61 protein-coding genes (1 of these 61 only partly in view) are annotated in these 55,587 nt (G+C 61.5%); 40 read left to right on the top strand and 21 right to left on the bottom strand.

Annotation, left to right across the window (positions count from 1 at the left end; all coding sequences use genetic code 11):
* Positions 1-305, top strand: the 3' portion of a protein-coding gene (locus K9857_RS02035) for a glutathione S-transferase family protein (RefSeq protein ID WP_224533243.1). The gene continues 298 nt to the left of window position 1, outside the view; only the last 305 of its 603 coding nucleotides appear in the window; the start codon falls outside the window, past its left edge; the stop codon is at positions 303-305.
* A gap of 34 nt (positions 306-339) precedes the next feature.
* Here the strand turns inward: K9857_RS02035 and wrbA are convergent, their stop codons facing one another.
* The 3 genes from wrbA to K9857_RS02020 all read right to left on the bottom strand — a co-directional run bounded on the left by wrbA (position 340) and on the right by K9857_RS02020 (position 2,771).
* Positions 340-975, bottom strand: coding sequence for an NAD(P)H:quinone oxidoreductase (wrbA, locus tag K9857_RS02030; RefSeq protein ID WP_224533242.1), 636 nt, complete (start codon positions 973-975; stop codon positions 340-342).
* Between the two features lie 77 nt (positions 976-1,052).
* Positions 1,053-1,538, bottom strand: coding sequence for a VOC family protein (locus K9857_RS30455; RefSeq protein WP_411961535.1), 486 nt, complete (start codon positions 1,536-1,538; stop codon positions 1,053-1,055).
* A 549-nt stretch (positions 1,539-2,087) separates the two neighbouring features.
* Positions 2,088-2,771, bottom strand: coding sequence for a nitroreductase (locus K9857_RS02020; protein ID WP_224533240.1), 684 nt, complete (start codon positions 2,769-2,771; stop codon positions 2,088-2,090).
* 252 nt (positions 2,772-3,023) lie between these two features.
* Here K9857_RS02020 and K9857_RS02015 point away from each other — a divergent pair, with 252 nt between their 5' ends.
* From K9857_RS02015 to K9857_RS01995, 5 genes are all read left to right on the top strand, one after another.
* Positions 3,024-3,314: a hypothetical protein gene (locus tag K9857_RS02015; RefSeq protein WP_224533239.1), complete on the top strand. Its 291-nt coding sequence runs from the start codon at positions 3,024-3,026 to the stop codon at positions 3,312-3,314.
* Positions 3,315-3,422: 108 nt separating this feature from the next.
* The gene (locus tag K9857_RS02010) at positions 3,423-3,992 is read left to right on the top strand and encodes a chorismate mutase (protein ID WP_224533238.1); all 570 of its coding nucleotides are present in this window, start codon (positions 3,423-3,425) and stop codon (positions 3,990-3,992) included.
* A gap of 239 nt (positions 3,993-4,231) precedes the next feature.
* The gene (locus K9857_RS02005) at positions 4,232-4,795 is read left to right on the top strand and encodes a hypothetical protein (protein ID WP_224533237.1); all 564 of its coding nucleotides are present in this window, start codon (positions 4,232-4,234) and stop codon (positions 4,793-4,795) included.
* Positions 4,796-5,030: 235 nt separating this feature from the next.
* Positions 5,031-5,762, top strand: a complete 732-nt coding sequence (locus K9857_RS02000; RefSeq protein WP_224533236.1) for an SGNH/GDSL hydrolase family protein — start codon at positions 5,031-5,033, stop codon at positions 5,760-5,762.
* 26 nt (positions 5,763-5,788) lie between these two features.
* Entirely contained in the window at positions 5,789-6,217 is a 429-nt protein-coding gene (locus K9857_RS01995; RefSeq protein WP_224533235.1) for a nuclear transport factor 2 family protein, read from the top strand.
* Here K9857_RS01995 and K9857_RS01990 read toward each other — a convergent pair.
* Positions 6,193-7,167: a LysR family transcriptional regulator gene (locus tag K9857_RS01990; RefSeq protein ID WP_224533234.1), complete on the bottom strand. Its 975-nt coding sequence runs from the start codon at positions 7,165-7,167 to the stop codon at positions 6,193-6,195. The genes K9857_RS01995 and K9857_RS01990 overlap by 25 nt on opposite strands.
* A gap of 432 nt (positions 7,168-7,599) precedes the next feature.
* Here K9857_RS01990 and K9857_RS01985 point away from each other — a divergent pair, with 432 nt between their 5' ends.
* The 5 genes from K9857_RS01985 to K9857_RS01965 all read left to right on the top strand — a co-directional run bounded on the left by K9857_RS01985 (position 7,600) and on the right by K9857_RS01965 (position 12,220).
* Positions 7,600-9,165 carry a sensor histidine kinase gene (locus K9857_RS01985; protein ID WP_224533233.1) on the top strand — a complete coding sequence of 522 codons (1,566 nt, stop codon included), beginning with the start codon at positions 7,600-7,602 and terminating at the stop codon, positions 9,163-9,165.
* Positions 9,166-9,312: 147 nt separating this feature from the next.
* Positions 9,313-9,966: a response regulator transcription factor gene (locus K9857_RS01980; RefSeq protein ID WP_224533232.1), complete on the top strand. Its 654-nt coding sequence runs from the start codon at positions 9,313-9,315 to the stop codon at positions 9,964-9,966.
* A 98-nt stretch (positions 9,967-10,064) separates the two neighbouring features.
* On the top strand, positions 10,065-10,430 hold the full coding sequence (locus K9857_RS01975; RefSeq protein ID WP_224533231.1) for a response regulator transcription factor: 366 nt from the start codon (positions 10,065-10,067) through the stop codon (positions 10,428-10,430).
* A gap of 246 nt (positions 10,431-10,676) precedes the next feature.
* On the top strand, positions 10,677-11,879 hold the full coding sequence (locus tag K9857_RS01970) for an NAD(P)/FAD-dependent oxidoreductase (protein WP_224533230.1): 1,203 nt from the start codon (positions 10,677-10,679) through the stop codon (positions 11,877-11,879).
* Between the two features lie 80 nt (positions 11,880-11,959).
* The gene (locus K9857_RS01965) at positions 11,960-12,220 is read left to right on the top strand and encodes a transmembrane sensor/regulator PpyR (protein ID WP_224533229.1); all 261 of its coding nucleotides are present in this window, start codon (positions 11,960-11,962) and stop codon (positions 12,218-12,220) included.
* A gap of 8 nt (positions 12,221-12,228) precedes the next feature.
* Here K9857_RS01965 and K9857_RS01960 read toward each other — a convergent pair whose 3' ends face one another.
* Positions 12,229-12,570: a hypothetical protein gene (locus K9857_RS01960; protein ID WP_224533228.1), complete on the bottom strand. Its 342-nt coding sequence runs from the start codon at positions 12,568-12,570 to the stop codon at positions 12,229-12,231.
* On the opposite strand from K9857_RS01960, the gene K9857_RS01955 reads away from it, so the two are divergent.
* Together K9857_RS01955 and K9857_RS01950 are read left to right on the top strand one after the other, a co-directional pair.
* Entirely contained in the window at positions 12,560-13,936 is a 1,377-nt protein-coding gene (locus tag K9857_RS01955; protein WP_224533227.1) for a sensor histidine kinase, read from the top strand. The genes K9857_RS01960 and K9857_RS01955 overlap by 11 nt on opposite strands.
* Before the next feature lie 51 nt (positions 13,937-13,987).
* On the top strand, positions 13,988-14,689 hold the full coding sequence (locus K9857_RS01950; RefSeq protein WP_224533226.1) for an AraC family transcriptional regulator: 702 nt from the start codon (positions 13,988-13,990) through the stop codon (positions 14,687-14,689).
* A gap of 113 nt (positions 14,690-14,802) precedes the next feature.
* Here the strand turns inward: K9857_RS01950 and K9857_RS01945 are convergent, their stop codons facing one another.
* On the bottom strand, positions 14,803-16,236 hold the full coding sequence (locus K9857_RS01945) for a mechanosensitive ion channel family protein (protein WP_224533225.1): 1,434 nt from the start codon (positions 16,234-16,236) through the stop codon (positions 14,803-14,805).
* 228 nt (positions 16,237-16,464) lie between these two features.
* On the opposite strand from K9857_RS01945, the gene K9857_RS01940 reads away from it, so the two are divergent.
* From K9857_RS01940 to K9857_RS01915, 6 genes are all read left to right on the top strand, one after another.
* Positions 16,465-16,992, top strand: coding sequence for a ferritin-like domain-containing protein (locus tag K9857_RS01940; protein WP_224533224.1), 528 nt, complete (start codon positions 16,465-16,467; stop codon positions 16,990-16,992).
* A 160-nt stretch (positions 16,993-17,152) separates the two neighbouring features.
* Positions 17,153-17,527, top strand: a complete 375-nt coding sequence (locus tag K9857_RS01935; RefSeq protein ID WP_224533223.1) for a response regulator transcription factor — start codon at positions 17,153-17,155, stop codon at positions 17,525-17,527.
* An 89-nt stretch (positions 17,528-17,616) separates the two neighbouring features.
* Positions 17,617-19,059 carry a catalase gene (locus K9857_RS01930; protein WP_224533222.1) on the top strand — a complete coding sequence of 481 codons (1,443 nt, stop codon included), beginning with the start codon at positions 17,617-17,619 and terminating at the stop codon, positions 19,057-19,059.
* 405 nt (positions 19,060-19,464) lie between these two features.
* Positions 19,465-20,448, top strand: coding sequence for a FecCD family ABC transporter permease (locus tag K9857_RS01925; protein ID WP_224533292.1), 984 nt, complete (start codon positions 19,465-19,467; stop codon positions 20,446-20,448).
* Complete coding sequence (locus tag K9857_RS01920) at positions 20,448-21,215, top strand: heme ABC transporter ATP-binding protein (RefSeq protein ID WP_224533221.1); 768 nt, start codon at positions 20,448-20,450, stop codon at positions 21,213-21,215. Before K9857_RS01925 ends, K9857_RS01920 begins: the two co-directional genes overlap by 1 nt.
* Before the next feature lie 57 nt (positions 21,216-21,272).
* A complete protein-coding gene (locus tag K9857_RS01915; protein WP_224533220.1) occupies positions 21,273-22,157 on the top strand; it encodes a ChaN family lipoprotein in 885 nt (294 codons plus the stop codon).
* Positions 22,158-22,410: 253 nt separating this feature from the next.
* Here K9857_RS01915 and K9857_RS01910 read toward each other — a convergent pair whose 3' ends face one another.
* On the bottom strand, positions 22,411-22,800 hold the full coding sequence (locus tag K9857_RS01910; RefSeq protein ID WP_224533219.1) for a c-type cytochrome: 390 nt from the start codon (positions 22,798-22,800) through the stop codon (positions 22,411-22,413).
* A 243-nt stretch (positions 22,801-23,043) separates the two neighbouring features.
* Between K9857_RS01910 and K9857_RS01905 the strand changes: the two genes are divergently transcribed.
* The 3 genes from K9857_RS01905 (at position 23,044) to K9857_RS01895 (ending at position 25,083) form a co-directional block, all read left to right on the top strand.
* A complete protein-coding gene (locus K9857_RS01905; protein ID WP_224533218.1) occupies positions 23,044-23,793 on the top strand; it encodes an SDR family oxidoreductase in 750 nt (249 codons plus the stop codon).
* Positions 23,794-23,838: 45 nt separating this feature from the next.
* Positions 23,839-24,240 (top strand): cupin domain-containing protein, encoded by a 402-nt coding sequence (locus K9857_RS01900; protein WP_224533217.1) that lies wholly within the window; start codon positions 23,839-23,841, stop codon positions 24,238-24,240.
* Between the two features lie 180 nt (positions 24,241-24,420).
* The gene (locus tag K9857_RS01895; protein WP_224533216.1) at positions 24,421-25,083 is read left to right on the top strand and encodes a phage infection protein; all 663 of its coding nucleotides are present in this window, start codon (positions 24,421-24,423) and stop codon (positions 25,081-25,083) included.
* A gap of 319 nt (positions 25,084-25,402) precedes the next feature.
* Here the strand turns inward: K9857_RS01895 and K9857_RS01890 are convergent, their stop codons facing one another.
* Together K9857_RS01890 and K9857_RS01885 are read right to left on the bottom strand one after the other, a co-directional pair.
* Complete coding sequence (locus K9857_RS01890) at positions 25,403-26,233, bottom strand: oxidoreductase (RefSeq protein ID WP_224533215.1); 831 nt, start codon at positions 26,231-26,233, stop codon at positions 25,403-25,405.
* A 468-nt stretch (positions 26,234-26,701) separates the two neighbouring features.
* Positions 26,702-27,421 carry a cysteine hydrolase family protein gene (locus tag K9857_RS01885; protein ID WP_224533214.1) on the bottom strand — a complete coding sequence of 240 codons (720 nt, stop codon included), beginning with the start codon at positions 27,419-27,421 and terminating at the stop codon, positions 26,702-26,704.
* Between the two features lie 152 nt (positions 27,422-27,573).
* On the opposite strand from K9857_RS01885, the gene K9857_RS01880 reads away from it, so the two are divergent.
* Both K9857_RS01880 and K9857_RS01875 read left to right on the top strand, forming a co-directional pair.
* Positions 27,574-28,458 carry an AraC family transcriptional regulator gene (locus K9857_RS01880; protein ID WP_224533213.1) on the top strand — a complete coding sequence of 295 codons (885 nt, stop codon included), beginning with the start codon at positions 27,574-27,576 and terminating at the stop codon, positions 28,456-28,458.
* 23 nt (positions 28,459-28,481) lie between these two features.
* A complete protein-coding gene (locus K9857_RS01875; RefSeq protein ID WP_224533212.1) occupies positions 28,482-28,793 on the top strand; it encodes an NIPSNAP family protein in 312 nt (103 codons plus the stop codon).
* Between the two features lie 102 nt (positions 28,794-28,895).
* Here the strand turns inward: K9857_RS01875 and K9857_RS01870 are convergent, their stop codons facing one another.
* From K9857_RS01870 to speB, 5 genes are all read right to left on the bottom strand, one after another.
* Positions 28,896-29,363, bottom strand: coding sequence for a GNAT family N-acetyltransferase (locus K9857_RS01870; protein WP_224533211.1), 468 nt, complete (start codon positions 29,361-29,363; stop codon positions 28,896-28,898).
* A 113-nt stretch (positions 29,364-29,476) separates the two neighbouring features.
* Positions 29,477-31,165, bottom strand: a complete 1,689-nt coding sequence (gene betA / locus K9857_RS01865; RefSeq protein WP_224533210.1) for a choline dehydrogenase — start codon at positions 31,163-31,165, stop codon at positions 29,477-29,479.
* A gap of 2 nt (positions 31,166-31,167) precedes the next feature.
* Positions 31,168-32,736, bottom strand: coding sequence for a purine-cytosine permease family protein (locus K9857_RS01860; RefSeq protein ID WP_224533209.1), 1,569 nt, complete (start codon positions 32,734-32,736; stop codon positions 31,168-31,170).
* Between the two features lie 171 nt (positions 32,737-32,907).
* Positions 32,908-34,419, bottom strand: a complete 1,512-nt coding sequence (locus K9857_RS01855; RefSeq protein WP_224533291.1) for an aldehyde dehydrogenase family protein — start codon at positions 34,417-34,419, stop codon at positions 32,908-32,910.
* Positions 34,420-34,484: 65 nt separating this feature from the next.
* Positions 34,485-35,483, bottom strand: a complete 999-nt coding sequence (gene speB / locus K9857_RS01850) for an agmatinase (protein ID WP_224533208.1) — start codon at positions 35,481-35,483, stop codon at positions 34,485-34,487.
* Between the two features lie 149 nt (positions 35,484-35,632).
* On the opposite strand from speB, the gene K9857_RS01845 reads away from it, so the two are divergent.
* The 6 genes from K9857_RS01845 to K9857_RS01820 all read left to right on the top strand — a co-directional run bounded on the left by K9857_RS01845 (position 35,633) and on the right by K9857_RS01820 (position 42,016).
* Positions 35,633-36,556: a LysR family transcriptional regulator gene (locus K9857_RS01845; RefSeq protein WP_224533207.1), complete on the top strand. Its 924-nt coding sequence runs from the start codon at positions 35,633-35,635 to the stop codon at positions 36,554-36,556.
* 57 nt (positions 36,557-36,613) lie between these two features.
* The gene (locus K9857_RS01840) at positions 36,614-38,122 is read left to right on the top strand and encodes a sigma-54-dependent transcriptional regulator (RefSeq protein WP_224533206.1); all 1,509 of its coding nucleotides are present in this window, start codon (positions 36,614-36,616) and stop codon (positions 38,120-38,122) included.
* 379 nt (positions 38,123-38,501) lie between these two features.
* On the top strand, positions 38,502-38,885 hold the full coding sequence (gcvH, locus tag K9857_RS01835) for a glycine cleavage system protein GcvH (RefSeq protein WP_224533205.1): 384 nt from the start codon (positions 38,502-38,504) through the stop codon (positions 38,883-38,885).
* Positions 38,886-39,045: 160 nt separating this feature from the next.
* Entirely contained in the window at positions 39,046-40,302 is a 1,257-nt protein-coding gene (gene glyA / locus K9857_RS01830) for a serine hydroxymethyltransferase (RefSeq protein WP_224533204.1), read from the top strand.
* 233 nt (positions 40,303-40,535) lie between these two features.
* Entirely contained in the window at positions 40,536-41,303 is a 768-nt protein-coding gene (locus K9857_RS01825; protein ID WP_224533203.1) for a M15 family metallopeptidase, read from the top strand.
* Entirely contained in the window at positions 41,300-42,016 is a 717-nt protein-coding gene (locus tag K9857_RS01820; RefSeq protein ID WP_224533202.1) for a L,D-transpeptidase, read from the top strand. The genes K9857_RS01825 and K9857_RS01820 overlap by 4 nt, the downstream gene beginning before the upstream one ends.
* Here K9857_RS01820 and K9857_RS01815 read toward each other — a convergent pair.
* The 3 genes from K9857_RS01815 to K9857_RS01805 form a co-directional block, all read right to left on the bottom strand.
* Positions 41,919-43,046 (bottom strand): sterol desaturase family protein, encoded by a 1,128-nt coding sequence (locus K9857_RS01815; protein ID WP_224533201.1) that lies wholly within the window; start codon positions 43,044-43,046, stop codon positions 41,919-41,921. The two genes, K9857_RS01820 and K9857_RS01815, sit on opposite strands and share 98 nt — an antisense overlap.
* 194 nt (positions 43,047-43,240) lie before the next feature.
* The gene (locus K9857_RS01810; protein WP_224533200.1) at positions 43,241-44,095 is read right to left on the bottom strand and encodes a nitrilase family protein; all 855 of its coding nucleotides are present in this window, start codon (positions 44,093-44,095) and stop codon (positions 43,241-43,243) included.
* Entirely contained in the window at positions 44,092-45,591 is a 1,500-nt protein-coding gene (locus K9857_RS01805; RefSeq protein WP_224533199.1) for a purine-cytosine permease family protein, read from the bottom strand. Before K9857_RS01805 ends, K9857_RS01810 begins: the two co-directional genes overlap by 4 nt.
* 201 nt (positions 45,592-45,792) lie before the next feature.
* Between K9857_RS01805 and K9857_RS01800 the strand changes: the two genes are divergently transcribed.
* Positions 45,793-46,704, top strand: a complete 912-nt coding sequence (locus tag K9857_RS01800) for a LysR family transcriptional regulator (RefSeq protein ID WP_224533198.1) — start codon at positions 45,793-45,795, stop codon at positions 46,702-46,704.
* A gap of 110 nt (positions 46,705-46,814) precedes the next feature.
* Here the strand turns inward: K9857_RS01800 and K9857_RS01795 are convergent, their stop codons facing one another.
* Together K9857_RS01795 and ggt are read right to left on the bottom strand one after the other, a co-directional pair.
* Positions 46,815-47,348 carry a cysteine hydrolase family protein gene (locus K9857_RS01795; protein WP_224533197.1) on the bottom strand — a complete coding sequence of 178 codons (534 nt, stop codon included), beginning with the start codon at positions 47,346-47,348 and terminating at the stop codon, positions 46,815-46,817.
* A gap of 67 nt (positions 47,349-47,415) precedes the next feature.
* Entirely contained in the window at positions 47,416-49,143 is a 1,728-nt protein-coding gene (ggt, locus tag K9857_RS01790) for a gamma-glutamyltransferase (RefSeq protein WP_224533196.1), read from the bottom strand.
* A 141-nt stretch (positions 49,144-49,284) separates the two neighbouring features.
* On the opposite strand from ggt, the gene K9857_RS01785 reads away from it, so the two are divergent.
* Positions 49,285-49,806 (top strand): methylated-DNA--[protein]-cysteine S-methyltransferase, encoded by a 522-nt coding sequence (locus K9857_RS01785; protein WP_224533195.1) that lies wholly within the window; start codon positions 49,285-49,287, stop codon positions 49,804-49,806.
* Positions 49,807-49,955: 149 nt separating this feature from the next.
* On the opposite strand, the gene K9857_RS01780 is transcribed toward K9857_RS01785, so the two are convergent.
* On the bottom strand, positions 49,956-50,393 hold the full coding sequence (locus K9857_RS01780) for a hemerythrin domain-containing protein (protein ID WP_224533194.1): 438 nt from the start codon (positions 50,391-50,393) through the stop codon (positions 49,956-49,958).
* A gap of 145 nt (positions 50,394-50,538) precedes the next feature.
* Here K9857_RS01780 and K9857_RS01775 point away from each other — a divergent pair, with 145 nt between their 5' ends.
* Positions 50,539-50,964, top strand: coding sequence for a GNAT family N-acetyltransferase (locus K9857_RS01775; RefSeq protein WP_224533193.1), 426 nt, complete (start codon positions 50,539-50,541; stop codon positions 50,962-50,964).
* A 132-nt stretch (positions 50,965-51,096) separates the two neighbouring features.
* Here K9857_RS01775 and K9857_RS01770 read toward each other — a convergent pair whose 3' ends face one another.
* On the bottom strand, positions 51,097-51,447 hold the full coding sequence (locus K9857_RS01770) for a hypothetical protein (protein WP_224533192.1): 351 nt from the start codon (positions 51,445-51,447) through the stop codon (positions 51,097-51,099).
* Positions 51,448-51,537: 90 nt separating this feature from the next.
* Here K9857_RS01770 and K9857_RS01765 point away from each other — a divergent pair, with 90 nt between their 5' ends.
* From K9857_RS01765 to K9857_RS01735, 7 genes are all read left to right on the top strand, one after another.
* A complete protein-coding gene (locus K9857_RS01765; protein WP_224533191.1) occupies positions 51,538-51,867 on the top strand; it encodes a DUF6388 family protein in 330 nt (109 codons plus the stop codon).
* Between the two features lie 209 nt (positions 51,868-52,076).
* A complete protein-coding gene (gene tusD / locus K9857_RS01760; RefSeq protein ID WP_224533290.1) occupies positions 52,077-52,469 on the top strand; it encodes a sulfurtransferase complex subunit TusD in 393 nt (130 codons plus the stop codon).
* A 2-nt stretch (positions 52,470-52,471) separates the two neighbouring features.
* Entirely contained in the window at positions 52,472-52,834 is a 363-nt protein-coding gene (tusC, locus tag K9857_RS01755; RefSeq protein WP_224533190.1) for a sulfurtransferase complex subunit TusC, read from the top strand.
* On the top strand, positions 52,834-53,127 hold the full coding sequence (gene tusB / locus K9857_RS01750) for a sulfurtransferase complex subunit TusB (RefSeq protein ID WP_224533189.1): 294 nt from the start codon (positions 52,834-52,836) through the stop codon (positions 53,125-53,127). The genes tusC and tusB overlap by 1 nt, the downstream gene beginning before the upstream one ends.
* On the top strand, positions 53,124-53,459 hold the full coding sequence (locus K9857_RS01745) for a TusE/DsrC/DsvC family sulfur relay protein (RefSeq protein WP_224533188.1): 336 nt from the start codon (positions 53,124-53,126) through the stop codon (positions 53,457-53,459). Before tusB ends, K9857_RS01745 begins: the two co-directional genes overlap by 4 nt.
* Complete coding sequence (locus tag K9857_RS01740) at positions 53,456-54,457, top strand: glycosyl transferase family protein (RefSeq protein ID WP_224533187.1); 1,002 nt, start codon at positions 53,456-53,458, stop codon at positions 54,455-54,457. Before K9857_RS01745 ends, K9857_RS01740 begins: the two co-directional genes overlap by 4 nt.
* Before the next feature lie 90 nt (positions 54,458-54,547).
* Positions 54,548-55,549: a glutathione S-transferase family protein gene (locus tag K9857_RS01735; RefSeq protein WP_224533186.1), complete on the top strand. Its 1,002-nt coding sequence runs from the start codon at positions 54,548-54,550 to the stop codon at positions 55,547-55,549.
* The last annotated feature ends 38 nt before the right edge of the window (positions 55,550-55,587 follow it).

The raw sequence follows: 55,587 nt of genomic DNA, 5'->3' as shown, positions 1-55,587 counted from the left end.
ATCTGCAAAAGCCGTTGGCGCTGTGTCGCGTCTACCATTTGAAAGGTCTCGCAGAACAGATGGCCCCGCAGATCGAGCAAATGCACAACGAGGGCTATCCCGCGCTGGCGAAACTCGATCAATGGCTGAGCGGGCATGACTGGCTGGTTGGCGACGACTACACCGTGGCGGACCTCGGTGTATTCGCTTATGTCTCCCTGGCCACCGCAGGTGGTTTCGACATGCGCCCGTTCACGGCCATTGAACAATGGATCGCGCGGGTAAAAAACCAACCGGGATGGATCGACTTGCTGCCGGTGGAGTAAGCGGCAAGCCGTTTACTCCACCGCACCTTGCACCTCAGGCCAGGGCCGCCTCGGCAACCGGTGCCGCGCAACGCAGCGACCGGGCAACAGAGGCCACACGGCGCCCCTGATATCGGGCGACGGCCAGATGATCCTCATCCGGCGTCAGCGTATCAAGCACCGACACATGGGTTGCGCCATAGGGCGTACCAGCCTTGAACATCGACGGATCGGCATACCCCAACGGCACGATAATCAACCCCAGGTGAGCCATCGGCGCATAGATCGACAGCAGGGTCGACTCGTTGCCGCCGTGTTTGGAGGACGTAGACCCAAACACCGAGCCCGCCTTGCCGTTGAGCTTGCCGGCAAACCACAGGCCTCCAAGGCCATCGATGTAGGCCTTGAGTTCCGAAGAAATCGAACCGAACCGCGTCGGCGTGCCGAAGATGATTGCATCGGCCCATTCGGCGTCGGCTTCAGTCGGCTTCTCGTACTTGGCGTTCATCGCTTCGGCACTCTCGAACCAGCCTGGAACCTGCTGCATCACTTCAGACCCCACAACTTCGCGGGCCCGACGCAGGCGCACTTCGGCCCCCTCCGCGACGGCGCCCGAGGCAATGGCATCGGCAAGGATTTCAGTGGAACGGGTGCGCGAATAGAACACGATCAGCACTTTTGGTTTTGACATGATGGAACCTGTACGGGAGTGATATTGAACAGCGACGCCTCGACGGCGCCGCTGGATAAAAGGTGAATACCAACTGGTCAGACGGAGATCGGTTCCAGCCGGCTGAGCAGTTCGTCCTTGCGTTCGCTCAACCACGAAGGCGTCTGGAATTCAGCGCCCAATTCGTCCGCCGCCTCATCGATGGTGAAACCGATGTCGGTAGTCGCTGCTTCGAACATAACGCCGCCGGGCATCTTGAAATACATCGAGCGGAAGTAATTGCGATTGACCGATTCGGAGGTATCGATATGCCCCATGGACATCAACTTGTCCTTGAGCGCCATCTGCTGATCGACACTGTCCACCGCAAACGCAACGTGGTGGATCGTGCCTTCGCCGTAGATCGACGAGCCTTGCAGACGATCAGGCTCATGCTGGAATTCGACCACGGTGCCCGGCGCGCCGCTGGCGGTTTCAAAGCGGTGATACTGGCCATGCTCGCCGGCGTAGCGGAACTCCAAGGCGTCTTTCATGAAGATGATCGACTCGGCGACTTCGCGCAGTGACAGGGTGATGCTGTGCACGCCGCGGATGGCGAACGCTTCGGGAATATCGCTGGCAATGCAGGGTGGACGGCTGTCCTGGTCGGAGGCGACCAGATCGAATTCGATGCCGCACGGATGGTAAAAACGCTGGCGGATTTCGCCGAAGCGCGTGACCGTTTCCTGGTCATATGGCACGCCAAACTCGGCGAAACGCGCACGCCAGAAATCAAGGGAGTCTTTGGGAACCGAGTAGTTGATGACCCGGATCTGCCCCGATCCCGGGCGGGCTTTCACGCCGCGCTGACGGAACGGGAACGACGTCACCAACGTGCCGGCATCCCCTTGCGGGTTGCCGTAATACAGGTGGTATATGGGTTCGTCACCATCAAGCAGGACCGTCTTCTTGATCAGGCTCTGACCCAGCAGCTTCACGTAGAAATCAACGTCCTCTTGCGCACCGGCAACGCCGGCAGTCAGGTGGTGGAAGCCTTTGATCGCTGTCATGTGGTTCTCCAGTTTTCTTTTGGACAAGCAGGGGCCGCAACGCCATCGGGCGCCGTGTGCCGGTTAGCGGTTTTGTCGCCGACGTCAGTCGTCGATGAATGTCGTGAAATCGTCCACTTCAAGCTTGGCGATGGTCATTCGGTTTTCCGCCAGGCTGTTGTCGGCCCATCCAAGTGACATGCCGGCGACGACCATCTGGTCATCGGGGAGATTGAGTTCGGCGCGCAACAGCGGATGCTGCAGCGACCAGATTTGCTGCGGACAGGTATCCAGTCCGCGCCCCTTGGCGGCCAGCATCACGTTCTGCAGGAAGCAGCCGTAACAAAGAAAGCTGGCCCACTCCAGGCGGCGATCCATGGTGAAGATGATGCCCACCGGGGCATCGAAAAACCGGAACTGACGCTCGACGTCCCTGCGCCGTCCTTCCTTGTCGCTGCGACAGCATCCCTGGGCATCACCCAGTTGGCCGCGGAAGGTGTGAAAGCGGGTCTTGTAGGGGTCGTGCAGTTGCGTGGGGAAGAACGGATATTCCGGCGTCTGGCCTTCCGGTGAAGCGCGATAGGCCTCCACTGCAGCCTTGGTAATGCGTTCACGCGACTGCCCGGTGATGACGTAGCAACGCCACGGCTGGCTGTTGCTGGAGCTCGGCGCGTGTTTTGCCGCCGACAAAATGTCCCTCACCATCTCCATCGGTACTGATCGATCCAGAAAACCACGTTTCGCACTGCGTTCGCGAATCAGATCATCAATGAACAGGCCACTCGGCATTTTCTGTCTCCTTATTATTAGAATGGAGTCTCAGCGTTTCCCGTTTATGGCGTCTGAGTTTTGTTGCTCTTGCTGACTGCCTTGGGTGTGACCAGAGCATATGAGCCTTCCACCGGACGGAGAAGACGCTGCGTTTGTACGCATGGTTGCGGATTTGTGGACGATCGGATGAGCCCCTGAGATCCGTGACGCAGCGCCTGCGACGTCCTTGATCGTTTATCCTGTGCCGACTGTTTCCAGCTGGAGCAACCCGTGCCGCCCCTTACTGCCCGCGAGATTTATCAGCAATTGCGCGACGTCGCCCTGGAAGTCCGCTGTCTGAAAAGACTGGATGAGGGCTGCGGATCCGGCCCGGTACGGGTCGATATCGAAGGCTGGCAATTGACTCTGGATGTGGACGGCAGCCACCTTCGGCACTGCCTGCATTGCCAGAGTCCGCAGGGTCGGGTATTCGATGGCGGGCAACGTTTCGGCACCGATCCGGTAAGTCTGCTCAGCACCTGGGAGCTGGCGCAGATCGAGCGTCTGCTCGCCGCCGGCTGACCCGCCGGTTCATTTGTGTATCGACAACGACACTCTTGAACTATCGTTCATCTGGCTCGGCTGTGTTACATAACGGCCTGAGTGCTCACGTGTCCAAGAGGTTTGCTTATGTTTCACGCCCTACGTCTGCCGCAATTGCTGACCTGCGCCCTGACCTGCCTGCTCGCCGGTACCGTCCACGCCGCCGCGCCCTCTCCGGCACCTGAAACCTTGAAACCGTTGCTGGCCACGATCAATGAGCGCCTGAACATCGCCGATCAGGTGGCGCTGACCAAGTGGGACAGTGGCAAACCGATCCAGGACACCGCGCGCGAAGCGCTGGTGATTTCCAACGCCAGGCAGCAGGCCATCGAGCACAAGCTCAATCCGGATGAGGCCGCCGATCTGGTCGCCGCCCAGATCGAAGCGAACAAGCTGGTGCAATACGGCCTGATCGCGCAGTGGCAAGCTGCGCACCGGGCGCCCGATGCGCCACGCCCGGACCTCAACAAGCTGCGGCCGAAGCTGGACAAGCTGCAAGTGTTGATGTTGCGTCAATACGCCGCCTTCGTCCCCTACCGCGTCGACCCCGAATGCCCGGTCTGGCTGGCCGAACAACGCTCCGGCCTGATCAAGGACGCCCTGCATGGCCAGGCGCTGATCCGCGCTACCGGCGAGTTGTGCGTCACCGACCAATAAACACCTCGGTACCTGTGGGAGCGAGCCTGCTCGCGATGGTCGTCAATGATGAAGCTGGAGGCCTGATGCCCCGCGGTGTCCGGGCGTCCATCGCGAGCAAGCTCGCTCCTACAGTGGGGGGCGTGCATCGACCATTGACTGCGTCAATAGTCACCATTAACTCAATGAAGTTCTCTTAAAAACTGCGCGGCGTAACATCTGCTCCATACCAACCAAGAACACCCCCGGAGCACAAGATCATGAAACGCCAGACCCTTCTCAGCATCGCTTTCTCGGTTTTCGCAGTTAACGCTTTCGCCGCTACCTCCGTTCAATCTGTAGTCGCTGAAGGCGGCTCGGATCGTCTGATCGAAAGCCGTGTGGCTGAAGGTGGTTCTGACCGCCTGCAACAGAATCGTGTTGCCGAAGGTGGCGCTGATCGTCTGTTGGAAAAACGTAATGCAGTAGCTGCTGATGGCTCGGATCGTTTGAAAGGCAACGAAGTTGCCGCTGATGGCTCTGACCGTCTGCACGGCAACACCGTCGCTGCTGATGGCTCCGATCGTCTGAAAGGCAACACCGTCGCAGCAGATGGCTCCGACCGCCTGCACGGCAACACCGTCGCAGCCGATGGCTCTGATCGTCTGAAAGGCAACACCGTCGCCGCTGATGGCTCCGACCGCCTGCACGGCAACACCGTCGCAGCCGATGGCTCGGACCGCTTGCACGGCAACACCGTCGCAGCAGATGGCTCTGACCGCTTGCACGGCAACACCGTCGCAGCAGATGGCTCTGACCGTCTGCACGGCAACACCGTCGCCTAAAATCTTCGCGTCACCGCAACACCCAAAAAGCCCGGCCTGATCAGCCGGGCTTTTTGTTGTTTGTACGTTCTTGAAGTAAATCGACAACCCTGTGGGAGCGAGCCTGCTCGCGATGACGAGCCAGCATCCGACATCGATACCGACTGGCACACCGCATCGCGAGCAGGCTCGCTCCCACAATGGACTCACCGCCCGGTTTTGGGTGAATCTACGACACCCCTTTCAGGACCTCCACATGAGCAAAACCGAAACCCTGGCCAAAATCATGCTCGGCCCCGTGCTGTTGATGCAGGGGGCCTATACCCGTCGGGTCACTCCGAAATTGCCGGAGGCCGAGGGTGAGCGGGATGGGGTGGCGGGTGATGGTGAGGTTTTGCGGTTGTTGATTCTTGGCGACAGCGCTGCGGCGGGTGTCGGGGCGATGCATCAGGGAGAGGCGTTGTGCGGGCAGTTGGTCGGTCGGCTGGCCAGGTCTCAGCGTGTTTGTTGGTCGCTGTGGGCCCAGACGGGGCTGGATTCCCAGGCGTTGCTGGATCGGCTGGAGCAGCACGCGGCTCAGCCTTTCGACGTGGCGCTGCTGTCGATTGGCGTCAACGATGTCACCGGCATGCTCACGGTGGATCAGTGGATCGCCCGCCAACAACAACTGATCGAGGTGTTGACCGACAAATTCGCCGTCCAGTTGATCGTCTTCTCCCCTCTTCCGCCCATGCACCTGTTCCCGGCCTTGCCGCAGCCGCTGCGCTGGTATCTGGGCCATCGCGCCGCCCGGTTCAATGCGCGCCTGGCAGAACTGACCAGTCACATTCATCGCTGTAGGATGCTGAATACCCATCTGGCGCCCGTGGCGGGCTCGATGGCGTCGGACGGGTTTCATCCGGGCCCGGCGATCTACAGTGTCTGGGCCGAGGACGCCGCACAGGTGATCTCGCAGCACCTGGCCGAGACCGCATCAGGCAAGCTTTGAACAACAACAAAAAACAGGAGTTGACCATGTCTGAACTGCAACTGCATCCCAAGGCCGCCGAGACCTTGAGCCTCTGGCACGCGATGATCCGCAGCGGCGATCTCAAGGACCTGCCCGGTCTGCTGGATGAAAAAGCGGTGTTCCGCTCACCGATGGCACACACCCCCTATCCGGGCGCTCCGGTGGTTTCGATGATTCTCAACACTGTGTGCAAGGTGTTCGAAGACTTCACCTACCACAGAGAACTGGCGACCGCCGATGGCCTGAATGTGATCCTCGAATTCAGCGCCACAGTCAGCGGAAAGCAGCTCAAAGGCATCGACATGATCCGTTTCAATGAACAGGGCAAGATCGTCGATTTCGAAGTGATGGTCCGCCCCATGAGCGGTTTGCAGGCCCTCGGCGAGGAAATGGGCAAGCGCCTCGGTGCTTACCTGGCCGCCAGCAAGGCCTGATCGTTGTGCAGAACCGGTCGGGTTTTCGGCACCACCTGCAACTCGACCGGCTCACTGAGAAAGGCACTGCACCGTGACCGCAACCAGCGTTCGCCCGGATCGTTGTGCGCCGCCGCGCGCCAGACCATCGACAGCTCCTGCACCGGCAATGACAGCGGTGCCGCTTCAGCCCGCACGCCTCCCACCGCCGCCATCGCCTTGGCCACGTAATCCGGCACGATCACCAGCAGATCGCTTTGCGCCAGCAACATCGGCAAGGCGCTGAACTGCGGCACCGTCAACACCACCTTGCGCTGCCGGCCCAACAGGCTCAGGGCCTGATCGGTATCGTCGGTGGCGCTGCCCATGGACGACACCACCGCATGGGGGCGTCGGCAAAACTCCTCCAGCCCCAGTGTTCCTGGTCGACTGTCGGCCCGCAGCAGCATAGGCCTGATCGCCCGCAGGGTCTTGCGCCGTGCATTGGCCGGCAGGTCGAGGGTGTGGCTGATGCCCATGGAGATGTCGCCATTGACCAGCCTCTGGGTCATTTGCTGCTGGTCGACACGCCGCACGATCAGGCTGATGTTCGGCGCTTCGAGGCGCAATTGCCGCAACAGCCGCGGCAACAGCGCGTATTCGACATCATCGGAAAGCCCGACATGAAAGGTCGCCTCGCTGGTCAGCGGATCGAACGACTGGCAGCGGCTCAACGCGGCAGCGATGCCGTCCAGCGCCGGCGAAAGGTTGGCGAAGATTTCCTCGGCCCGAAGGGTCGGCTCCATGGCCCGCCCGCAACGGATGAACAACGGGTCATCGAACAGCACCCGCAGACGGCCCAGGGCACCACTGATTGTGGGTTGCCCGAGGAATAGTTTTTCGCCGACGCGGCTGACGTTTCGCTCATGCATCATCGTTTCGAAAACCACCAGCAGGTTGATGTCGGCACGACGCAGGTCATTTCTGTTCATGAGATTCGCTACCCGGCACGCGGCCATGGAGTTCGGGAAGGGTCCTGTACAGGTTATGGCCACGGGCACCAAACGTCTGTCGTACATGGGGACAACGGGATCATGCGATGGGTGTGCACGCTAATACCCGCGTATACATCAACCCTTGTAGCAGCTGCCGAGCCTGCGAGGCTGCGTCCGACTGCGCAGCAGTCGCAAAACCGGGCGCTGCTGTCATTTCAGGAAGACCGCGTGCGCAAGTAATGCGACGACTGCGTCCTCGGACGCAGCCTCGCGGGCTCGGCAGCTGCTAAAGGACCGTGTTGTGAAATCAAGGGGTTACGTACACCGGGTGGCAGGAATTTCGGGTTTTTTGTCCTAACCAAATGAGAACCGTTGCTCCTAGCATGGCGATGCGATTTCCGCCCAGCCCGAACAAAAGACGAGGCGCGCATGATCGATTCGAAAGCGAAAAAACCCGCGCGAGAGCGCCGCACGCCTTCCTCCTTGAAAGAGATCTTCAGCAAGATGCTGTCCAACCCAGGCCCAAGGACGACCCGCACCCAGATTGCGACAGGCCTCAAACCCGTCGAGAACCTACTGACCTGGCTGATGGGACTGATCGTGGTCTGCGCGATCTTCATCAATACCGAAACCCGCGCCGATTTCCCCACTGCAATCCTGTGCATCGCGGTGCTGTTGATGGCGATCAACCTGTTCTCCCTCGGCGTGGTGATCGTGGCCGCGTTGTTCGGCATGTCGATGCTGACGTCGCTGTTCATCTACCACGACGGTTTCCAAAGCTGGGATTCCACCGCGGACTTTTTCCGCGACCTGAGCCTGCTGGCGGTGGTCACCCTGCTGGCGCTGCGCTGCAAGAAAACCAGCGATGGCCTGCAGCATCGAGTGACCTACTATTCCGGTTCACAGCAACTGAGCCAGACCGGCTGCATGGGCTTTCGCAGCGGTCGCGAGCAGCTGTCCTGGTCGGATCAGTCGGCGCGGATCTATGAATACCCGGTGGGCGTCATGCCGACGCTGTCGATGATCCTGGCGCGAACCCATCCTGCGGATGTGGCGTTGGTGCAAATGGCGTTCGAGAAGGCCGCGCGCCGCGAGCCCCTGATCGAGGTCAAGCATCGTCTGTTGATGCCCGATGGCCGCATCAAGCATGTGCACATGACCGCCACCCCGCTCCATACCCACCTGGGCTACATCGACTACCTCGGCGCGCTGCGCGACGTCACCGCCAGCAAGCAGGCCGAAGAAGCGCTGTGCCGCGCCCAGACCCAACTGGCCCACGTGTCCCGCGTCACCTCCCTGGGAGAACTGGCGGCGTCCATCGCCCATGAAGTCAATCAGCCGCTGGCGGCCATCACCAGCAGTGGCGAAGCCTGCCGCAACTGGCTCAGCCGTGCGCAGCCGGATCTGGTGGAAGCTCGCCAGTCGCTGGAGCGGATCATCAGCAGCTCCAACCGCGCCAGCGAGATCACCCGGCGCGTCAGGGCGCTGTCGCGCAAATCCGACCCGCTGCGCCAGAACGAATCGCTCAACGAGATCGTCCACGAAACCGTCAGCCTGGTGCGCTACGAACTGGCCCACCACAAGATCAATCCGCTCATCGAGTTGAGCGCGTTCGGTAATCAGGTCAATGCCGATCGCGTGCAACTGCAGCAGGTGATCATCAACCTGATCATCAATGCCTGCCAGGCCATGGACGCGGTAGAGCCTGACGCGCGCGCCCTGAAAATCCGCAGTTGGGTCAAGGACAACGAGATCGTGCTGGAAGTCGCCGATCGCGGCCCGGGCATCCCCGCCGATGTTTTACCGCATCTGTTCATGCCGTTTTTCACCACCAAGGAAAACGGCCTGGGCATGGGATTGTCGATCTGTCGCTCGATCATCGACTTCCACGAAGGGCGGATCTGGGCCACCAGCGCCCCAGGTCAAGGCAGCGCATTTCTGTTCGCCCTGCCGATCCGCGTCGTCAACGATTCGGGCTTTGCCGCAGCCATCTAATACCTTGGTATGACGCAGCCATACCAACGCGTTGTACCGCCATCCGCAGGTATGAATGCCTCGAGCCCCCGCATGCACTTAATGTAGCGCCCTGCACAAGGACCACAGCGCAGGGCGGTTGCACGTCCAACCCCTTGGGAACCAGTAATGAACGAACAACACCCTTTCAACAAAATCACGCCGGGTGAATCCATGGTTTTCGTCGTGGATGACGATGCGCCCCTGCGTGAATCCCTCGGCAGTCTGTTGCGCTCCATCGGTTTGCGGGTGGAGTTGTTCGGCTCGGTCGCCGAGTTCATGAAGTACACACGCACCGACACGGTCAGTTGCCTGGTGCTGGACGTGAGACTGCAAGGCAGCAGCGGCCTGGACTTTCAGAACGAACTGGCCGCCGCCGGGATCAACGTGCCCATCGTGTTCATAACCGGCTATGGCGACATCGCCATGACCGTGCGGGCGATGAAAGCCGGGGCGGTGGATTTCCTCACCAAGCCCTTTCGCGAGCAGGACCTGATCGATGCCGTGTGCGCCGCGCATAATCGCGACAAGCAGCGCCGCGAATCCGAGCGCCATGCCGAAGACTTGCGTGGTCGCCACCAGACCCTCACCGCACGGGAACAGACCGTCATGGCCCTGGCGGCTTCGGGGCTGATGAACAAGCAGATCGCCGGCGAAATCGGCCTCAGCGAAATCACCGTGAAAATCCATCGCGGCCAGGCCATGCGCAAGATGGGCGCACGCTCGTTTGCCGACCTGGTGCGCATGGCCGAGGTGATCGGGGCCCCGCCAACTGTCCGGTGACTATACCCACGTATACTTTGCGCCTTTTCAGGACAGCGTATCTTGCAGCGATGGCGGACAGCCTTTAAGTGCTCTCCGCTACAAGGCAGGACACAACTATGCGCAATGAAGCGATCATTTCCGTCGTCGATAACGATGAATCCGTAAGAATGGCTCTGGACAGTCTTTTGCGCTCCAGCGGATATAAAGTGCGCACCTATTGCGGTGCTCACGAGTTCATCTTCTCCGACGGCCCGACCCATAGCGCCTGTTTGATCTCGGACATACAAATGCCGGACATGGACGGCATTCAGATGTACGAGGATCTGGCAGCCAAGGGCATTCATATTCCCGTCATTTTCATCACCGGGAACCCCGATGCACAGCGCGCGCCTGGCGCGAACGCCAGGGCGCCGCTGGCGTTTTTCCCCAAACCCTTTTCCACCGAAAAGTTGCTCGCGTGCATCGAGACTGCACTTGATTGAGGCAACTAACCCCAGCCACTGCCGGCAACTAACACCTTGGTATAACCCGCTAATACCTACTCATACCCCGGATGTCCCTACGTAGAAGTGTCATAGGCCAATCCGTGGAATAACATCTACTCCACATCGAAGCCCGACACTGTCTGTCTCGCATGTTTCAAGTACCACGCGACGACAAGCCAACCGTGTCGAGCTTTTATCGCAACACCCTTTTTCGCCCTCGATCGTTCTTCAGGAGCTAAAACAATGAAACAGCAGATTTTGATTATTGGTGCAGGTTTCGGTGGTGTCTGGAGCGCATTGAGCGCTGCCCGTCTGCTGGACCAGCACGATCGCAACGACGTCGAAATCACCGTTCTGGCTCCTCAGGCAGAATTGCGCATTCGTCCGCGCTTCTACGAGCCGAACGTGCACACCATGATGGCGCCGCTCAACGATCTGTTCGACGCCGTGGGCATCAAATTCGTCCAGGGCTCGGCCGAGCGGATCGACGAGAAAAACAAGCAGGTCGGCTATGTCAAAGCCTCCGGCGAGCAGGGTCAGCTGAGCTATGACCGCCTGGTCCTGGCCGCCGGTAGCCACCTGATGCGCCCTCCGGTCGAAGGCATGCTCGAGTACGCGTTCGACGTCGACACCATCGAATCGGCCGCCGAACTGGAAACCCACATCAACGCCCTGAAAGACCAGCCAGCCAGTGCCGCGCGCAACACCGTGGTAGTCGCCGGCGGCGGCTTCACCGGTATCGAAACCGCGACCGAAATGCCGGCGCGCCTGCGTGCCGTGCTGGGTGAGAACGCCGATGTGCGGGTAATCATCGTCGACCGTGGCACACAAATCGCCGGCTCCCTGGGCGATGGCATTCGTCCTTCCATCGTCGAAGCCTCGGAGCACCTGGGCATCGAATGGATCGTCGGCGCCACTGTCGCCTCGGTGGATGCCGGTGGCGTCACCCTCGCCGACGGCCAGCGCATCGAAGCCGCCACCGTGATCTGGACCGTGGGTTTCCGCGCCAGCCCGCTGACCGAGCAAGTGCAAGGCACCCGTGACCATCAGGGCCGCCTGCATGTCGATCCGAACCTGAAAGTACGCGGCCACGCCGATATCTACGCCACCGGTGACACCGCCTACGCCGCCACCGACGATCTGGGCAACTTCGCCGCCATGTCGTGCCAGCACGCCATCGCCCTGGGCCGCTATGCCGGCAACAACGTCGCCGCCGATCTCCTGGGCGTGGACCCGATGGCCTACAGCCAACCCAAGTACGTGACCTGCCTGGACCTCGGCGCCTGGGGCGCGGTGTTCACCGAAGGCTGGGATCGCCAGGTCAAGCTGGTCAAACAGGAAGCCAAGGAACTCAAGCAGCAGATCAACTCCGTGTGGATCTACCCGCCGGCAGCCGATCGCGCCGTTGCTTTGGCCGCGGCCGATCCGCTGATTCCGGTGGCCTGATGGGCCCGGGGTTGTCCGGATGATTTACGGGCAACCCCGTCCACCGCGATTCAACGCACGACGCTGGAAAGGAGATCGACATGTATGAATTTTTTGAACGTCCCTTTCGGGTCTTGAAGTTGTCCAACGTCCTGTTGATCGGCGGGCTGGTTGCGCTGATCGTCGGGGCCATCCTGGCGTACGGCCTGGACCGGTATCTGTCGTTGCCCGGCCTGATCGCCGCCCATGCCATGACGATCCTCGGTCCGACCGCCATCAAGATCGGCTATGTCATGCGTTTGCAGTCATTCAATCGTCTGCGAAGAGAGGCAGCCGCTCATCTGCACGGCTTCGCCCGATGATTGAAGCTTCACCCGATTGTTGTTTCACCCGATTGATGCATCGGGTTTGAACACCCAATCCCGCTCAGCCTACTCCTTGCTGGTCGGGACATTTCCCAAGCGCCCGCCACTCGTTTTTCTGGCGGGCGTTTTTTCTTTAGCGTCAACCAACCCCACCCCTGGAACCACTGAACACCAGCAGAAAAAACCTCATGAAGAGTTTGCCCGGCATCACGAGTGCCGCGCGAGTTGCCGTTAGATAGCAAAAACCCGGAAGAACAAATGTCTATCATCAAACGCTGCAAGCGACTTTTTTTATCGGATGCCATGGCCTGGTTAGCCGCCATCGCGGTCGGCAGCATGATCTTCATTATCAACACCACCCTGGACGCCGACGTCGTGCCGACGCTGCTCTACATCACCCTGGTGTTCATGTCGGCCAATATTTTTTCCATCCCCGTCTTCGTCACCGTCGCCATCACCTCCATCGCGTTCCTGACCTTCAGTTTTATCGCCGATGGCGGTTATCGCGACGAAAAGCAGATCTCCGCGTATGTGCGCTGTCTCGTCGCGCTGACCACCATCACCCTGCTGGCGCTGCGCAGCAAACGCTCCTCGGAAAACCTGCGGCGCAAGGAAGCGTTCTTCATGGGCGCCCAGAAACTCAGTCACACCGGCAGCATCGGTTTCATGATCGACAAGGATGAAACCATCTCCTGGTCAGCCGAGTCGGCGCGCATTTTCGAGTATCCACGAGAGGTCACGCCGACCGTTGCCCTGATCAAGGACCGCACCCACCCCGACGATCTGGCCGTGGTCGACGGCGTGTTGCAGCGCGCGGCGCGTCAGGAAAAACACCTGGAAGCGGAGCATCGCCTGCGGATGCCCGACGGGCGCATCAAGTACGTGCACATGATCGCCAATCCGCTGTTCAACCATGACGGGCGTGTCGAGTACGTCGGTGCCGTGAGGGACGTCACCGCGTCCCGCCAGGCCGAGGAAGCGCTGTTTCATTCCCAGGCGAAACTGGCCCACGTCACCCGCGTCACTTCCATGGGCGAACTGGCCGCCTCCATTGCCCACGAAATCAATCAGCCGCTGGCGGCGGTGATCACCAGCGGCGAGTCCTGTAAACGCTGGATCAACCGCCCCGAGCCGAACCTGGATGAAGCACGCCGCTCGCTGGACCGGATCATTCAGAATTCCTGCCGGGCTTCGGAAGTCATCGCCTGCATCCGCGCGCTCTCGAGACAGAGCGATGTGCAGCGCAACATTGAAGTGTTCGATGACATCGTCAGCGACTCGCTGAACCTGATGCAGCATGAGATTTCCAGCCATCAGGTGCGCCTGTCCGTAGAGGCCCGGGCGCAGAGCGCCTGTGTGAACGCCGACCGGGTTCAGTTGCAGCAGGTGATCATCAATCTGATCGTCAACGCCTGCCAGGCCATGGCCGAGATCCACGACCGACCGCGCTCCCTGCGCATCAGCACCTCGGTGCAGGACAACGAAGCGGTGCTGGAAGTCGCCGACTGCGGCACCGGCATCGCGCAGGACATCCTCGCCACCCTGTTCGATCCGTTCTTCACCACCAAACAGAACGGTCTGGGCATGGGATTGGCGATCTGCCGTTCGATCATCGAATTCCATGGCGGCCGAATCTGGGTCGCCAGCACCGTGGGCGTCGGTACGCAATTCATGTTTGCGATTCCGCTGACGGTCCCCGGCGATCACAAATGATCCTTCTCCAATGCTGTTTCGCTATGTGAAATCACACGAGGAAAGCAAAGAGTGTCTATCCATGAAAGGACCGAAAACCCTGCAAGCACCGGCAGCGATCCGCAGCTATCGCGCAGCGTCGTGTTTTTTGCCTACCCGAAAATGGGTCTGCTGGATCTGACCGGGGCGCAGACGGTGTTCTATGCGGCCAACCATATCCTGACCGAAAGCAGTTTGCCGGGTTATACCTTGCGCACCGCGAGCCTGGATGGCGGGCCGGTACAGACCGCCGAGGGTCTGGTGGTGGATACCGAACGCCTGGATCAGTTGGCCGGTGTTGCGATCGATACCCTGCTGGTGCCCGGCACGCCGACCATTCGCCAGACCCTGGGCAATCACAACGCGCTGGTGCAGGCATTGCGCTGCGCTTCTTCCAGATCCCGCCGCACGGTGTCGGTGTGCAGCGGCACCTTCCTGCTGGCGGCCGCCGGCCTGCTCGACGGCCTGCGCGTGGCGACCCACTGGCTGGTGGCGGATCTGTTCGAGCGGCAGTATCCCCAGGTGGAACTTGATCGCGAAGCCATCTTCATCCAACAGGGATCGATCTGGACTTCGGCCGGCGTGAGTGCCGGTATCGACCTGGCCTTGGCGCTGGTCGAGGCCGATGCGGGGCGAGATATATCGATGCAAGTGGCCCGGCGCATGGTGGTGTACTACCGGCGGCCGGATAACCAGGACAAGTGGGGGACGTTGCTGCAATCGCAGTACACCTGACCTGTAGGAGCCGAGCTTGCTCGCGATGGACGACCAGACACCACGGGAAAGCAGACAGCCCGCGTCATCGTTAACGACCATCGCGAGCGTGCTCGCTCCTACAAAACCTGTGTTTACCGGCGTTGCAGGAGCCACTGAAACAAGCTGCTGCGCTTGATCTCTGCCGGCTTTTGCATCACCAGGTTTTCGCGGATTTCCTGGCGTTGGTCCTGCAGGTGGCTCAGGGCGCTTTTCAGGTCGCCCAGGTGTTCGAGCTGGTTGCCGAACACGTGCTTCTCGATGCGGAACAAGCGGCCGCTGGTGATGCTGCGAAACTCGCCCCGCGACGGTTTGTCGGCAAGAATCCCCTCCTCGCCCAGCACCTCGCCCGGCCCCATGCGCCCGGCTTCCACCAGTTTTTCATCGTCGTGGATCGCCACCGACACCACCCCGGTACTGATGATCATCAGGCACTCGGCAACCTCGCCGAACGCCAGGATGACCTCGTCGGCCTGGTAGTCCACCGGCGTCATTTCCCTGGCCAGGTGATCGCGTTCGTCGTTGCTCAGCGAGCGGAAGATCCGCACGTCCTCCAGCAACCGGCGCTGACGGTTCCACAGCTGTTCCTCCTGGCCGAAACCCCAGCTGACACCGGCCGCTTCGAGGTGCCTGTGGGCGAGGTCGAACATCAGATTGCACACCTCATTCTTGTGCTTGGCCGAGGCGATAAACCCCTTGAGCTCGTATTCGGTGTACTCCAGATGCGAGCTTTTCACCGAGACCTTGGCCGAATGCGTTTGCAACAAGGCCCGGGTGCCGCGCAGGGTTTTCTCCAGGGCATCGATCGCCCGACGCGGGCGCACGCTGGCGGGTACGGCGATGATCACGCTGATGCCGTTGACATCCCCCGGCCGGCTGAAATTGATGATCCGCGCCTTCGCCGCCACCGAATTGGGTACCACCGCGATGCCGCCCATGTCCGTCATCAGGTGCGTGGTACGCCAGTCGATCTCCACCACCTTGCCCTGGGTGCCGTCGATGGAGATCCGGTCATTGAGCTGGTAGGGCTTGGTGGTGTTGAGCACGATCCCGGAGAACACATCGCTCAAAGTGCTTTGCAGCGCCAGACCGACAATGATCGCCATCGCCCCGGAGGTCGCCAGCAAGCCCTTGACCGGCAACTGCAGCACATACGCCGCGGCGGCCACGATGGCGATCAGGAAGATCACCGCGCCCATCAGGTCATGGAGCAAACGCGCGCTGTGCCCGGCGCGGGACATCAGTCCATAGCCGAGGATGATGGTCAGGGTCCGGGCGGCGAAGATCCACCAGCCGATCCCCAGCACGGTGCCCATCAGGTTGAGCACGGGGTCGTCAGGCCACAACGGCGGTTGCAGGGGACTGATGCCGGCGGCGCTCATGACCGCGCTGAAGGCCACGAAAACCACGATGCGCACGCACAGGCGCAGGTTGTGCCGCGAGGGGCCGACCATTTGCCAGAGTGCGAGATCGATCAGGATCAGGATGACCCCGCAGATCAACGGATGAGCCTGCAGGAAGGTGAACATGAGTGATTTCTCCGCAAGCGCCGATTGTTCCTGCACTGTATGACGCCATTTTGCGCGGGGCACTTCTACCTCAGTGCTAGCCACTCATACCGCGGTATGAGGAGCCTTAACCCATGTACTAGCCTGCCGTCCCGAAGTAGGAGTGTTCTCGCGCGCGTACAGACTTACGCTGGAGGCCTGGAATGAATCAACTCATCGCGCCGCGGCGCCGGTCTGGGGACGGTTTTCATGAACGCATTGAAAGGGCTGTACATCGTCAGTCATCCGTTACGCATCAGCCGTTATGGTGCGCACACCTCCTTGTCGACCGCCGAGCGCGTGGAAATCATCGAGGCGCTGACCGACACCCTGGGCACCGCACTGACGCTGCTGGCGCAACTCAAACGCAGCCAGCAGAAGCTGAAAAACCTGAGCTTCCTGCCGGTGCAGCAATTGTTCAATCGCCTGGTGCGCGCCAATACCCTTTACGTCGACTTTCTCGCCTCGGCAATCGGCGACCTTGGCGGTCACGCCGAGACCGAGGCGCTCTACCAGATCAATGACATTCTTGAGCCGGCGTGTTTTGCCGACTGCCTGACAGGCATCGCCCGCAGTGCCCGGCGGCTGCGGGCGGTCGACGCCCTGCTGCGTGATTACTGCGAATGCGCCATCGATCGCAAGGACCCGGCCAGTCGGCGCCTGTTCGAAGACTGCATCCGGCACAACGGCCACTTTCTCACCCTGATCGAAGACCACCTGACCCACGAGCACTCCTGAAGCATTTCATTTCGTTTTTTGATATCGATATCCCATCGCAGCGCCCGCTAAAAAAACAACCAAACATACGCACGTATACTTTTCCGCTTTTTTTGAGCGCGTATCTTGCAAGTATGGCGGGCGCCACTTAGTGCCACACGCAATGACGCAAGGTCTTTACATGTTCAACCCACCTGTTATTTCTGTTGTTGATGATGACGAACTAATTCTTGTCTCACTGGACAGTTTATTGCGCTCTTACGGTTACACAGTAAATACCTACAACAGTGCCTATGCCTTCCTTCAATCCAGTGATCCTGCGCAGACCGACTGTCTGATTTCGGATATCCAGATGCCCGGAATGGGCGGTGTGGAGATGTACGAGGCGCTGGCCGCGAGGAACACCCATATTCCAACACTGTTCATAACCGGAAAGTCAGGCTTGCCGCCGAAGTTCAGCGCCAGTGTACGAACACCCGAAGGCTACTTCGCCAAACCCTTCGATGCACGGGCACTGCTGGACTGCATCGAAACGATTCTCGAACGCAGGACTTGATCGCTGTTTAACAAACAAATCACGCTTTGTTAGTTGCATCGACTCCCTCTTTTAATACAACTAAAACCTCAACCTGGAACAACCGTGCCATGGCAAAAGACAAACTGACTTCAATCAACGGCGCACCGGTCGCCGATAACTTCAATATCCAGACCGCCGGCCCTCGCGGCCCTGCCCTGCTGCAAGATGTCTGGCTGCTGGAAAAACTTGCGCACTTCGATCGCGAAGTGATTCCAGAGCGCCGCATGCACGCCAAGGGATCCGGAGCCTATGGCACCTTCACCGTGACCCATGACGTGACGCGCTACACCAAGGCCCGCCTGTTCTCGGAAGTGGGCAAGCAGACGCCGATCTTCACCCGTTTCTCTACCGTGGCCGGCGAGCGCGGTGCCGCAGATGCCGAGCGCGATATCCGTGGTTTTGCCCTGAAGTTCTATACCGAGCAAGGCAACTGGGACCTGGTGGGCAACAACACCCCGGTATTCTTCTTCCGCGATCCGCTGCGTTTCCCGGACCTCAACCATGCGGTCAAGCGCGACCCGCGCACCGGCATGCGCAGCGCGCAGAGCAACTGGGATTTCTGGACCTCGCTGCCCGAAGCCCTGCACCAGGTGACCATCGTCATGAGCGAACGCGGCATTCCGCGCACCTATCGGCACATGCACGGTTTCGGCAGCCACACCTTCAGCCTGATCAACGCCAACAACGAGCGGCACTGGGTCAAGTTCACTTTCAAGTCGCAACAGGGCATCGAGAACCTGAGCGACGCGCAGTCGGCGCAGCTGATCGGCCAGGACCGGGAAAGTCATCAGCGGGATCTGTTCGACAGCATCGAAAACGGCAACTTCCCGCGTTGGACCTTCTTCATTCAAGTCATGACCGAAGAGCAGGCCCACGAGCACGAGGTCAATCCGTTCGACCTGACCAAGGTCTGGTCGCACCACGATTACCCGTTGATCGAAGTGGGTTACTTCGAACTCAACCGCAATCCGCAGAACGTGTTCGCCGAAGTCGAGCAGGCGGCATTTTCGCCGTCCCACGTGGTGCCCGGCATCGGTTTCTCGCCGGACCGGATGCTGCAGGCGCGGCTGTTTTCCTACGGTGACGCGGCGCGTTATCGCCTGGGGGTCAACCATCACCAGATCCCGGTCAACGCCCCGCGTTGCCCGGTGCACAGCTTCCACCGCGACGGCGCCATGCGCGTAGACGGCAACCACGGCGGTCAACTGGCCTACGTGCCCAACAGCCAGGGCGACTGGGCCGACCAACCGGACTTCCGAGAGCCGCCACTGAAGATCTCCGGCGCCGCCGGCCATTGGGACCATCGTGTGGACGAAGATCACTTCGAACAACCGGGTAACCTGTTCCGCCTGATGACGGACGCGGAGAAACAGGCCCTGTTCGATAACACTGCGCGCTCGTTGAGTGGGGTGTCTCAGGAAGTGCAGCAGCGGCACATCAACCATTGCACCCTGGCCGATCCGTTCTACGGCGCGGGCGTTTCCCGGGCGTTGGCGCTGATCGGCCAATAAACACAAATCCCTGAGCAAACACAGATCCAATGTGGGAGCGGGCTTGCTCGCGAAGGCAGTGTGTCAGTCACTATGTATGTGTCTGATCCACCGCTTTCGCGAGCAAGCCCGCTCCCACAGTTGCTTTGCGGTGTTCGCTGATTTTGTATAGGGCGCAAGTCCTTGTGGGAGCGGGCTTGCCCGCGATGGCGGCCTTGCAGACGCGAACATCTCTCAACAAGACTCGCCCCCACCGTGGCCAGGTGGCATTATCTGCGGCTGTGACGGTTTGGTAGCCGTCTGACCGACCACGGAAAATCCCCTGATGCGAATGAACTCTCTGCCGGCCCTCGCCGGTTCGGCGCTTGTCTCATGACGGCCATCGTCCGGCCGCGGCCGATGCTGATTACTCTCGGGCTGTTACTGCTGCTGGTGTTCTGGCTGTCCCTGGCTCTGGGCCCTGTCAGTCTGCCACTGAGTGACACCTTGCTCGCCGGCCTGCGTCTGCTCGGATTGCCGGTCAACGGCGGCGACACGCAACAGGCGGAACTGATCCTTGGTCAGATCCGCCTGCCGCGTAGCCTGCTCGGCATCGCGGTCGGTTCGGTGCTGGCGTTGTCCGGCGTGGCCATGCAGGGGTTGTTTCGCAATCCGTTGGCGGATCCCGGGCTGGTCGGGGTTGCCGGTGGCGCGGCGCTGGGGGCGGCCATCGCCATTGTCGGCGGCAGTCTGCTCGGCGGCTTGTCACCGGTCATCGAACCTTATCTATTGTCTTTGTGCGCCTTCGCCGGCGGCCTGATCGTCACCGCGGTGGTGTATCGCTTCGGCCGCAGCAACGGGCAGACCAACGTCGCCACCATGTTGCTGGCGGGTGTGGCGATGACCGCCATGGCCGGTGCCGGAGTCGGTCTGTTCACTTACCTGGCGGACGACGCCACCCTGCGTACCCTGACCTTCTGGAACCTGGGCAGCCTCAACGGTGCCAGCTATCCGCGGTTGTGGCCGTTGCTTATCGTGGCGATCGGCGTGGCGTTGTGGTTGCCGCGTCGCGCGGCGGCGCTCAATGCAATGCTGCTGGGTGAATCCGAAGCCCGTCACCTGGGCTTCAACGTCGAGCGGATCAAGTTGGAGTTGGTGCTGTGCACGGCGCTTGGCGTCGGTGCGGCGGTGGCCGCGGCGGGGCTGATCGGTTTCATCGGTCTGATCGTGCCGCATCTGATGCGACTGCTGGTGGGGCCTGATCACCGAGTGTTGCTGCCGGCGTCCCTGCTTGCCGGTGCCAGTCTGTTGCTGCTGGCCGACCTGATCGCCCGCCTGCTGCTGGCGCCCGCCGAATTGCCGATCGGCATCGTCACCGCGCTGATTGGCGCACCCTTCTTCCTCTATTTGCTGGTACGGGGGCGCACCTGATGCTGCAAGCCAACAACTTGCTGGTTCGGCGCGGTAATCGCACGGTACTGGCGGACATCGATATCCAGTTGCATGCGGGGCAAGTGCTCGGGGTCCTGGGTCCCAACGGCGCCGGGAAAAGTACCCTGCTCGCCGCCTTGAGCGACGAGTTGCCCGCCAGCGCCGGCAGCGTCAGCCTCGACCAGCGCAACCTCGCCGACTGGCCCGGTCAGGAGCGAGCCAAACGTCTGGCGGTGCTGCCCCAGAGTTCGAGTCTGAACTTCGCGTTCTCGGTCAATGAAGTGGTCGGCATGGGACGCTTGCCCCATGCCAGCGGTCGTGTGCGCGATGCCGAAATCGTCGCCGAGGCGCTGCGTGCCGCCGATGCCCTGCACCTGGCCGGGCGCAGTTATCTGGCGCTGTCCGGAGGCGAACGTCAGCGCGTACACCTGGCGCGGGTACTGGCGCAGCTGTGGCCGGGCGCCGAGGGGCAGACCCTGCTGCTCGATGAGCCGACCTCGATGCTCGACCCGTTGCATCAGCACACCATTTTGCAAGCGGTGCGCGATTTCGCCGGACGTGGCGCGGCGGTCCTGGTGATCCTGCACGATCTCAATCTGGCCGCGCGCTACTGCGATCAGTTGCTACTGTTGCAGGACGGTCGCCCCCACGCTTACGGCCCGCCGGACGAGGTACTGACCGCCCAGGCGCTGGAAGCGGTGTACGGACTGCAAGTGCTGATCCATCGCCATCCGGAACGCGGCCACCCGCTGATTATCGCGCGCTGAAACTCGCCCTCTCCCGCCGTGACGCGGCAGGGGGCCACCCTCTGACAAGGAAAACCGATGCGCATTCTGCTGTTATGTCTGTTGAGCCTTTTGGCTGCCTGCCAATCCCATTTCGTCGCGCCGCCACCTGTGGCCATCGCACCGGAGGGCCGCGCCCACAGTGATCTTGGCGTGATCCGCGAACTCGCCACCGGGCGTACCCTGACGCCACAGGAACTGGTGGAACGCCTGGCCGCTGCACCACGGGTGCTGGTGGGCGAGCAACACGACAATCCTGATCACCATGCCCTGCAACTGTGGCTGCTGCGCGAGCTGGCGAACCAGCGCCCGCAAGGCAGCCTGCTGATGGAAATGCTCAACCCCGATCAACAGGCCAAAGTGGATGCGGTGCAGACGGCGACCCGCGCCGGTGATCCGCCGGCCGACCCGTATCAGGCGCTGGCCTGGCAAGCCAATTGGGACTGGGGCGTCTATGGCGCGTTGGTCACCTATGCCCTGCGTCAGCCTTACCCGCTGCTGTCGGCCAACCTGGATCGGGCGCAGATCATGCAGATCTACAAGCAGCGTCCTGCGCTGACGGGCAAGGCATCCACCACCGAGCAGGTTCAGGCGACCCTGCTCGATGACATTCGCGAGTCTCATTGCGGCTTGCTTCCGGAGAAGCAGATGCCGGCGATGCTTGCCGTGCAACAGCAGCGCGACCGACGCATGGCCGAACGCCTGCTGGCGGCGCCGACGCCGGCGGTGTTGCTGGCCGGGGCGTTCCATGTGCGCAAGGATCTGGGGGTGCCGCTGCACCTTGAGGATCTTGGGGCTGGTCAGGGGAATGCGGTGCTGATCCTGGCCGAGGTGGGCAGGACGGTGACGGCGCAAAGTGCGGATTATGTGTGGTTTACGGCGGCGCAGCCGGAGAAGGATCATTGTGCGGGGTTGCGGCGCTAAGGTCGCAAAGGTGGTGAGGCTGCTATCGCCATCGCGGGCAAGCCCGCTCCCACATTGGGTCCCAGGTGTACTCAAATGATGCGCCCGACACCGATCAACTGTGGGAGCGGGCTTGCTCGCGAAGACGGCCTCACCGACACCCAAAATCATCTGCCGAACTGTAGGAGCGAGGCTTGCCCGCGAAGGCGTCAGGCCCGCCAACATCTTCTTGTCTGACCCACCGCTTTCGCGGGCAAGCCTCGCTCCCACAGGTTTACGGCGCCGGGAAGGTCTGCAAATACGCCAGCAGATCCTCGATCTTTTCCGGATCGCTCATCCCCCAGAAAATCATCCGCGTCCCCGGCACCAGCGTCTTCGGCGCTTCGATGTACGCCGCCAATTTCTCCCGGGTCCAGACGATGCCCGATGACTTCATCGCATCGGAATACTGATAGTCCGTGGTGTTCGCCGCAGGACGCCCGACGATGCCGTTGAGCTGCGGACCGAAAAAGGCCCGCGCCGAATCGCCGATCTGATGGCAGCCGCTGCAGAACCGCTTGAACAGTTTCCCGCCCGCCTCGACATCGCCCTCGGCATTCGCGTTCGCCGCGAACAGGCCCGCGCCCAAACACAGGACGAAGGTCATCATGGCCGCTTTGTTCATCGACTACTCCAGATCAGGCAGGGCCTGCGGCAAAAAAATGGCCGCCATTTGATCATGACCTGACCGCCCTGCCGAAGCTTTTCCGACGCGTCATGCAATATCCGACCGTCCATCCCGCCAGCGCACGCCCAACCGGCACCGGCCTAGACTGGCCTATCAGAGCGCCGTTTGCGCAAGGCGCGCCGACTCATCCAGTGCGTGGCAAAAGCCAGCCACCGCACACCTGCGTAAAGAGGGACACTCATGAAAATTGTCGTCATCGGCGGCACAGGCCTGATCGGCACCCAGTTGTGCAAGGTGTTGCGTGAAGGCGGTCACGACGTCATGTCGGCCTCGCCCAGATCCGGGGTCAACGCCGTCACCGGCGAAGGTTTGCAGGCCGCCTTGCAAGGAGCCGAGGTGGTGGTGGACGTCGCCAACTCCCCTTCCTTCGAAGACGCCGCAGTGCTTGAGTTTTTCCAGAAATCGGGACGCAATCTCGCCGCCGCCGAGAAGGCTGCCGGGGTCAGCCATCACGTCGCGCTGTCGGTGGTGGGCACCGACCGCATGCTGGAAAGCGGGTATTTCCGCGCGAAGATGATTCAGGAAGAGTTGATCGAAAGCTCCACGGTGCCCTTCACCATTGTGCGCGCCACGCAGTTTTTCGAATTCATCGGCGCGATCGTCCAATACAGCATGCAAGGCGACACCGCGCGCCTGACCTCGGCAGCGCTGCAACCGATTGCCTCGGCGGATGTTGCCGCGGCGCTGGCGAAAATTGCCGTGTCCCCGCCCACGGACAACATCGTCGAACTGGCCGGCCCCGACAAAAAGCCACTGGTGGCATTTGCCCGGACGTATCTGCAACACACCGGGGATCAACGCCAGGTGGTCACCGACGACAGCGCCGGTTATTACGGCGCGATCATCAACGACCAGTCGCTGACGCCGGGCGATGACCCGATCCTCGGCAAGACTCATTTCGAACAATGGCTCAAGAGTACCGGCGCCTAGAGCCTTGCCCTTCACGGTCCATTCCTCTCTGATCAGGAGCGTCCCATGAAATCCCGCGTTTTTCTCGCCCTGTTTGCGCTGTCATTCACCACCACGCCGGCCCTGGCTGCCGAAGCGCCGCACCCGGATGTCAAGGAGGTGTCGGTCACGGCGCTGCCCGATTATCCCGGCAAGGAAGTGATGATCCTCACCGTCGAGTACCCACCGGGCGGCGCCGATCCGGTTCACCGTCACGATGCCCACGGCTTCGTGTATGTGCTGGAAGGGACCATCGTCATGGGGGTCAAGGGCGGCAAGGAATACACCCTGACGCCGGGACAAAGCTTCCACGAAGGTCCCGAGGACATCCACACCGTCGGCCGCAATGCCAGCAAGGACAAGCCGGCCAAGTTCGTGGTCTTTCTGCTCAAGGATCAGAACAAACCACCCGTGCTGCCGGCCAACTGACCGGCGCCATACCTTTGTATGGACGGTTAATACCTGGGTGCTGCGCGGGACAACCTATGCATGAGTGACGGGTTTTGTGCAGGCAATCAAGATGCAGGCTTCGAATGTCAGGGCGGCGACAGCCGGCATTCACGCCTGCCCGACTGTTGCTTGAACACTCCCGTGACTCACTAGGTGAACATGATGAACACCCCACGTCTTGCATTAGGAATCGCCCTCGTTTCAACCCTTGGATTTTTTGTAGCCAATGCTCACGCCGCTGAAGCGGGCGCCGGAACCGCCGGTGCCGATACGGCGGTGCACAACGCGGCTGAAAGTGGTGCGGATACCACTGTAGGCAGGCAGTTGGCTGAGGGTGGGGCTGATCGTCTGAAAGAACGTCAGCTGGCTGAAGGCGGTGCTGATCGTCTGCGTGAACGTCAATTGGCTGAAGGTGGAGCTGATCGCCTGAAAGAACGTCAACTGGCCGAAGGCGGTGCTGATCGTCTGCGCGAACGTCAATTGGCTGAAGGCGGTGCGGATCGTCTGCGCGAACGTCAACTGGCTGAAGGCGGTGCTGATCGTCTGCGCGAACGTCAATTGGCTGAAGGTGGAGCTGATCGCCTGAAAGAACGTCAACTGGCCGAAGGCGGTGCGGATCGTCTGCGCGAACGTCAACTGGCATCGGACGGTTCCGACCGTCTCAAGCAAAACAACGTCGCCGCCGGCTATAACTCCATGCGCGGAACCCGCGTGGCGGAAGGCGGTTCCGACCGTCTGCAGCAATATCATTATGCCGACGGTAGCAACGGCTACGACGCCAGCTCCGAAGTCATGCCCTACTTCTGCCTGGAATGCCGCTGATACCAACCCGTTGCCATGAACACTAAAGCTGTGTACGACGCTGAACCTGTGGGAGCGGGCTTGCCCGCGAAGGCGTCAGAGCAATCAGCATCGATGTTGGATGTGCCGGCCTCTTCGCGGGCAAGCCCGCTCCCACATTGGAGGGTGGTGTTCGCGGATTGCCCGCGAATGGTGGCCAACGATGACGCTGGGTACCTGACACCCCGCGGCGGTCTTGCGGCCATCGCGAGCAAGCTCGCTCCTACAGTGGATCGGGCGCAGTAAACGAAAAAAATCCGGAGCCCTTTGCGGGGCTCCGGATTTTTTGTGGGGTCGATGATCAGCCTTTGAAATCAGTCGACAGCGCCAGCTCATTCCACTCTGCCAACTCCTGGGCGACGAAGCGGTTTTTCGCTTCGATACGCGCGATGGTGTCGCTGCCCAGTGCCAGACGCTGCGGCGGTTTCGGGGCATTGACCAGCGCCAGCATGGCTTCGGCGAACTTCACCGGGTCACCCGGCTGGGCGTGGTTGGCGGCTTCGGCATGCTTGCGCATCGCGCCCACCGTCTCGTCATAGTCCGCCAGTTCCAGCGCGGTCTTCACCAGCGATTGCTCGTCGAGGAAGTCGGTGCGGAAGAAGCCCGGTTCCACCACCGTGGCGTGGATGCCCAGCGGCGCCAGTTCCTGATGCAGCGCCTCGGTGATGCCTTCCACCGCAAACTTGGTCGACCCATATACGCCCCACCCCATGTAGGCCTGGTAGCCGCCGATGGACGAGATGTTGATCACATGCCCGGACCGCTGGCGACGCATGTGCGGCAGCACCGCGCGGGTCACGTTGAGCACGCCGAAGACGTTGGTGGCGAACAGTCGCTCGGTCTCGCTGGCGCTGGTCTCTTCCACCGCTCCCAGCACGCCGAAGCCGGCATTGTTGATCAGCACATCGATGCGACCGAAACGCTTGATGCCTTCCGCCACCGCCTTATGGGCTTCCTCCTCGCGGGTCACGTCCAGACGCACCGCCAGCAGGTTTGGATGATCGCCGAGTTTGGCGATGACCTCTTCAGGTTTGCGAGCCGTTGCAATCACCGCGTCGCCGGCACGCAGAGCGTGTTCTGCGATCAGAGTGCCAAAACCACGGGAAGCGCCAGTAATGAGCCAAGTACGCATATCAACTCCTCCTGTCAGCGACCCGAGCGTTATTGCCGGGCCTTCTTGATGAGTTGATGCAACTTTAAAACTTCACTACTGATGTGATAATCCCAACAATTTTGCATGGCTTTGTGAGAAGAATTCACCAATGAGAAACTGCTTCAGCGGCTGATCTCTCGACCTTCCTCAGTGTGGCCGCTCACCTGAAGCCGCGCGGCAGGGCGCTGCAGGGTTCGAGACAGGGTGTAGGAGCGAGCTTGCTCGCGATGGTCGTCAACGATGACGCTGGAAACCTGATGCCCCGCGGTGTCCGGGCCTCCATCGCGAGCGTGCTCGCTCCTACAGTTGATCGGCTGTGAACACAAAAACCTGTGGGAGCTAGGCTTGCCCGCGAATGGTCGCCAACGATGACGCTGGACACCTGATACCCCGCGGTGCCTGGGCTTGCATCGCGAGCAAGCTCGGCTCCTACAGTGTGGGGGTGCATCAGCCTTTGAGGTAAGTGACTGTCTGCTCCGTGGTCCACAACGCATTGGCGATGTAGCGGTAGTTGATCAGCGCCGCCAGGTAGCCGTCGCCTTCCGGAGTCGAAGGACCTGCGGTGGCGTCGCGGACCACGGCCACTTCGAAGCCTTGCTCCAGCAGTTCGCGCAGGTGCGATTCAACGCAAAGGTTCGCCGCCATGCCCGCCAGAATGATCTGCGACACGCCGTGTTTGCGCAGTTGCAGCGCCAGGTCGTTGGTTTCCGGGCCGTAGACCTTGTGCGGCGACGCGATGATGGTTTTGCCGTCGAGGATGTAGGGTTTGAACTCGGGCATGAAATCCGCACCGGAATTCTCGAAGCCCTCAAGGCTCAACGGCCCCTTGCGGTCGAACATGCAGATGCTGTGCATGGCTTTCTCCAGCGGCCCGCCGAAATGCCACTCGTGATCGCACGGATAGTAATAATGCGGCGACACGGCAACGGTGATGCCCGCCCCTTTGGCCGCTGCAAACAACTGGCCCAGGTGATTGACCACGTCGTGCTCGACGACGCTCTTGCCGAAGATGCCCCAGCTCACACCCTCAGGGCTGAGAAAGTCGATCTGTGGGTCGATGACCACCAGCGCGGCGCGGGACAGGTCGAGTTTCATGCCCGGGTCCGGCAACGCGGGCTCGGTCGGGTCGGCGTACTGGGTGGCGGTGCGGATCGAATCGTTGCTCATTGCAGTGGGCTCCGGTGATGGACACAAAAATCGCTCTGGGCCGTGGCACCCGCAAGGGGCGTTGATTACCATCGGCGAGAACTGCATCCTACGGCCCTGCCCTGCTGCCCTTTTGCCAGGACGTACAGAGTCTTTACCCGGGCGTCTCCAACATGGACATTCTTTCCGAATTCTTCGAACGTACGCACCTGCAAGGTCGGCTGTTTTTCGCCGGGCCCATGGACGGCACGCTGGTGCTCGACAAACCGCCGGGCATGGCTTTCATCCATGTCGTCAGCCGCGGCGATATCGACATGGTGCAGCCGGGCCTGCCGAAGATTTCGATCAACGAGCCCAGCGTGCTGTTCTGTCCCAGCAGCTGCCGCTACCAGTTGCGCTCCAGCTCCGCCGAGGGCGCGGAACTGATCTGCGCATCGTTCCGGTTCGGGCGCAACTCGCTGCAACCCTTCCCGCTGGGGCTCAAGGAAACCCTGGTGTTTCCGATCCGCACACTGGAAAACCTCGCGCCCTTGATCGCCAGCCTGATCGGTGAATTCCAGGACCAGGCCCCGGGCCGGACCAAGGCGCTGAACCTGTTGCTCGAATACATCTTTGTGATGCTGGTGCGCCGCTCGGTTACCGACGGCAGGATCGACAGCGGCCTGCTCTACGCCCTTCAGGACGGACGCCTGGCCACGATGTTCAACCGGATTCACCAGGAGCCCGAAGCCCTCTGGACCGTGGAGAAACTGGCGAGCCTGGCGAACATGTCCCGCTCGAAATTCTCGGCGTGCTTCACCCGGATCATGGAGATCTCGCCGATGGGCTACGTCACCGCCTGGCGCATGAAACTGGCCCAGGACCTGTTGCGCGACGGCGTGCAAATCAAAGTGATCGCCACGACCGTCGGCTACAGCTCGCAAGCCTCGTTTTCCCGAACCTTTTTAAATGTGGTGGGCCTGCCCCCGGCCGAATGGCTCAAGCGTGACACCAGCGGTGCAGAGGCGCCGCCGGTGACCGCCCGGGTGATGCGCAACCTGCCAGACGAATCAACCTAGCCTTGACCTGACGGAGAGAAAAGATGATCACCTGCTACCTCAAATACGTGCTCGACCCCTATCAGCTCGATGCCTTCGAGCACTACGGCAAGCTGTGGATTCCACTGGTGGAGAAATTCGGTGGCCAGCATCACGGCTACTTCCTGCCGTCCGAAGGCGCCAACAACATCGCCATGGCGATGTTCACCTTCCCGAGCCTGGCCGCCTACGAAACCTACCGCCAACAGTCGATGAAAGACCCCGAGTGCATCGCCGCGTTCAAGTATGCCGAGGACAAGAAATTCATCCTCAGCTACGAGCGCAGCTTCCTGCGCCCGGTATTCGGCGACAAGTGAGACACACTGTAGGAGCGAGCATGCTCGCGATGGAGGTACAAACACCGCGGGGCATCAGGTTTCCAGCGTCATCGTTGACGACCATCGCGAGCGTGCTCGCTCCTACAGGAATGGGGTTTGGCGCAAATCCAGGCAATAGGTGTAGTAGCCGGTATCGCGCACATACCCCAGCGATTCGTATAACCGCTGTGCGCTGTGGTTGTCGGTCGCGGTTTCCAGGGTCATGCCTTTGGCCCCCATCAGCCGCGCAAAGTCGCGGGCGGTGTTCATCAGCAGCGTGCCCACTCCTTTGCCGCGTGCGGCAGGCGTGGTGAAGAGATCGCCCAGCAGCCAGGTGCGATGGGCGTCGATGGAGGAAAAAGTCGGGAACATCTGCACGAAACCCAGCGCCTCGCCGCCCTCGTCCACCGCATGGAAAATCACCGACTCGTCGCGGGCGATGCGTTCGGCGATGAAGGCGCGTGATTGCGCCAGGTTCGACGGCTGGCCGTAGAAGCCGCGATAGGCGTCGAACAAGGGGGCGATGATGTCGATATGCGAGGCGTCGGCGCGCAGGGCCAGGATAGCCATGAGGGTGCTCCATTGCGGTCTCAGGGATCCTGGAGCGTAGCAAAAAACGACGGCCTTGATCGTTCCCACGCGGTGCGTGGGAACGATCGACAACGGACGATCTTTTGCTTTGATCAAACCCGCACATTACGCCCTGGCAACGCCGAGCGCTGGCTGTTCTCCCAATTCTCCACCAACCCCACCGGCACCTCCGCCGCCGGCAGCATTGGCTTGCCGCGTACCAGGTCCGAGGCCCGCTCGGCAAGCATGATGGTCGGCGCGTTGAGGTTGCCATTCGGTTCGGTCGGGAATACCGAGGAATCGATCACTCGCAGCCCGGCGATGCCTCGCACACGTAGCTCCGAATCCACCACCGCCATGTCATCCTCACCCATCCGGCACGAGCCGCAAGGGTGGTAGGTGCTCTCGAGATTGGCCCGGACGAAAGCGTCGATTTCCTCATCGGTGGTCACCTGCGGACCGGGGGCGATTTCGCCGTCGCGGAAACGGTCCATCGCTTTCTGGCCGATGATCTCGCGGGTCAAGCGAATGCAGCGGCGAAAGCCCTCGCGGTCCTCCTCCCGCTCCAGGTAGTTGAAGCGGATTTCCGGGTGCTCGTACGGATCGGCCGAACGCACCCGCACATAACCACGGCTCTTCGGTTTATTGGGACCAGTGAGCACCATGAACCCGTGGCCCTTGATCGGCTTGTTGCCGTCATAGCGCATGGCGGCGGGCAGGAAGTGAAACTGAATGTCCGGCCAGCGCAGGCCCTTTTCGGAACGAATGAAACCGCCAGCCTCGAAGTGGTTGGTCGCGCCTAGGCCGTCCTTGAACAGCAGCCAGCGCAAACCGATCATCAGCTTGCTCAGCGGATCCATCTTGCTGTTGAGCGTCACCGGTTCCTTGCAGCCGAACTGGATGTACACCTCGGCGTGATCCTGCAGATTCTCCCCGACGCCCGGCAGGTCGTGACGCACCTCGACCCCGGCTTTGCGCAGGACCTCGGCCGGGCCGATGCCGGAACGCTGCAGCAGGTGCGGCGAGCCGATCGGGCCGGAGGAAATCAGCACTTCGCGGTTGCAGTACACCTGATGCGTCTGACCCTCATGGTCATACATGACCCCGACCGCACGCTTGCCGTCGAGGATGATTTGGCGGGTCATCGCATGAGTAATCACCGTCAGATTCGGACGGTCCATCACCGGGCGTAGATAGGCGTTGGCAGTCGAGCAGCGCACCCCGTTTTTAACCGTCATGTGCATCGCGCCAAAGCCTTCCTGCATGAAGCCGTTGCAGTCATCGGTCTTGATGTAACCCGCTTCCGCGCCGGCTTCGACCCAGGCCCCGTACAACGGGTTTTTCATGTGGTTGCCACTGGTGGTGCTCAACGGTCCGGTCTGGCCGCGATAACTGTCGCCACCGGACTCGAAACTCTCGGCGCGCTTGAAGTACGGCAGGCAGTTCTTGTAGCCCCAGCCCTCTGCACCGAGGGATTCCCACTCGTCGAAGTCACAGGCGTGGCCACGGATGTAGACCAGGCCGTTGATCGACGACGAACCACCCAGCACTTTGCCCCTGGGGCAGTGAATGCGCCGGCCATCGAGGTAGGTTTCCGGCTCGGTTTCGTAGCGCCAGTTGTACTTCTTGGTGTTCATCGGGATCGAGAACGCGCTGGGCATCTGGATCACCACGCTGCGGTCGCTGCCGCCGAACTCCAGCACCAAAACCTTGGTGGCCGGGTCTTCGCTCAGGCGGTTGGCCAACACACAACCTGCCGAACCTGCGCCGATGATGATGTAGTCGTATTTTTGCGTAGCCATGATTATCTCCGGACCGCCGATTCGTTGAAGACGGGCATCTTTGCTTTGCCCAGCGAGTCGCCGGTTGTGTATTGCGGACAGGTTTTTTCGATCTGCTGAATGACGGTTTCTTCACGTTTGAGGTCGATCGAGCGGCTCAGCCAGTAGTACGCCAGGCCCGAGACGATCAGCCCCACCAACCAGGCGATGTCGATGCTGCCCAGGGCCTTGGCCAGTGGGCCGACGTACACCTCGCGCTGCTCGACGCCGTCGAAGATGTAGAAGAACGGGATCATCGAGATGAAGCCGATGGCGTACGCGAGGATGCCGCGCAGGCCCCAGTTGCCGTAGATGTTGCCGTGGGGCATGAAGAAGTGCGGGATGGCGTAGCGGCCCTTGCGCACGAAGAAGTAGTCGGTGAGGTTGACCGAGGTCCAGGGCACCAGGAAGTACAGCATCACCACCAGGTAGATCCCCAGCACCGACAGGCCTTTGCCGGAACTCTGGATGCTCATGGCCACGCCCAGTTGCAGCAGGATCACGAACAGGATCGCGAGGATCCGCGCCTTGCGGGTCGGTTCGATGTGTTTGATCGAGTCGACACAGGTCAGGGTGGTCAGCTTGGCGCTGTAGATGTTCATCGCGATCACCGGCAGGAACGCCAGGATGGTGACCACCACCACCGCCGTGCCCATCAGCGGCGACACGGTATTGCCGACTTGCCCAAGCGCCACCAGCACATCGGTGGAGTGCAGGTGATCGGCCAGCCAGCCACCCACGGAAATCATCCACGCACCGGACAGCGACGCACCGAGGAACACCACGGCAATCAGCTTGCCGCTGGAGATGTTCTTCGGCAGGTAGCGCGAATAGTCGGACACGTACGGGGCGTAGGCGATGTTGTAGCTGGCGGCGGCCGCGAACTGGGCGATGAAACCGGTCCAGTTGAAGCCCAGCGGCGCCGGGGCCACTTCGCCTTCGGCCAGCGGCGGCAGCACCGCATCCGGCACCCAGCCTATCAGCACCGCCAGGGTCACCAGGCCGTACAGTGGTAGCGACAGGTACAGCGCCCATTTGAAGGCGCGGTGCATCCAGTCGTGACCGAGGACCGCCAGCACCGCCGCCGGAATAGTCACCGCCACCGCGATCACCAAGGGGTTGAAGCCGAACAGCGTGTGCAGCCCCTGCATCATCAGCACCAGGTTGACGATGTTGAAGCCGGCGAACACGAACAGCGTCGCCAGCAGCACCAGGATCACCCCGCGGTAACCGAACTGCGCGCGGGACTGGATCATCTGCGGCAGGCCCAGGTGCGGGCCTTGCGAACCGTGAAAGGCCATGAACAGCGTGCCGAACATGATGCCCAGCGTGCCGGCCAGGGTGGTCCAGAGCGCGGTCAGGCCGACGCTCGGGCCGACGAAGCCGATGGTCATGGTGAAGAAGGTGAAGTTGCCAAGAAACCAGAACGGGCCCTGGCTCGACAGTTTGTCGGTGCGCTCGCTCTCGGGGATGAAGTCGATGGAATGACTCTCGACCACGGACTTGTCGTCGAGCAGGGATACGTTCGTAACAGGCTTGGCGTCTATGTTCATGATGGACTCTTGTTCTTGGAAGATCATGACGAGATAACCGCATTCTTTTGGATCAGTACCGCCCCCCCTGTGGGAGCGGGCTTGCTCGCGAATGCGTTGTGTCAGGCGCCATCCATGCCAACTGACCCGCCGCCTTCGCGAGCAAGCCCGCTCCCACAGGGGGAACTTGTGTCAGCCAGGCAAAGTGATCCACACCGCCTTGGTTTCGAGCAGGTAATCGAGCTGCTCCGCGCCCAGGTCCTTGCCGAACCCGGACTGTTTGTAGCCACCGAACGGCATCGACGGGTCGAGGGTGCCGTGGGCGTTGACGTAGACCGAGCCTGCTTTCAACCGTGGGATCAGGCTGTGCACCTTGCCCAGGTCGTTGGAGTACAGGGCCGCCGCCAGGCCGTAGACCGAGTCGTTGGCCAGGGCCAGCGCCTCTTCCTCATCGTCGAACGGTGCGGTCACCAGTACCGGGCCGAAGATTTCTTCCTGGACGATGCGCATGTCGTTGCGGCAATGAGCAAAGATCGTCGGCTCGACAAAGAACCCAGGCCCTGCGACAGGCTGACCGCCGTAGACCAGTTCCGCGCCTTCGGCCTTGCCGGTTTCGATGTACTCGCTCACCCGCTGCTTCTGCAAAGCCGAAACCAGCGGCCCGATGAAGCAGTCCGGATCGAGCCCCGGCGCCATCTTCAGGGTCCGGGTGTAGGCGACCAGTTCACGCAGGAATTGGTCGTAGACACTGCGATGAACATAGGCTCGCGTACCGGCGTCGCACACTTGTCCTGAGTTGAAGAACACGCCATTGGCGACCGCTTGCGCAGCCGCCGGGATGTCCGCGTCGGCCAGGACGATTACCGGTGATTTTCCTCCCAGTTCCAGGGTTAGTCGCTTCATTTCGTCCAGCGAGGCCTGGCCCACGGTGCGGCCGACCGGAGTCGAACCGGTGAAGGTCAGCTTGTCGATGCCCGGGTGGGTGGCCATGGCCGCACCGACCACGCTGCCACGCCCGGTGACGATGTTGATCACCCCGTCCGGAATCCCCGCCTGCTGCACCAGTTCAGCGAAACGCAGGGCCGACAGCGAGGTCAGTTCGGCGGGTTTGACCACCACGGTGCAACCGGTGGCCAGCGCCGCGCCGAGCTTCCAGGCCATGGTTTGCAGGGGGAAGTTCCACGGCACGATCGCGCCAACCACGCCCACCGCTTCCTTGCGGGTATAGGCCAGGTAGTTGCCCGGCAGCGACGGCTCGACGGTGCGCCCGTGGAGCTTGGTCGCCCAGCCGGCGAAATAACGCAGGGTGTCGATGGTGCCCTGGATGTCGACGCCCTGGGCGAAGGTCACCGACTTGCCCATGTCGATGGATTCGATCTGCGCCAGTTCCTCGGCGTTCTCTTCGATCAGGTCGGCCAGGCGCTGGATCAGCCGTTCACGCTCCGCCGGCTTGGCCTGGCTCCAGGCGCCGCCGTCGAACTGCGCACGGGCGGCCTGCACGGCGCGGTCCAAATCCTCGGTGGTGCCCATGGGAATGCGGGTGATCAGGCCTTCGGTCGAGGGCTCTATGACGTCGGAGGTCTGGCCGTCGCTGGCCTCGACCCAGGCGCCGCCGATGAACATTTTCTGCACCTTGCTGAGGAAGGTCTGGGTGGCTTCGCTGACGCCGAATTTCTGCAGGTAGCTTTTGACGATCGTGTCCATTTTCTTCTCTCTGCCCGGCAGGCGTTGCTGCCGGGTCACTGTGGTTTCGATGATCGGACCGGGCATCAGGCCGGCGTGGCTTCGCCCAGGGTCTGCCGCGCCTGGGCGCGCTCGTGGAAGATGAAACCGATGCTGTTGAGCAGCAGCTGCGCGGCAAGAATCGAGGTCATGCCGGTCGGGTCGTACACCGGTGCGACCTCCACCAGATCCATGCCGACGATGTTGCCTTTGCTGCGCCTGGCCAGTGCCTGGATGATTTCCAGCACTTCGTAGTAGAGGAAGCCGCCATGGCTCGGGGTGCCTGTACCGGGGGCGATGGAGGGGTCGAAACCGTCGATGTCGATGGTGATGTAGTAGTTGATGTTCTGCGGGATCAGCGCCAGCACTCCGTCGACACCGAGGCGCCGCACATCGCGCACCGAGAGGATCCTGGAGCCTGCGGCATGGGCGGCTTCGTAATCGTCGCGGTTGGACGACGACACGTTGCGGATGCCCATCTGTGTCATGCCGACGATGTGGTTCATTTCCGAGGCGCGGCGCAGCGGGTTGCCGTGGCCGTAGCGCACGCCGTGGCGTTCATCGACGAAATCCAGGTGAGCATCGAAGTGGATGATGTGGATCGGACCGCGACCTTCGAAAGCCTTGATCACCGGGGCGTGCACCGAGTGATCGCCGCCCAGCACCACCGGCATCACACCGGCGTCGAGGATCTTGCGCACGGCGTATTCGGTGTTCTGGTTACTGGTGGCCATATCGGTGTGGACGATATCGGCATCACCGACGTCGACCATCCGTACGTCGGCAGCGGTCAGGTACATGACGTCGTCTTCGTGGTCGTAGGCGCCGGCATGGCCGAAGGAAAACAGCGTCGATGCCTCGCGGATGCCCCGTGGCCCGAAGCGTGCGCCGGAGCGCCACTGGGTGCCCATGTCGTTAGGTACACCAAGCACCGCGACGTCTGCGTCCAGCGCATCCCAGTCGGTGCACACCGGGGATTTGCCAAAGGTGCAATGACCTACGAATGGCAGGTTCAGGCGACCGGATTCATAACCGTTGTTCGACATTTGGGCCTCTCCACTTCTTGTTATCGGCTTGGCGGACTGCAAGGCGACCGCCGTTGGAGAGACTATGGGCGCAGCTTTTCGTGGAAAAAATGCTAAACATCAGATACTCATATCGGCATTCCCGATGCATCCACCGGCGGAGGTTCAAGGTGATTCAACTGCACGATGTCGACCTGAAGTTGCTTCGGGTGTTTGCCACGATTGTCCGCTGCGGCGGCTTTTCCGCGGCCCAGGCGGCGCTGAACGCCGGGCAGTCGACCATCAGCGAGCAGATGACTCACCTGGAGACGCGGCTGGGGGTCAAGCTGTGCCAGCGCGGACGCAGCGGCTTTCGCCTGACCGAACAAGGGGTGGCGATTCATGAGGCCACCCAGCGCCTGCTCTCGGCGGTGGAAAATTTCTGCATGGACGCCGATGTGCTCAAGCAGCACATCAGCGGCAAGCTGAACCTGGGGATCATCGACAGCACCATCACCGATCCCGGCTCGCCCATTCCCCGCACCACCCAGCGCTTCGTTTCCCGCGGACACGATGTGCACCTGAACGTCTACGTCGGCACCCCGGCGGAACTTGAAGAACGGGTACTCGACGGTCGCCTGCACCTGGCCATCGGGCACTTCCCGATCCATGTGCCGGGCCTTCTGCATACGCCGCTGTATCAGGAGGCCATGGGGCTTTACTGCGGGCGCCGCCATCCATTGTTCGGCAGCCAGGCCGAGGGCGACGAACTGCGTGAAGAGATCGGCGCCAGTCGCATTGTCGTGCGCGGCTACATGCAGCAGTACGACCTCGAACACATGGGCATCAGCAAGGCGGCAGCGACCGTGGACAACATCGAGGCGATGGCGATCCTGATCATCTCCGGCGCTTATCTGGGCTTTCTGCCGGCGCACTTCGCTGCGCAGTGGATCAAGACCGGCGAGATGCACCAGCTGGCCTCGAACAGCCTGCAGCTGATGTCGCCGTTCGATGTGATCACCCGTCGCGGCACCGCGCCGCCGCCGATTGTCCAGGCGTTTCTCGAGGACCTGGCAGCCTGTTCGGCAAAACCCTCTGCCACGGAAAACCCCTGACGACGAGCTTCGGCGAAATCGACATACTCATCCCGTCATCACGCTTGCAGGTTCCCCATGCGTATCCACGTCACCTTCATCGACCGCGTCGGCATCACCCAGGAAGTCCTGGCCCTGCTCGGGCGGCGCAGCTTGAACCTGGACGCCGTCGAGATGGTCCCGCCCAACGTCTACATCGACGCGCCGACCCTCGGCGCCGAGGTGCTGGAGGAATTGCGCGAGGCGTTTCTCGGGGTCGAGGGCGTGCAGGCGGTGACCATGGTCGACATCCTTCCGGGGCAACGCCGACGCCTGCAACTGGAAGCCCTGCTCGCCGCCAGTTCCGATCCGGTGCTGGCGGTGGATGATCGCGGTCATGTGCTGCTGGCCAACCCGGCGCTGATCGCCCTGTGCGGCCGCGAACCGGCGGGCGAGTCGCTGGGCGCGCTGTTCGACGATCCCGACTTGCTGCCGGCGCTGATCGAGCACGGCTTTCGCCTGCCGATGCGCGAAGTCAGCCTTGCGGGCCATACCCTGCTGCTTGATGCCATGCCTGTCACCGATGCCGGCGCGCTGCTCACCCTGTATCAACCGAGCCGCATCGGCGAGCGTCTGTCGGCGCTGCACCATGACCATGCCGAGGGCTTCGACGCGCTGCTGGGTGAGTCGCCGCCGATCCGTGCGCTCAAGGCCCGGGCGCAACGGGTGGCGGCGCTCGATGCGCCGCTGCTGATCCAAGGCGAAACCGGCACCGGCAAGGAGCTGGTGGCCCGCGCCTGCCATGCCATCAGCGGCCGGCGAGACGCGCCGTTCCTGGCGCTCAACTGCGCGGCGCTGCCGGAGAGCCTGGCCGAGAGTGAGCTGTTTGGTTATGCCCCCGGCGCCTTCACCGGTGCGCAGCGTGGCGGCAAGCTGGGGCTGCTGGAACTGGCGGATCAGGGCACGGTGTTTCTTGATGAAGTGGGCGAGATGTCGCCATACCTGCAGGCCAAGTTGCTGCGGTTCTTGAGCGATGGTTGCTTTCGGCGGGTCGGTGGCGATCGGGAGGTGAAGGTCAATGTACGCATCCTCAGCGCCACCCACCGCGACCTGGAAAAGATGGTCAGCGAGGGGCATTTTCGCGAGGACCTGTTTTACCGTCTCAACGTGCTCAACCTGCAGGTGCCGCCGCTGCGCGAACGCGGCCACGACATTCTGCTGATGGCCCAGCACTTCATGGAACACGCCTGCGCGCAGATCCAGCGCCCGGTGTGTCGTCTGGCGCCGAGCACCTTCGCCGCCCTGCTCGGCAACCGCTGGCCGGGCAACGTGCGACAACTGCAAAACGTGATCTTCCGCGCCGCCGCCATCTGTGAAAACCCGCTGGTGGACATCGACGACCTGGACATCGCCCGCACGGCGGTGGAGCGGCAGAACGATGGTGAAGTGGGGAGTCTGGAAGAGGCTGTGGAAGGTTTTGAGAGGAAGCTGTTGGAGCAGCTTTATCGCAGTTATCCGTCGAGTCGTTTGCTGGCGGCGCGGTTGCAGACGTCGCACAGTGCGATTGCGATTCGGTTGCGCAAGTATGGAATCCCCAACAAATCCTGATCCTGATTCTATTTTCGGCTCACTGCAAAAACCTGTGGGAGCGGGCTTGCCCGCGATGGCGTTGTACCAGTCACCCTATCCGTACCTGACACACCGCAATCGCGGGCAAGCCCGCTCCCACAAGGTATGTGTACAAATCGATACAGCGTATCGAATTCAAGACATCCTATCCCTAACCCTCGCTGGTTCAGGCTTCGCCCCCTCTTCCCTGTCCGTCTGTATTGATTTCAATACGGCCCTGACTCTCCCGACAAACCAAAAAAACCTATCCAATTGATTTAAAACAAATAAACCAATCTGGCACCACCTTTGCTATCTCTCCCGCAACCCACCCGCTGCCCCCGTGCTGCGGAAAAAACCAGAACAATGAGGAGTGGATATGAGCGAATTACGCTTCACCAGCGATCACGAATGGCTGCGACTTGAAAGCGACGGGCTGGTCACCGTCGGCATCACCGCCTTCGCCCAACAGGCGTTGGGGGATGTGGTGTTCGTGCAACTGGCCGAACTGGGCGCTTTCAGTGCCGGGGTCGAGGTGTCGGTGGTGGAGTCGGTCAAAGCGGCCAGCAGTATCTGCATGCCGGTGGACGGCGAGGTGGTGGAAGTGAATGAACAGCTCGATGGCGATCCGGAGCTGGTGAACAACGACCCAATGAACGAAGGCTGGTTTTTCCGCATGCGCCCCGACGATGCCGCCGCCCTCGACAGCCTCCTCGACCAGGCCGCCTACGACCGCCTGATTCAGGACCAGACCGACGCATGACCGCTTCGCCCCACCCCCTGTAGGAGCGAGCATGCTCGCGATGGTCGTCAACGATAACGCTGGAAACCTGACACCCCGCGTTTTCTCAGGTCCATCGCGAGCAAGCTCGCTCCTACAGGGAACAGAAGAACAAATTCGAGAGCAACCAAAGGACCGCACCATGTTCAGCAAACACGACCAGATCCAGGGCTATGACGACGAACTGCTGGCGGCGATGAACGCCGAGGACGCGCGGCAGGAGCATCACATCGAGTTGATCGCTTCGGAAAACTACACCAGCCGACGGGTGATGCAGGCCCAGGGCAGCGGCCTGACCAACAAGTACGCCGAGGGTTATCCGGGCAAGCGCTACTACGGCGGTTGCGAGCACGTCGATGTGGTCGAGCAACTGGCGATCGATCGCGCCAGACAGCTGTTTGGCGCCGACTACGCCAACGTCCAGCCGCACTCCGGCAGCCAGGCCAACGCCGCGGTGTATCTGGCCCTGCTGCAGGCCGGCGACACCGTGCTGGGCATGAGCCTGGCCCACGGCGGCCACCTGACCCACGGCGCCAAAGTCAGTTTCTCCGGCAAGCTGTATAACGCTGTGCAGTACGGCCTCGACACCGCCACCGGGCTGATCGACTACGACGAGGTGGAGCGCCTCGCGCTTGAGCACCAGCCGAAGATGATCATCGCCGGCTTCTCCGCCTACTCCAAGACCCTGGATTTCCCGCGCTTTCGTGAGATCGCCGACAAGGTCGGCGCCTATCTGTTCGTCGACATGGCCCACGTCGCCGGGCTGGTGGCGACCGGTCTGTATCCGAACCCGATTCCGTTCGCCGACGTGGTGACGACCACCACCCACAAGACCCTGCGCGGTCCCCGTGGCGGCCTGATCCTGGCCAGAGCTAATGCAGAGCTGGAGAAGAAGCTCAACGCCGCCGTGTTTCCCGGCGGCCAGGGTGGTCCGTTGATGCATGTGATCGCGGCCAAGGCGGTGTGTTTCAAGGAAGCGCTGGAGCCGGCATTCAAGGCCTATCAGACCCAGGTGATCCGCAACGCCCAGGCCATGGCCGAGGTCTTCATCAAGCGCGGCTACGATGTAGTGTCCGGCGGCACCGACAACCATCTGTTCCTGGTCAGCCTGATCCGCCAGGGCCTGACCGGCAAAGACGCCGACGCCGCCCTCGGCCGCGCCGGCATCACCGTGAACAAGAACGCCGTGCCCAACGACCCGCAATCGCCCTTCGTGACCTCCGGCCTGCGCATCGGCACCCCGGCCATCACCAGCCGTGGTTTCAAGGAAGCCCAGAGCATCGAGTTGGCCGGCTGGATCTGCGACATCCTCGACCACCTGGGCGATGCCGACGTCGAAGCACAAGTCGCGCGGCAGGCGGCGGCGATGTGCAGCGATTTCCCCGTGTACCGCGACTGATTGGCTGCCACAACCAAACCGAAACACAATCCCTGTAGGAGCGAAGCTTGCCCGCGAAGAGGCCGGCACATCCAGTATTGTTGGAGACTGGCACACCGCTTTCGCGAGCAAGCTTCGCTCCTACAGGTCCTGTGGCGGTTTGAAAGATCGGCATCAGCCACAGGTTTTATGCGTTGGAGCGGATTTCGGTCCATGATGTGCGCACTCGCGTTCATGCATGGAGACCCGGCCCGATGTCATTTGCAGTCCGATCCTGCAGCCTGTCGCTGCTGCTCACCCTCGCCGGATTTGCCGGGGCCGAAGACAGGCCCGAGCACATGGTGTACCTGCGCACCATCGACCCCACCATCGAACAGGACATCCGCTACGCCACCCCACACAACTTCACCGGCCACCCACTCGACGGTTATGAAGCCCCGGAATGCCTGTTGTCGGTGGAAGCAGCCAAGGCCCTTTCCCGCGTACAAACAGCATTGAAAACCAAAGGCTACGGCCTGAAAGTCTTCGACTGCTATCGCCCGGCCCGGGCGGTGGCGGACATGGGCCGATTCGCCACAGAACCCGGCGACCCGCGCAAACCTGAGTTCTACCCGCAAGTCGCCAAGCAGGACTTCTGGCGCCTGGGCTACGTGGCGCGGGTCTCCAATCATTCCAAAGGCAGCACCGTCGACCTGACCCTGACCGGCCCCGGCGCCCTGCCCGCCGACACCTGGTCGCCCGCCGCCAAGCCCGTCGACTGCACCGCACCCTACGCCGAACGCTGGCACGACGGCGCCGTCGACATGGGCACCGGCTTCGATTGCTTCGACGAACGCGCGCACACCGACACCACCCTGATCAACGCAAGCGCCCTGGAAAATCGCCAGCGCCTGACCAAGGCCATGGAAAAGGAAGGCTTCACCGGCTACTCCGCCGAGTGGTGGCATTTCACCTATACGCGGGACGCTTCGTTGAAGACCGTGATGGACTTCCCCATCACGCCGATTGAAGCCAAACCATGAAGCGCCTGATCAAGACCTGTGCCCTGCTGCTGTTGCCCGGTCTTGCGATGGCTCGGGGGCTCGACGACAGTCAGCAACTGATCGTGGTCATCAGCAAGGACTGGGACGCCATCCAGGCCACTGCCCAGCGCTATGAGCGCCACGGTGCCAGGTTCGAAAAGTTCGAAGATCCGTTCCCGGTGGTACTCGGCAAAAGCGGCATGGGCTGGGGCAAGGGAATCGAGCCCATCGACACCGCCCAAGGCCCAAAAAAGCAGGAAGGCGACGGCAAGGCCCCGGCCGGCATGTTCAAACTGGCAACGGCATTTGGCTACGCGCCTTCCGCTGAAACCCGCCTGCCCTACCTGGAACTGACGACAAACATCGAATGCGTGGATGACAGCCAGTCCGGTCGCTACAACCAACTGGTCGACGGCACGACAGTAAGCAAAGACTGGAACAGCTCCGAACGCATGCGCCGCAACGATGACTTGTACCGCCAGGGCATTTTCATCGAGCACAACACCCCGGCCGGACCGAACGCAGGTTCCTGCATTTTCTTCCACATCTGGCGCAGCCCATCGACACCGACTCGTGGCTGCACCGCCATGGCCCCGGCGGATATCCAACGTTTGTTCATCTGGCTCGATCCGCACCGTTCTCCTTTGCTGGTGCAACTGCCGGAATCGGAATACGAACGGCTGCGCGAGCGCTGGAAACTTCCCGAGCGTTGATCAGCCTTCGGACTGCCGAGCGGCCTGGTATTCGCCATTTGCTCTGACGCAACCTGTGCCAGGTATCGATGAAGGGCGTCACGATCAGGCCCCAGATCGTCAGGTAACGCTGATCCCCCGCCTCTCCGGTGCCGAAACGAATCGCCTCGGGCTTCGAATGGGTGACGTAGAGGGTGCCGAACATCCAGTCCCAGAGTGACAGGTTGACCGCGAAATTCTTGTTGTGATGCTTGCGTGCGTCGCTGTGATGAATCTGATGCTGCGCCGGGCTGTTGATCACGTGTTCGACCGCCGGCCCGAAGGACAGCCAGACATGACTGTGTCGCAGGTTGGCCGCCAGGGCATTGAAGATGAACACGATGTAGGTCACCCCGAACAACGTGTAGCGGCTGATCTCGCCGCCACAGGCGTACCAGAAGATGCCGGCGAAGGCGCCGATGAAAACGATGTCCATCAGCCGCTCGATGATTTTCTCCACGAAATGCACTCGGCTGGCCGTGACTGGAACCATTACCGGCGCCGAATGGTGAACCTTGTGGAATGCCCACAGGTAGCGCGAATGGTAGGCGCGATGGGCCCAGTACTGCGCGAAGTCCTGCACCACAAAAACCCCCAGGCCATAGAGCAGCGTTAATGCCAAATGCTCTTCGACCTGCACCCGCGCGCCCCAGAGCTGGGTGAAGAAATGCACGTAATCCAGGGAGCGCAGCACATAGGGATCCACCAGCCCCACGATCGGCACCACCAGCACGACCTTGAGAATCGCGCGCACGAAGTAATAGCGGCAGTCGAGCAGTGCAGAGGGATGAAAATGCACCCGGTTGCCGCCCAGGAACGCCCAGAACGTCGGCGCATCGCTCAGGCCGCGGGCCTTTCGATAGCGATACAGGCCGTAGGCAACGGTGTAGGAGGTAAACAGAAAGGCCACGCACAGACGGCCATTGAGGTCGAACAGGCCGAGGAACTGCTCGCTGACTGGCGCGATGATCCACCTGAACAGGTGCTGGTAAAACAGTGCAAACACATCCATGAAAGGCAGCCCTCGGAAGTTCTGCATCCCTGGCGGTAGATGACGGAATAACCGTAGGAGCGAGCTTGCTCGCGAAAAACGCAAAGACGCCGCAGGGAATCTGGCTTCCCGCGTCATCGTTAACGTCCATCGCGAGCGTGCTCGCTCCTACAGGGGTATCACCGAGTGTAGCTGTTGTTGCGGATGTTTCTTGTTCACCCGTCGTGGGAGCAGGTGTTCATGAGGTTGTACAACTGCGGCCGGCGGTCGCGGTGCAGGTCATTGCGCTGGCTGATGCGCTTGTTGCGCGCCTCGGCGAGGTTCAGGCTGGCCAGCAGCATCTGTTCGCCGCCCTGCTCCGCCGGTCCGGCCACTGGATAGCCGTCGGCGTCGACGATCACCGAACCTTGCACCCAACTCACGCCACGCTCGTGACCGTGGCGGTCGCAGGCGGCAATGAACATGCGGTTCACCGAGGCGTTGGCCTGAACCCGCAGGACTTCCGCCGGGCGCTCGGTCAGTGGTCGTGGACCGTCAGGCCAGTTGACCGGCGCGCAAAGCAGGTTCGCACCGGCCAGCGCCGGCAAGCGCACCCACTCCGGGAACTCCAGGTCGTAGCAGATCAGCACGCCGATGCGCCCGTGGACGGTGTCGATAACCGGCGGTGCGGCATCACCGGCTGTGAAGATGTCCTTCGCGGCATCCCACAGATGCGCCTTGCGGTACACCGCGCGCAGGCCCTGGGCATCGATCAGCGCAGCGCTGTTGGCCAGTTCGTCGCCGGGCAGGCGCTCACAGAAACCGCCCACCACTACAAGGTTCAGCTCCCGCGCCAACGCCTGCCACAGTTGCAGGGTCGGCCCGTCGCGGGTTTCCGCCAGGGCCAGGGCTTCGACGCGGCCTTCGAATACATAACCGCTCTGCACCAGCTCCGGCAGCACCACCACCTGGGCGCCTTGCAGAGCTGCCGAGCGGATGGCCCGCTCGGTCAGGCTGCGGTTGTGTGCGAGGTCGCCGACTTTCGGTGCCAGTTGGCAGCAGGCGACCACCGTGTTTTTTACAGCGTTCAACGCAGCGCCTCCGCAGATGAATGGGTCATGGCGACAATGTCCTTTTCGCTGATCGTCTCGATGACCCGGCGCTCGGCGTCCAGGTCCAGCGAGCGGCTGAGGATGTAATAGGTCAGGCCCGATACCACTAGCCCCACCAGCCAGGCGATGTCGACGCCTTCTAGCACCCGCGCCAGCGGCCCGACGAACACTTCTTTGCCGGCGGCGGCATCGAAGATGTAGAAGAACGGCACCATCGCGGCAAAGCCGATCAGGTACGAGACGATGCCGCGAAATTGCCAGGCGCCGTAGATGCCCTTCGGCGTGAAGAAATGCGGGATCGCGTAGCGGCCTTTGCGCACGAAGAAGTAGTCCACCAGATTGACTGCGGTCCACGGCACGAGGAAGTACAGCAGCAAGACAAGAAAGGTGTTCAACAGCGCAATCCCGTCACCCTTGATCGACAGCACGCAGGTCAACAGGATGAGGCTGATGGCGCTGATCGACAGCACCCGGGCGCGGGGTGTCGGGTTGATCTTCTTGATCGAGTCGACACCGGTCAGCAGCGTCAGCATGGCGCTGTAGGTGTTCAGCGCGATGATCGGCAGGAAGCCCGCCACCGACACGATGACCAACACGCTGCCCAGCCCCGGCATCATCGAGGAGCCGACCTGGTTCAGCGCCACCAGCGCATCCGCCGCTTTCAGTTCCTGGGCCAGCCAGGCACCCAGACCAATCATCCAGCTGCCGGACAACGAAGCGCCGATGAACACCGCCGCGATCAGTTTCGGCCGGCTGGTGTTTTTCGGCAGGTAGCGCGAGTAATCGGACACGTACGGTGCATAGGAAATGTTGTAGCTGGCGCCGATGGCGAACAGCGTCGCGAAGGCAATCCAGTTGAAGCCCAGCTCGGTCGTCGGGGCGACGCCTTCGGTGCCCGCGCCGAACATCAGGGCGATGGTCACCAGCGCATACAACGGCAGGGTCGCCAGCAAGGCCCATTTGAAGGCCTTGTGCATCAGGTCGTGACCGTAGATCGACAACAGCGAGCCGACGGCCACCACAGCCACGGCGACGATCACCGGATTGAAGCCGAACACGTGTTCCAGCCCGTTCATGATCAGCGAGATGTTGACCACGTTGAAGCCGACGAACACGAACATGGTCGCCATCAATGCCAGGATCACCCCGCGATAACCGAACTGGGCACGGGACTGGATCATCTGCGGCAGGCCCATCTCCGGCCCTTGGGAACCATGGAACGCCATGAAAATAGTGCCGAACATGATGCCCAAGGCGCCGGCCAGCATGGTCCACAGCGCCGACAGGCCGAGGCTCGGGCCGACGAAACCGATGGAGATGGTGAAGAAGTGGAAATTGCCGAGGAACCAGAACGGCCCTTGGCTTGAGAGTTTGGCGTGGCGTTCGTTTTCCGGAATGTAGTCGATCGAGTGACCTTCGATGGCCAATCCGCTGCCGACCTCGGTGGCCTGTGCAGAAAGTGGGGACCCTGACATACGATGGTTCCTATGCAGTTGATGTTGTTTTTGTTGTGGGTGCAGCGGCCGTTTCGACATCCAGATCAGGTGAAACTCCAGAAAAAGCTGACGATGACCCTGGTTTCCCTGCAATGTATGGCGTCGGTCAGGGCAATAAAATATCGCAGGCACACTGTTTACATAGATCCGCATCTGTGTAATCGCACATCGGGAGCCCCCATGCTGGGAACTGTAACGGAGCTGGATCTGCGCTTGATCCGGGTGTTTCTCACCGTCGTCGAGGCCGGCGGGATTTCGGCGGCGCAGACCGCGCTCAACACCACGCAACCGACCATCAGCGCGCAACTGGCGACGCTGGAGGCACGGGTGGGTTTTCGCCTGTGCGAACGGGGTCGCGGCGGGTTTTCGGTGACGCCCAAGGGCGGGCAGTTCGTCGAGGCGGCGCGGCGTTTGCTGGCCGCCGCCGAGGGCTTTCGCGTTGAGGTGCAGCACATCAACCGCAAGGTTTCGGGCAATCTCAACATCGGCCTGCTCGGGCAGATCGACCCGGTGGCGAACAAGAAAATCGGCCAGGCGATCGCCCGCCTCCGGGCCCGGCACGAGGGGCTGTATTTTCATTTCACCGAGCTGTCATCGTCCTTGCTGGAAGAGAAGATCATCAACAGCCATATCGACCTGGCCATCGGTTACTTCTGGCATCGGTTGCCGAATATCGACTACTTCCCGCTGTTCCAGGAAACCCAGATCGCCTACTGCGCGCCGTCGCATCCGCTGTTCGGGCAGGTGGGTGAATTGACTCGGGAGGATGTGAGTCATTACGACTGGGTCTGGCCCAGCCATCCGCTGCCGGAAATGCCGGCGCCCACTTCACTTGAGCGTTTGAGCGTGCTGACCGACAGCATGGATGGGGCGGCGTTGCTGATTCTGTCCGGCCAGCATCTGGGGTTTCTGCCGCAGCACTATGCGGCGCGGCATGAGCAGTTGGGGCAGTTGCATCCGCTCAATCCACAGTTGTTGCGCTATGAGGTGGGGTTTCATGCGGCGGTGCGGCACTCGGCGCGGCAGCGGGATTTGGTGAGTGCGTTTCTCAATGAACTGATCGAGATATTCAATTCGAACCCGTCCCTGTAGGAGCGAGCATGCTCGCGATGGTCGTTAACGATAACGCGGGGAACCTGATACCCCGCGGTGCCCTTCAGTCCATCGCGAGCATGCTCGCTCCTACAGGGGCGGTGGTGGTGTTAGAAGCGGATTTCGGCGGTGGAAACAACATCAACCCGCGCCACCGAGCTGCTCAGGTCCGCCCAGTCGCGGTTGTGTTCGGCAATGATGTCTTCGGCCTTCACATTGCCGTTGTCCACGGTGGAATGCGCATCGCCCGCCAGCACCACGTCGTAACCCAATTGATGAGCCTGGCGCAGGGTGGCGTTCACGCAGTAATCGGTCTGCAGGCCGCAGATGATCAGGCGTTCGAAATCCTCCACCGGCAAAAGCTGCTGCAGGTTGGTCTGGTAGAACGAATCGCCGGTGGTCTTGAACACGCGATGATCCTTGGGCGAGGTTTGCAGCCCTTCGGCCAGTTGCCAGCTCGGGGCGCCGTGTTTGAACAGCTCGCCCTCTTCCTCGTGCTGGATCAGCACCACCGGGATCCCGGCGCTGCGTGCCCTGGCGCTCAGGCCGTTGATGGTGTCGATGATCCGTTTGATCTCATGACACTCGTACTCGCCCGAGCACAAAGCCTGTTGAACATCGATGATCAGCAATGCGGTGGTCATGGTCCTTCCTTGAGAAGTGAGTGAATCAGGGGACGAACATAGGCCCGTCCCCTGTTAAACACAACACTCAGTAGCCCAGCGACAACCCGGTGTTACGCCGTGGATCGTTGGCGCCGTAATAGCGGTTCTTGCCGACGGGTTTACCGTCCAGCGAAGGCGCCCCGACGATGATCGCCGCCAGATGGTTGGCATCCTGGGGACCGGCGAACTTGTGGCCCCAGCTTTCGAGGATCTTCACCGTGTCCGGGCTGGTGGTGAAGGCCTCGAGGTTGGTTTCCTCCGGCAGCCATTGCTGGTGGAAACGCGGTGCATCGACCGCTTCCTGGATGTTCATGCCGTAATCGATCACGTTGAGCATGGTCAGCAGGGTCGCGGTGATGATGCGACTGCCGCCGGGGGTGCCGACGACCATCACCACTTTGCCGTCCTTGGTCACGATGGTCGGGCTCATGGACGACAGCGGCGCCTTGCCGGGCGCGATCGCGTTGGCTTCGCCCTGCACCAGGCCGTACATGTTCGGCACGCCGACTTTGGAGGTGAAGTCGTCCATTTCGTCGTTGAGGATGACCCCGGTCTTGCTGGCCATGACCCCGGCACCGAACCAGTCGTTGAGGGTGTAGGTCACCGACACCGCGTTGCCCCACTTGTCGACGATGGAGTAATGGGTGGTGTTGCTGCCTTCATGGGGCGCCACGCCGGGCTTGAGCTCCTTGGAGTTGGCGGCCTTCTGCGGGTTGATCGCTTCACGCAGCTTGGTCGCGTAGTTTTTGTCGAGCAGGTGGGCAATCGGGTTTTTCACGAAATCCGGGTCGCCCAGGTAGCTGTTGCGGTCGACATAGGCGTGACGCATCGCTTCGATCTGGTAGTGCATGCCCTGGGCCGAGTGATAGCCCAGATCCTTCATCGGATAGCCTTCGAGGATGTTCATGATCTGGCAGATCACCACGCCACCGGAGCTGGGCGGCGGTGCCGAGACCACGTGATAGCCGCGGTAGTCGCACTCGATGGGCGCCAGTTCCCGGGTCTTGTATTTGTCCAGGTCAGCCTGGGTGATGATGCCCTTGTTGGCCTGGCTGGAGGTGACGATGGCGTCGGCCACCCAACCTTTGTAGAAGCCGTCGGCGCCCTTGTCGGAAATGGTCCGCAGGGTTTTCGCCAGATCTTTCTGCACGAGTTTCTGCCCGACCTGCATCGGCTCGCCGTTGCTCAGGAAGATAGAGCCGGAGTCTTTCATGTCCTTCTTGAACACGTCGGTGGCGTACTCCAGCAGATCGACGTCGCCCTGCTCCAGCACGAAGCCGTCTTCGGCGAGTTTGATCGCCGGCGCAATCACGTCCTTGCGCGGTTTGGTGCCGTATTTGCTCAGGGCCAGTTCCATGCCGGACACGGTGCCCGGCACGCCGACGGCCAGGTGGCCACGGGTGCTCAGGTCCGGAACGACGTTGCCGTCCTTGTCCAGGTACATGTTGGCGGTGGCGGCCAGCGGGGCTTTTTCCCGGAAGTCGAGGAAGGTCTTGCGCCCGTCCGCCAGTTGAATGGTCATGAAACCGCCGCCCCCCAGGTTACCCGCCGCCGGGTACACCACGGCCAGCGCATAGCCCACCGCGACCGCGGCATCGACGGCGTTGCCGCCGCTCTTGAGCACATCCACGCCGACGTGGCTGGCCAGATGCTGGGCAGTGACCACCATGCCGTTTTCGGCGGCAACCGGAGCGACGGAGGCGGCATGGGCCGTCAGGCAGCTGAGCGCCAACGAGGTCGCAATCAGCGTTTTGGCAAAAGGTTCGTACTTCATGAGTCGGTCTCTTGTTGTTTTAGGGCCCTGCGTTTGAGGGAAGCTTCAAGCAGTACGAAGTATGGTCAAGATTGCGTATTGCGCCTCCCGGACGACGCAGTATCCTTAACGCCTGTTCAACAATCCGGCGCGGCACTTGGCATGACTTACACCTACACCACCCTGGCCTCCCCGGTCGGCGAGTTGAAGCTGGTGGCGAACGGTTCGCGACTGGCGGCCATCCTCTGGGAAAACGACAAACCCGGCCGGGTGCGCCTCGGCCCGATGAGCGAAGCGCCGGACAATCCGATCCTGATCCGCACAGCCGAGCAACTGCGCGAATATTTCGCCGGGACGCGCAATCGATTCGAGCTGGAGCTGGATTTCGCCGGGACGGACTTCCAGAAAAAGGTCTGGGCGGCGCTGCTGACCATTCCCTTCGGCGAGACCCGCAGCTACAGCCAGATCGCCGAACAGATCGGCAATCCGAGCGCGGTGCGGGCGGTGGGAGCGGCGAATGGCCGGAACCCGATTTCGATCATTGCGCCCTGTCATCGGGTGATCGGCGCGTCGGGGAAACTCACGGGGTTTGCCGGCGGGCTTGAGGCGAAGGAGATGTTGCTGACGCTGGAAGGATGCGAGCTTAAGGAATCCAGCAGGATGGACGATCTGTTCCCGGCCTGACCCGGTCCATGTAGCAGTTGGTACATTGTGGCGAGGGGGCTTGTCGAAACGTCGCACCGCCCCGTTGGACTGCGCAGCAGGCCCATCTTTTGGGGACCGCTTCGCGCTCCAACGGGGGCAAGCCCCCTCGCCACAAATGCTACAGGTTCTCATGTAAGTTGAGCTTTGAATTCCTTCAGGTACTGAGTCGCCAGCGTCTCTTTCTGTTTATCGTCAAGCAGCTTGCCCGCCATCTGGAAGAACCTCTGCTCTTCTTCCTTGAGGTGATGGTGCACTTTATCCGACAGCTTCTTCGCGGTCGCCAGCCAGGCCGGGCTGGACATTTCGGTCTCGTCCAGTTCCTCCATCATTTCATCCATTTCATGATGCTCGGCAATCGCGTGGCGACTGAGGTCGACGCCGTTGTCGAACTCCATCAGCGGAATATAGAAATGCCGCTCTTCAGCGGTTTCATGGGCCTGCAATTCTGATTTGAGCTGCTTGTAGGCCTCGACCCGCTCCGGGGTGTCGCCGCTGGTCTGGATCAATGCCTTGGCATAGGAACGCTGGCGCTCATGGCTCTCGCGCAGGGCTTCGAAAATGTTCACGGAGGGTCCTCATCGGTCGCACTCTGGAATGGCGCGTCTGAATAAATGACATCTGCGCATTGGCGACGGTTCCTCGCTTTTTTGCTGATGGAAGATTGGCGGCGACCACGATAGGCTGCGGATTCACAGCCATACGGATATAGCCATGACATTGCGGATCGAGTTCACCCCCACTCCCACCGAAGAGGAACGCCAGGCGATCCTGAAGCCGCTGCGCGCCTATAACGCATCGAAGGCGGACGGCGCGATTCCCGAGCACGTTGCCCTGCTGGTGCGCGACGAGAACGACCAGATCCTCGGCGGGCTCTATGCGCGGTTGTTTTATCAGTGGTTGTTCATTGACCTGCTGTCGGTGCCGGAGCAGGCCCGGGGACAGGGCATGGGCACGCGGTTGATGCAGATGGCCGAGGACCTGGCGCGGGAGAGAAAGTGCGTTGGACTGTGGCTCGACACCTTTGAATTCCAGGCGCCGGAGTTCTACCGCAAATGCGGTTACAGCGAGATCGGCCACATCGCCGACTACCCGCCGGGTCACAGGCATTTCTTCTTCCAGAAACGCCTGAATTACTGATTACACACATCCCCTGTAGGAGCGAGCATGCTCGCGATGGACGCAAGAACACCGCGGGGCATCAGGCAGCCAACGTTATCGTTAACGACCATCGCGAGCAAGCTCGCTCCTACAGTTGAATGCGTGCGCCAGTCACAAGCAGGTAGCAACTGCTGCCAACCGGCGCTTGGCAACGAAATCATCCTGCTGCGCGTAGTAGCTCAATACCGTACCCGAAGCATCGGTCGTCACGTCCACAAAGGACTCCGCCGAGCGCGTATACACCGTCGTGCCACCGTTCTCCCGTGGCTCCAGATAGCCGCTGGCATCCACGCCGAACACCGTTTCGTCCTGCCAGGAAAACTGCACGCACTGGGCCACGACTTTTTCCGGTTTGTCCGAGTTGAGGGTCTTGTACGGGGGTTTGCCGCGGGCGTCGCTCATTACCGAGCCTGCACAACCGGCCAGCATTGTCGCGGCCAGCGCCACCATCAGAATTCGCATTGCGTTCGCTCGTCAGAAAAAAGCGGACTGTATCACTGTGGCGGCCGGTGTCGTTCTGCTTTACTGCATACATCTACCGAAGGAGCGACCATGGCAGTACCCGAAGAACATCATGAACAGGCACTGAAACGCTTTCTCGATGAGCGCCCCGAATTGCGTGAGGAGCTCGACCACCTGAACCCCCTGCTCGCCCAGGCCAAGGGTGAGACGCTTGAGCAGTTTCGTGACGAGCGCCTGCATGAAGCGTTCGAGGCCGAAGCCGAGCGTCTTGGTCTGTTTGCCTGGGAACTGACCTTGCAACTGACCGCCGCGACACCCGAAGAGTACGAAACCCAGCGCCGGGAAGTGCACCGGGAAGTGGCGGAGATGGCGCGGATGGATTGGCTGGAGTATTGCGACCTGTATGGGATCAAACCCTGACCAGGTTGCTGATTTTGCATCGTTCGGGCGGGCCTCTTCGCGGGCAAGCTCGCTCCCACAGGTTTCGTGTCAAAGCCGCAACTGTCGGCATCTCATCAATCCTTGTGGGAGCGGGCTTGCCCGCGATGGAGCCAGTACAGCCAACATCGATTTAGCCGCCCCGCCGATAAAGCTTTATCATGGCCGCAGTTTCACTGATCGAGTCCGTCATGAAGTTCGCCATTTCCGTGTTTTCCGCCGCCCACGCGCCCTCCTCGCGCCGCGCCTTGCAGTTCGCCCAGGCGGCGCTCGCCGGCGGGCATGAGATTGTCCGGCTGTTTTTCTACCAGGAAGGCGTCTACAACGCGTCCAGCAGCGTGGTCACGCCCCAGGACGAGCTGGACTTGCCCAAGCAATGGCGCGCTTTCGTCAGCGATCATCAACTCGACGGCGTGGTCTGCATCGCCGCCGCCCTGCGCCGTGGCGTGCTGAACGAGGAAGAAGCCCGGCGCTATCAGCGTGAAGCGGTGGCCGTCGACAAGCCATGGGAGCTCTCCGGCCTCGGCCAGTTGCATGACGCGGTGCAGGATGCCGACCGCCTGATCTGTTTTGGAGGCGCGTGAAAATGGTCAAATCCCTGTTGATCATCAGCCGCCAGGCGCCATGGTCCGGCACCGCTGCCCGGGAAGCGCTGGACATCGTGCTGGCCGGAGGCGCCTTCGATCTGCCGATCGGCCTGCTGTTCCTCGATGACGGCGTGTTCCAGCTCGCCCCTCGCCAGAACGCCAAGGCTCTGCAACAGAAAGACCTGAGCGCCAATCTGCAGGCCTTGCCGATGTTCGGTGTCGAAGAACTCTTTGCCTGCGCCGACAGCGTTGCGCAACGCGGCCTGCACCCGAGCGCGCTGTCGCTGGAAGAGGCCCGGGTATTGGCCGCCGCGGACATCACCGCCCTCATTGACCGTTACGACCAGGTGATCACCCTCTGATGTCGACCTTGCATGTGTTGTCTCATTCCCCTTTCGGCGACGATCGCCTGGGCAGTTGCCTGCGCCTGATCGGCGCCGCCGACGCCCTGCTGCTGTCCGGCGACTCGGCCTACGCTCTGCAGCCCGGCACTGAGCCATTCAAGGCCCTCGAAGCTCGCGGCCTGAAACTCTACATCCTCGCCGAAGATGCCGAAGCCCGCGCCATCGCGGTGCCGGACTGGGCCGAAGCGATCGATTACCCGGCCTTCGTCGAGCTGTCGATCCACCACGACAAGGTCAACAGCTGGCTATGAAGGTATTGACCGTCGGCGCCCGCGCCATCGAGTTGGACAAGGACGGCTTCCTGGTCGAATTGAGCGATTGGTCGGCTGAAGTCGCCAGCGCCCTGGCGGCCGCCGAAGACATCCAGCTCACCCCGGCCCACTGGGAAGTGCTCGAACTGCTGCGCAGTTTCTACGCCGAATTCCAGCTGTCGCCCGCCACTCGCCCGCTGATCAAATACACCGCCTTGAAGCTCGGCCCAGACAAGGGCAACAGCCTGCACCTGAACCAACTGTTCAAAGGCACCCCCGCCAAACTCGCCGCGAAACTGGCGGGACTGCCCAAACCGACGAATTGCCTATGACCGACTATCCAGCGCTGACCCTCGAAACGCCCGCCGAACACCCCTTCGCCCAGTTCGTGCGGATCCTCGGCAAAGGCAAGCGCGGCGCCCGCGACCTGACCCGTGAAGAAGCCCGCGCCGCCATGGGCATGGTCCTCGACGAGCAAGTCGAGGCCACCCAATTGGGCGCGTTCCTGATGCTGTTGCGCCACAAGGAAGAAAGCGCCGAGGAAATGGCCGGCTTCACCGAGGCCCTGCGTGAGCGCTTGCAGGCGCCGGCTCTGAAAGTCGATCTGGACTGGCCGACCTATGCCGGCAAGAAGCGTCATTTGCCGTGGTACCTGCTGGCGGCCAAGTGCCTGGCGCAGAACGGCGTGCGGATTTTCATGCACGGGGGCGGCGCGCATACGGCGGGTCGGCTGTACAGCGAGCAATTGCTGGAAACGCTGCAGATTCCGCTTTGCCGCAACTGGCAGCAAGTGGGTTCGGCTCTGGACAACGGTGGCCTGGCCTTCATGCCGCTGGTGGACTGGGCGCCGCAGCTGCAGCGCATGATCGACCTGCGTAATACCCTGGGCCTGCGCTCGCCGATCCACTCCCTGGCGCGGATTCTAAATCCGTTGGGCGCCCGCTGCGGCCTGCAAAGCATTTTCCATCCCGGCTATCAGGCGGTGCACCGCGAAGCCAGCGGCCTGCTCGGCGACACGGCGATCGTGATCAAGGGCGATGGCGGCGAGATCGAGATCAACCCCGATGCCGCCAGCCATCTGTACGGCACCGCGAACGGCGAAAGCTGGGATGAGGAATGGCCACAGCTGTCGAGCCAGCGCCACGTCAAACCCGCCAGCCTGGACCCCGAGCATCTAAAAGCCGTCTGGCGCGGCGATGTGGTCGACAGCTACCCGCAAATGGCGCTGATCTCCACCATGGCCCTGGCCCTGCGCGGTCTGGGTCAGCCCCGCGAACAAGCCTTCGAAACCGCCCAACGCTATTGGGATGCGCGGAACAAATCGATTTAACCGATAGTTACTCTTCGATCTTTGCGCTTTTTTATCGAACCTATTTCACTAGACTCTTCTCCAACGCTTATTGGTTGAGGAGTCTTGAACATGGGTTTGCTAGTCGAAGGTCAATGGCAGGACAAGTGGTACGAAAGCAGCAAGGACGGCGCGTTCCAGCGTGAACAGGCGCAGCGCCGCAACTGGGTGACCGCTGACGGCCAGCCAGGCCCGAGCGGTGTCGGAGGCTTTGCCGCCGAAGCCGGGCGCTACCACCTCTATGTTTCCCTGGCCTGTCCGTGGGCCCATCGCACGCTGATCCTGCGCAAGCTCAAGGGCCTGGAAAGCCTGATCGATGTGTCGGTGGTCAGTTGGTTGATGCTGGAAAACGGCTGGACCTTCGACAAGTCCCTGGGCTCCACCGGCGACAAGCTCGACAACTTCGAATTCATGCATCAGCGCTACACCGCCGACACTGCCGATTACACCGGTCGCGTGACCGTGCCGGTACTTTGGGACAAGCAGCAGAAGCGCATCGTCAGCAATGAATCGGCGGAAATCATCCGCATGTTCAACAGCGCCTTCGATGACCTGACCGGCAACGACCTGGACTTCTACCCGCAACCGCTGCGCGCCGAGATCGACACGCTGAACGAGCGCATTTATCCCGCAGTGAACAACGGCGTGTACCGCGCCGGATTCGCCACGTCACAGCAGGCTTATGAAGAAGCCTTCGATGAAGTGTTTGCCGAGCTGGTTCATCTGGAAACGCTGCTAGGTGCCAATCGTTATCTGGCGGGCGAGTACCTGACCGAAGCGGACATCCGTTTATTCACGACGATGATTCGCTTTGACGCGGTGTACCACGGGCACTTCAAGTGCAATCTGCGGCGCATCGCCGATTATCCGAACCTGTCGAACTGGCTGCGGGAGATGTATCAGTGGCCGGGGATCGCCGAGACGGTGGACTTCACCCACATCAAGAACCACTACTACGGCAGTCACAAGACCATCAACCCGACGGGTGTGGTGCCGAAAGGGCCGGAGCAGGATTTCACCGTGGCCCATGATCGGGCGCGGTTGAGTGGGAAAGGGGTTTGGCGTGAGGCTTGAGATTTTTTGCAGGCTTTAAGGGCCCCATCGCGGGCAAG

Origin of the sequence: Pseudomonas sp. REP124 (assembly GCF_020164475.1) — a bacterium.
GTDB lineage: Bacteria > Pseudomonadota > Gammaproteobacteria > Pseudomonadales > Pseudomonadaceae > Aquipseudomonas.
The sequence above is the reverse complement of the archived record's forward strand: the minus strand, read 5'-3'. Positions and strand labels throughout refer to the sequence as shown.

Coding starts and splice junctions, on each gene's coding strand:
- tusB (WP_224533189.1), top strand. CDS start 52,834: ATGTCGACCTTGCATGTGTTGTCTCATTCCCCTTTCGGCGACGATCGC.
- K9857_RS02010 (WP_224533238.1), top strand. CDS start 3,423: ATGTTTCACGCCCTACGTCTGCCGCAATTGCTGACCTGCGCCCTGACC.
- K9857_RS01855 (WP_224533291.1), bottom strand. CDS start 34,419: ATGGACACGATCGTCAAAAGCTACCTGCAGAAATTCGGCGTCAGCGAA.
- K9857_RS01995 (WP_224533235.1), top strand. CDS start 5,789: ATGTCTGAACTGCAACTGCATCCCAAGGCCGCCGAGACCTTGAGCCTC.
- K9857_RS01985 (WP_224533233.1), top strand. CDS start 7,600: ATGATCGATTCGAAAGCGAAAAAACCCGCGCGAGAGCGCCGCACGCCT.
- K9857_RS01955 (WP_224533227.1), top strand. CDS start 12,560: ATGATCTTCATTATCAACACCACCCTGGACGCCGACGTCGTGCCGACG.
- ggt (WP_224533196.1), bottom strand. CDS start 49,143: ATGAAGTACGAACCTTTTGCCAAAACGCTGATTGCGACCTCGTTGGCG.
- K9857_RS01915 (WP_224533220.1), top strand. CDS start 21,273: ATGCGCATTCTGCTGTTATGTCTGTTGAGCCTTTTGGCTGCCTGCCAA.
- K9857_RS01740 (WP_224533187.1), top strand. CDS start 53,456: ATGACCGACTATCCAGCGCTGACCCTCGAAACGCCCGCCGAACACCCC.
- K9857_RS01930 (WP_224533222.1), top strand. CDS start 17,617: ATGGCAAAAGACAAACTGACTTCAATCAACGGCGCACCGGTCGCCGAT.
- K9857_RS01875 (WP_224533212.1), top strand. CDS start 28,482: ATGATCACCTGCTACCTCAAATACGTGCTCGACCCCTATCAGCTCGAT.
- K9857_RS01905 (WP_224533218.1), top strand. CDS start 23,044: ATGAAAATTGTCGTCATCGGCGGCACAGGCCTGATCGGCACCCAGTTG.
- K9857_RS01775 (WP_224533193.1), top strand. CDS start 50,539: ATGACATTGCGGATCGAGTTCACCCCCACTCCCACCGAAGAGGAACGC.
- K9857_RS01965 (WP_224533229.1), top strand. CDS start 11,960: ATGTATGAATTTTTTGAACGTCCCTTTCGGGTCTTGAAGTTGTCCAAC.
- tusD (WP_224533290.1), top strand. CDS start 52,077: ATGAAGTTCGCCATTTCCGTGTTTTCCGCCGCCCACGCGCCCTCCTCG.
- tusC (WP_224533190.1), top strand. CDS start 52,472: ATGGTCAAATCCCTGTTGATCATCAGCCGCCAGGCGCCATGGTCCGGC.
- K9857_RS01960 (WP_224533228.1), bottom strand. CDS start 12,570: ATGAAGATCATGCTGCCGACCGCGATGGCGGCTAACCAGGCCATGGCA.
- glyA (WP_224533204.1), top strand. CDS start 39,046: ATGTTCAGCAAACACGACCAGATCCAGGGCTATGACGACGAACTGCTG.
- K9857_RS01870 (WP_224533211.1), bottom strand. CDS start 29,363: ATGGCTATCCTGGCCCTGCGCGCCGACGCCTCGCATATCGACATCATC.
- K9857_RS02005 (WP_224533237.1), top strand. CDS start 4,232: ATGAAACGCCAGACCCTTCTCAGCATCGCTTTCTCGGTTTTCGCAGTT.
- K9857_RS01825 (WP_224533203.1), top strand. CDS start 40,536: ATGTCATTTGCAGTCCGATCCTGCAGCCTGTCGCTGCTGCTCACCCTC.
- K9857_RS01805 (WP_224533199.1), bottom strand. CDS start 45,591: ATGTCAGGGTCCCCACTTTCTGCACAGGCCACCGAGGTCGGCAGCGGA.
- K9857_RS01885 (WP_224533214.1), bottom strand. CDS start 27,421: ATGAGCAACGATTCGATCCGCACCGCCACCCAGTACGCCGACCCGACC.
- K9857_RS01840 (WP_224533206.1), top strand. CDS start 36,614: ATGCGTATCCACGTCACCTTCATCGACCGCGTCGGCATCACCCAGGAA.
- speB (WP_224533208.1), bottom strand. CDS start 35,483: ATGTCGAACAACGGTTATGAATCCGGTCGCCTGAACCTGCCATTCGTA.
- K9857_RS01945 (WP_224533225.1), bottom strand. CDS start 16,236: ATGTTCACCTTCCTGCAGGCTCATCCGTTGATCTGCGGGGTCATCCTG.
- K9857_RS02000 (WP_224533236.1), top strand. CDS start 5,031: ATGAGCAAAACCGAAACCCTGGCCAAAATCATGCTCGGCCCCGTGCTG.
- K9857_RS01990 (WP_224533234.1), bottom strand. CDS start 7,167: ATGAACAGAAATGACCTGCGTCGTGCCGACATCAACCTGCTGGTGGTT.
- K9857_RS01745 (WP_224533188.1), top strand. CDS start 53,124: ATGAAGGTATTGACCGTCGGCGCCCGCGCCATCGAGTTGGACAAGGAC.
- K9857_RS01785 (WP_224533195.1), top strand. CDS start 49,285: ATGACTTACACCTACACCACCCTGGCCTCCCCGGTCGGCGAGTTGAAG.
- K9857_RS01900 (WP_224533217.1), top strand. CDS start 23,839: ATGAAATCCCGCGTTTTTCTCGCCCTGTTTGCGCTGTCATTCACCACC.
- K9857_RS01895 (WP_224533216.1), top strand. CDS start 24,421: ATGATGAACACCCCACGTCTTGCATTAGGAATCGCCCTCGTTTCAACC.
- K9857_RS01980 (WP_224533232.1), top strand. CDS start 9,313: ATGAACGAACAACACCCTTTCAACAAAATCACGCCGGGTGAATCCATG.
- gcvH (WP_224533205.1), top strand. CDS start 38,502: ATGAGCGAATTACGCTTCACCAGCGATCACGAATGGCTGCGACTTGAA.
- betA (WP_224533210.1), bottom strand. CDS start 31,165: ATGGCTACGCAAAAATACGACTACATCATCATCGGCGCAGGTTCGGCA.
- K9857_RS01770 (WP_224533192.1), bottom strand. CDS start 51,447: ATGCGAATTCTGATGGTGGCGCTGGCCGCGACAATGCTGGCCGGTTGT.
- K9857_RS01860 (WP_224533209.1), bottom strand. CDS start 32,736: ATGAACATAGACGCCAAGCCTGTTACGAACGTATCCCTGCTCGACGAC.
- K9857_RS01910 (WP_224533219.1), bottom strand. CDS start 22,800: ATGAACAAAGCGGCCATGATGACCTTCGTCCTGTGTTTGGGCGCGGGC.
- K9857_RS01890 (WP_224533215.1), bottom strand. CDS start 26,233: ATGCGTACTTGGCTCATTACTGGCGCTTCCCGTGGTTTTGGCACTCTG.
- K9857_RS01765 (WP_224533191.1), top strand. CDS start 51,538: ATGGCAGTACCCGAAGAACATCATGAACAGGCACTGAAACGCTTTCTC.
- K9857_RS01800 (WP_224533198.1), top strand. CDS start 45,793: ATGCTGGGAACTGTAACGGAGCTGGATCTGCGCTTGATCCGGGTGTTT.
- K9857_RS01735 (WP_224533186.1), top strand. CDS start 54,548: ATGGGTTTGCTAGTCGAAGGTCAATGGCAGGACAAGTGGTACGAAAGC.
- wrbA (WP_224533242.1), bottom strand. CDS start 975: ATGTCAAAACCAAAAGTGCTGATCGTGTTCTATTCGCGCACCCGTTCC.
- K9857_RS01920 (WP_224533221.1), top strand. CDS start 20,448: ATGCTGCAAGCCAACAACTTGCTGGTTCGGCGCGGTAATCGCACGGTA.
- K9857_RS01935 (WP_224533223.1), top strand. CDS start 17,153: ATGTTCAACCCACCTGTTATTTCTGTTGTTGATGATGACGAACTAATT.
- K9857_RS01940 (WP_224533224.1), top strand. CDS start 16,465: ATGAACGCATTGAAAGGGCTGTACATCGTCAGTCATCCGTTACGCATC.
- K9857_RS01820 (WP_224533202.1), top strand. CDS start 41,300: ATGAAGCGCCTGATCAAGACCTGTGCCCTGCTGCTGTTGCCCGGTCTT.
- K9857_RS02020 (WP_224533240.1), bottom strand. CDS start 2,771: ATGCCGAGTGGCCTGTTCATTGATGATCTGATTCGCGAACGCAGTGCG.
- K9857_RS01815 (WP_224533201.1), bottom strand. CDS start 43,046: ATGGATGTGTTTGCACTGTTTTACCAGCACCTGTTCAGGTGGATCATC.
- K9857_RS01880 (WP_224533213.1), top strand. CDS start 27,574: ATGGACATTCTTTCCGAATTCTTCGAACGTACGCACCTGCAAGGTCGG.
- K9857_RS01970 (WP_224533230.1), top strand. CDS start 10,677: ATGAAACAGCAGATTTTGATTATTGGTGCAGGTTTCGGTGGTGTCTGG.
- K9857_RS01975 (WP_224533231.1), top strand. CDS start 10,065: ATGCGCAATGAAGCGATCATTTCCGTCGTCGATAACGATGAATCCGTA.
- K9857_RS01795 (WP_224533197.1), bottom strand. CDS start 47,348: ATGACCACCGCATTGCTGATCATCGATGTTCAACAGGCTTTGTGCTCG.